Origin of the sequence: Polynucleobacter sp. Adler-ghost (assembly GCF_018688495.1) — a bacterium.
Taxonomy (GTDB): domain Bacteria; phylum Pseudomonadota; class Gammaproteobacteria; order Burkholderiales; family Burkholderiaceae; genus Polynucleobacter.
The window spans coordinates 1401374-1459044 of the sequence record NZ_CP061320.1; the positions used below are offsets into that span (position 1 = coordinate 1401374).

Here is a 57671-nt window from a genome sequence, read left to right on the forward strand (position 1 = left end):
GAGTTCATTAAAGAGTTCTTGGAACGCATCAACCACATTGCTGATGAATTCAGTAATGCCTATCTCATACCATTAGCTGTAGCTTAAAGATCGCCATGCATCTGAAGATTCGCCATCGAACCGAATACCGCTATGAAACACCTGTTCGCTATTCCATTCAAGAGTTGCGTCTAACACCCTCCGATGTAGCAGGTCAAGCCATTGAAAAGTGGAAAGTCAGCACCCCTATTAAGGCAAGTAGCTCACTCGATGCATTTGGAAACGTTTATAGCGTTTTCGTTCAAGAAAGCGCATACACCTCCATGATGATTGAGGCAGAAGGTGAAGTCATGACGCAAGATGCTTTTGAGTTCCTAGATGCCCCCAAGGCAGTTTCGCCCTACCACCTCCTACAGCAAACCAATCTCACTGAGCCTACCGCAGCAATGCTGGAGTATTTCTCATCATCGCTGCCCAAGAAGAACGCTGTTGATGAGGTATTGGAATTGGCTGCGGCAGTGCAAGAGACAATTCTTTATTTTCCAGGACAAACGAATTTTGCAACCACCGCTGCTCAATCATTTGCTATGAAATCCGGTGTTTGCCAAGATCATGCACACATCATGCTCGGCTTGTGTCGTGCCTCTGGCATTCCAGCGCGCTATGTCAGCGGCTACTTCTTTGCAGAAGATTCGCCCAATCTGGCAAGCCATGCCTGGATAGATTTTTGCGCTGATCTTACTAAGGGACTCTGGTTGAGCATTGACATCACCAATGCCTGCTTTACTGATGCGCGTCATGTACGCCTGGCGATTGGTAGAGATTATTACTCAGCAGCTCCAGTAAAAGGAGTTCGCTCTGGTGGAGGTGGTGAAGAGTTAAGCGCCAGTATCTCAATTACCCAGCTGAATTAAAGAAGCTCCTGATCAAGTCAAGTAAGAGATAATTCAAAGAAATCATTAAAGGGACTGCAGGATGACGTATTGCGTTGGACTTTGCCTCAAAGATGGCCTGGTGTTTTTATCCGATACCCGCACTAATGCGGGTGTTGATCAAATCGGCACCTTCAGAAAGATGTCCTTATTCCAAAAGGATAAAGACCGCTTTTTTACGCTAATGAGTGCTGGCAATCTCGCCATTACGCAAGCTGTTAAAGAGATTCTCTTGCAAGGCCAGCTTCTCAATGGGAAGAATTTATGGAATGTGGAAAGCACACACGATGCAGCAGTGGTCATTGGTGATGCCATCAAACAGGTTTATGACAGAGACCATCAAGCACTAGAAAAAGCAGGTATTGATTTCAACTGCAATCTCATCTTTGGTGGGCAGATTAAAGGTGAACGTCCAAGACTGTTTAATATTTATTCAGCTGGTAACTTTATTGAAGCTACGCCTGAAACATGCTACTTCCAGATTGGAGAATCCAAATACGGCAAACCCATCTTAGATAGGGTTATTACCTTTGATACACCGCTCAACTTAGCCACCAAGTGCGCCCTGATTTCTATGGATTCCACGCTCAACAGTAATATCTCTGTTGGCCTACCACTAGATCTCATGGTTTACGAAAAGAACTCCTTGCAAGCCAGTAAGCTGGTCACTATGGATGAGTCAAACCCCTACTTCCAAATGATCCACCAGTTGTGGGGCGAAAAATTACGGGCCGCATTTAACTCGATTGCAGAGCCTAGTTGGTCTGGAGCTACTCCCTCGCGCTCGATTGCATCACCTGCTAAGAAAATGGGTGCAGTACCCATTCATCGCAGCATTAAGGCCCCTAAGAAAATAGTTAAAGCCAGTCCAAAGAAAAGAATGACTGCAAAAGCGAAGCGCTAGTTCGCTTAGCCGCTCCAAAACAAAATGCCTAGATTTGGATCTAGGCATTTTTTACATCTTACTAGTGATTAGCAATGCAAAGTTAAGCTTCTTTCTTACCCAACATTTCCCAGGTAGCTACTACGCTATCTGGATTGAGAGAGATCGAAGTAATGCCCTTAGCAACCAACCAACGGGCAAAGTCTGGGTGGTCTGAAGGGCCTTGACCACAAATGCCAACGTATTTGTTTTGCTTACGGCAGGCATCAATAGAGCGAGCAATCATGAACTCCACCGCAGGGTCGCGCTCATCAAAGTCAATTGCCAGCAATTCCATACCGGAATCACGATCTAAGCCCAAAGTTAACTGAGTCATATCGTTTGAACCGATTGAGAATCCATCGAAATGCTCGAGGAATTGATCCGCTAAGATTGCATTAGAAGGAATCTCGCACATCATGATCAGGCGCAGACCATTCTCACCACGCTTGAGGCCTAACTTTGCCATCATGTCGATGACGCGCTCAGCCTGCTTAATGGTGCGAACAAAGGGCACCATGATCTCAACGTTATCTAGACCCATATCCTCACGAACACGCTTCATTGCGGCGCACTCTAAAGCAAAGGCTTCACCAAAATCTGCTGATACGTAGCGGGATGCGCCACGGAAACCGAGCATTGGATTCTCTTCGTCCGGCTCATAGCGTGAACCGCCAATGAGCTTCTTATATTCATTTGACTTAAAGTCGGACAAACGCACGATCACGGGTTTTGGATAAAAAGCAGCAGCAATCGTTGCTACACCCTCAACCAATTTATCTTCATAAAACTGACGCGGACTTGCATAGCCACGAGCAACACTCTCGACTGCGCGCTTCAGATCAGGGTCAATGTTTGGATACTCCAAGACAGCACGTGGGTGCACACCAATGTAGTTATTGATGATGAACTCGAGGCGGGCCAAACCAACACCGGCATTTGGGATTTGGCAGAAGTCAAAGGCCAACTGAGGATTACCGATATTCATAGTGATCTTGACTGGGATCTCTGGCAATACGCCACGAGAAACTTCAGTCACTTCAGTTTCAATCAAGCCATCATAAATATGGCCTTCGTCACCTTCTGCGCAAGATACAGTGACCATCATGCCGTCTTGCAAATGCTCAGTCGCGTCACCACAACCTACTACCGCAGGAACACCTAACTCGCGAGCAATAATCGCTGCGTGACAAGTACGGCCACCACGATTAGTGACGATCGCAGAAGCGCGCTTCATCACTGGCTCCCAATTAGGATCAGTCATATCAGCAACTAATACATCGCCTGGCTGCACACGATCCATCTCGCTTGGGTCGCGAATAATACGAACCGGGCCTGCGCCAATCTTTTGACCAATCGCACGGCCCTTAGCTAACACTTTTGAGCTACCTTTTAACTTGTAGCGCATTTCTACTTGACCTGCAGCCTGACTCTTCACCGTCTCTGGGCGTGCCTGCAGAATATAAATACGGCCATCTTGACCATCCTTACCCCACTCGATGTCCATTGGACGGCCATAGTGCTTTTCAATAATGACTGCGTATTTTGCTAATTCAGTAATGTCAGCATCTTCCAATGAAAAACGATTACGCTTCTCTGGAGCAACATCCACAGTCATTACCTTCTCAGCAGAGCCTGCTGGGGCAAATTGCATTTGAATCAGCTTCGAACCTAAAGAGCGACGAATAATCGCCTTCTTATCTTTTGCCAAAGTAGTTTTGAATACATAAAACTCATCTGGGTTCACTGCACCCTGCACAACTGTCTCGCCCAAGCCATAGCTCGAAGTGATAAACACCACATCTTCAAAACCAGACTCCGTGTCCAAAGTAAACATCACGCCTGCAGCACCCAAGTCAGAGCGCACCATCCGCTGTATGCCAGCAGATAGCGCTACTTCAGCGTGGGCAAAGCCCTTGTGAACGCGGTAAGAAATCGCACGGTCGTTATATAAAGAGGCAAATACTTCACGAATCTTCTTGAGAACATCATCAATACCTTCAACGTTCAAGAAAGTTTCTTGCTGCCCTGCAAATGAAGCATCAGGCAAATCTTCTACTGTAGCAGAAGAACGTACGGCAAATGAGCCTTTGCCAGAATCGTCTAACTTCTTAAAAGCAGTGCGAATCTCCTCGTCAAGGCGTGGCTGAAATGGGGCGGTCTCAATCCAGCCGCGGATTTCTTTTCCAGCCTCGGCTAGAGCACGAACATCATCAATATTAAGATTTTCCAAACGCTTTTGAATACGCTCGGTCAAGTTGTTGTGTTCTAAGAAATCACGAAACGCTAATGAGGTAGTTGCAAACCCAGTAGGCACACGCACACCCGTGGAGGACAACTGAGAAATCATTTCACCAAGTGAGGCATTTTTACCGCCGACTGACTCAACATCCGTCATCCGGAGTTGCTCAAAAGGCAAAACATAGGCATTTGCTACATCGTTACTTTGTTGCTGTTGGTTGGACATAAAATACTCTCTAAAGATAAGGAAACTGGTCGAGCGGCCGGATAAAATACGGCATACTTCATTAACCACATATTGTAGTGCTGACCAAGACCTCTAGGCCAATCTCATGTCCACCCAAGCTCGTATTGTTTTTATTGTTTCTGATGGCACCGGCATCACCGCCGAGAACTTCAGCCAATCGATTTTGGCTCAATTTGAGGCCACTTTTAAGCATATTCGAGTGCCTTTTGTGGATAGCCCTGAAAAAGCCCATGATGCGGTCTCTAGCATCAATCAGGCAGCCTCCAAATATGAAGTCCAGCCCATTGTTTTCACTACTTTGGTGAATCCCGAACTGAACACCATTGTCGGCAAAGCCAATGGCCTGATTTTGGATATGTTCCAGACTTTTGTGGCGCCTTTGGAGCAGGCTCTCGGGGTTAAATCAACCCATGCCATGAACCGCCTTCACCACAATGCGGATACTGAGGCCTACAAAAACCGGATCGAAGCCATTAACTACTCTCTGGCCCATGATGACGGCCAATCCAATAAAAATCTGGCTGAGGCTGATGTCATTTTGGTGGGTATATCGCGGGTAGGCAAAACACCAACCAGTCTTTATTTAGCAATGCAATATGGCCTGAAGGCAGCAAACTACCCTCTGATTCCAGAAGATTTTGAACGTGGGCAGTTGCCTAAAGATTTAATCCCGTATCGCAGTAAGATTTTTGGCTTGATGATTGATGCTGAACGCTTGTCAGAGATTCGCAATGAGCGACGCCCTGGCAGTAATTACGCCAAGTTAGAAAACTGCCGTTATGAGATCAACGAAGCCACCGCCATGATGAAAAAAGAATCCATTCCTTGGGTGGCTACGACGAGCAAATCGATTGAAGAGATTGCCACTACTGTCTTGCAATCTATTAAGTCGGATAAAACAATCCTCGGCTAGTGCACTAGCTAGTCTTAGTTACGACGAATTCGCACTGTCTCAAATAGACAGATTGCTGCAGCAGTCGAGACATTGAGGGATTCAACTCTTGGGTCAATCGGAATGGAGACGCCTTTGGCTTGAGCAAGCAGGTCCTCAGAAACGCCCTGTCCTTCACTTCCCATTACCCAGGCAACGGGATGAATCAATACCTTGGGCATATTAAATAAATCGAGCTCGCCATCAGCAGTGGCAGCTAGCAAAGGTGCAGTGACCGCACTTAAGACTTGCTGAGATGACCAACCTTCATAAAGCTCGAGCAGGCGATGTGCCCCCATACCCGCTCGTAATACTTTGCTTGACCAAAGATGGGCACAACCCGACAGCGCAATTACCTGAGTAAAGCCTGCTGCCGCAGCAGTACGCAAAATAGAGCCCACATTCCCAGCATCCTGAATGCGATCCAAAATAATGACATCCCCCTCAAGCGTAGCAACCGACTTTTGCGGGTTCAAGGCAGATTCGGGAAGATCCAGCAAGCCCGCAATCTGCGGCGCATTGACTAGATCACTGAGCAAATCCCACAAACCTTTATCCAATTGATAAACCCGAGTCTCTGGACAAATTTCTACATGATCGTAAACAGCTTGAGCAATTTCTGGGTTCTGCAAACCCAACTCGGAAGTAATCAATATCTTGAGTGCTGGATTACCCACCCAAGTTTGTATCAAATGAATACCTTCTAACAAAGCCTGGCCGCAAGCAAATCTCGCCTTTTGTCCTTTGGGCCCAGTTGCTTGCAGTTGACGAATCTCCTTAAATAAGGAATTGTCTTTTGAGCTGATAAATTCAATTTTCATAGTTCGGATTATCGACTATGCAGTGCCAATACATTTCGCACAGGAGAAAAGCTACGGCGGTGTTGATCACATGCGCCAAATTCCTTTAGCGCAGCAAAATGCGCTTCAGTTGGATACCCCATATGCTGAGCAAAGCCATACTGGGGATGCAGCTCATGCAAAGCCATCATTTGACGATCGCGTGTGACCTTGGCCAGAATAGAGGCTGCTGAGATTGCTGGCTCTTTGGCATCCCCCTTCACAATAGCCTCGGCTGCTATGGGAAGTTCAGGACAGCGATTGCCATCAATCAATGCTTTATCTGGCCAGCCGCCTAAACGTGTAGTGAGATCTTCTATTGCGCGGCGCATTGCCAACATCGTTGCTTGCAAAATATTGATCTCATCAATCTCCACTGGGCTCGCCTCACCAATGCCCCAGGCTTTAGCCTTTAGCTGAATTTGCTCAAACAAAAACTCACGCCTTGCAGCAGATAGCTTTTTAGAATCTTTTAATCCAACAATGGGATTCTCAGGATCAAGCACGACAGCACCAGCAACCACCGATCCCGCTAGTGGACCACGTCCCGCTTCGTCGACGCCACATACCCAAATCACGCTCACGCAATCAATCGATGTTTTGTAGCGACAATGGTTTGCGCTACGGCCTGAGCAACCAATAAGCCAGTGGGTCTGCGCAAGGTCTCGTGCATTTCTGCAAAACGGGTTTTTAATTGAGCGGCCTTGCTAGGATTATTTAACCAAGCCAACAAGGCATCAGCCAAGTTCTTGGGAGTGGCATCATCTTGTAAAAGTTCTGGCACAACGAACTCCCCGCAAAGAATATTTGGCAAACCAACATATGGCAGATAGCCTTGTCGTTTCATGATCTGCGCTGTCAACCAAGGCACCTTATAAGAGATCACCATCGGCTTTTTCCAGAGTGCCGCCTGTAATGTCGCTGTACCACTAGCAATCAGCACAACATCGGCGGCCTCAAGCACAACATCAGCCTCGCCATCAATCAGATGAATATGAAGGTCAGGATTTTTATCGAGCGTATTTTTGAGTAAGGATTCTAGCGGTTCACGCAGGCGTGGCGTTGCTACTGGGATTACAAAATGCAGAGTTTGTCCTGGCATGTACTTTGCAAGTTCTGCCATGGTCTCAAAAAAGACTGGTGCAATCAGTTCAATCTCAGAACCGCGACTACCCGGTAATACAGAGACAAGCACTCCGCTCAATGTATTACTTGGCAGATGTAAGATATTTTCTATTTTTTGCTTGGCGCTTGCTGGGTTTGGCTCAAGAGGTATTTCACTGGCAAGTGGGTGCCCGACATAAGTTGCGCTAATGCCAGCACGTTCATAAATCTCAGTCTCAAACGGAAAAATACAGAGCATACGTTCAACTGCTTGCTTAATCTTAGTGATACGCCCCGCTCTCCAGGCCCAAATGGATGGAGAAACGAAATGCAGCGTAGGAATACCTGCTTTGCGCAAAGCCAACTCAACGCCTAAATTAAAATCTGGTGCGTCAATACCTAGATACACATCTGGGAGACCATCGCCGGTAAGATTGGCAATCAACTCTTTACGTAATTTCAGAATCGCAGGTAACTGTTTTATTGCCTCAACGTAACCACGGACACTTAATGTCTCCATTGGCCAATCTGAGCGCAGACCCTCGTCCTGCATACGAGGACCGCCAATACCATAGACCTCCAGATTAGAGGTGTCGGGGATCTGTTTTAGTGCGCTCAATACTGGCGCTGCCAGCAAGTCACCCGAAGGCTCTCCGGCAACACAAGCAAGTTTAGACACTAGACCTACTCTATCGAATAATGCCGCGCGTAGAGGCGGCAATAAAGTCATGGAACTCTGTCAGCTTTTCTGCAGTTTGGGCATCGGATGCGCTAGCGAGCGCCATCTTCTGAATCTCTACCTTGGCTTCTTCAAAGCTGAGGCCATCTTTATAGAGAACCTTATATGCCTGCCGCAAAGCAGAAATCGTTTCGCTTGAAAAACCACGACGCTTTAGACCTTCCACATTAATGCCATGGGGAGATGCTTTATCACCAGCCGCAATCACAAACGGCGGAATATCTTGCACTAATGCGGAGGCGCCACCCAACATAGCATGTTGACCGATGCGTACAAATTGATGCACACCAGACATACCACCCATGATTGCCCAGTCACTTACCTTTACGTGGCCAGCAATTTGTGCATTGCTTGAGAAAATCGTATGGTTACCGATTTGGCAGTCATGTGCAATGTGCACATAAGCCATGATCCAGTTGTCATCACCAATTCTAGTGATGCCCTCATCCTGCGATGTACCCGTATGAATCGTCGTGAACTCACGAATGGTATTGCGATCCCCAATAATCAACTGGGTAGGCTCACCACGGTATTTCATATCCTGGGGAGCGCCGCCAATAGCAGCGAAGTGGGCGAAGTTATTTTCTTTACCGATCGTGGTGTAACCCTCGATCACAGTGTGAGAACCAATCTTGCAAGCAGCGCCAATTTTGACATTTGGTCCAATGACGGAGTACGGACCGATCTCTACGTCGCTGGCGATCTCAGCTTTACTATCAACTACAGCAGATGCATGAATCCGAGTCATTACGCACCTTTCGTACGAACCGCACAAGTGATATTCGCTTCGGCAGCTAACTCGCCATCCACAGTAGCTTGCACTTGGAACTTATAGATACCAGCACGTTCACGCTCTAGCTTAGCTGTCATGATTAATTGATCGCCAGGCAATACTGGCTTCTTAAAGCGAGCACCATCAATACCGGCAAAGTAATAAACTGCATTTTCTTCACGTACCTCAGAAAAGGTTAGAAGTGCCGCAGTCTGGGCAAGCGCCTCAATAATTAAAACCCCTGGCATAACCGGAAAATCTGGGAAGTGACCCTGAAAGAACGGCTCGTTCATGGTGACATTCTTCAACGCAGTAATGCTTTGACGAGGCTCAATCTCCAATACGCGGTCAACCAATAAAAATGGATAGCGATGTGGCAACAACTTCAAAATTTGATTGATATCGATAGCGATGGGTTTGCTCATGTAATTACCTGCTGAATAAAGTTTCTAGATTTTTGTAATATGGTGATGAAATTATTGAGATTTGTCTAATAATCGTAGGCGTTGGCGTATTTTATCGAGACCCCGCAGAATTGCTGCGTTTTTCTCCCAAGCGCTATGGAGCATTGAAGGATAAACGCCTGTGTAATGCTGCCCCGGCTCCGTAATCGAACGAATAATTGAGGTATTGCCTGATACTGTTGTTCTGTCAGCAATGGTGAGGTGACCAGCAAAGTTCGCAGCACCGCCAATAATGCAAAAGTTGCCAATCTTAGTGCTTCCCGAAATGGCAGCACAACCAGCAATCACACAGCAATTGCCTACCACTACGTTGTGAGCAATTTGAACTTGGTTATCTATCTTGGTCCCATTGCCAATAATGGTGTCACTCATAGCGCCACGATCAATTGTGCTTGAAGCGCCCACCTCAACATCATTTCCGATAACAACAGCACCTGTTTGCGGTATCTTCACCCACTCAGCACCGGTAGCAGAAAAGTCAGGGGCAAAACCAAAACCATCCGCACCAATGACCGCTCCACTATGAATAATGCAGCGCTCACCAAGCTTAGTTTCTGAATAAAGCGATACGTTGGGATAAATCAAAGTATCGCTACCGATACTGGAGTTTCTGGCGACAGAAGTATTTCCTAACAAGATCACTCGCTCACCTAATTTAACGCCAGGACCGATTTGCACAAATGGTCCGATATGACATGAGGCTGGAATGCTGACGCTAGGATCAATGGCGGCACTGGGATGCACTCCAGGCGCATAAACAGGTGCAGAAGCCTTGGCAAAGTGCTGCGCCATTCTGGCAAAAGTGGCATAGGGATTTTTAGAGACAAAAAATACTCGTCCTGCCGCGTTACCTCCAAGGTTCGCTTGGAGAAAATCTAAATCTGCCTTGCTGACAATCAATGCACCTGCAGCGCTATCACTAGCCTGTTGGCGATACAGCGGATTCGAAAGAAAGGAGATTTGACTTGATTGCGCTCGCTCAAGAGGAGCGAGGCCTTGAAGCGAGAGGGAGCCATCCCCCACCAAGCTTACTTGAAACTGTTCGGCCAGCTCGATGGCGGTGGGCATAAAACTTACTTAAGACTATTCAAAGCCTTGATGACATCATCAGTAACATCAACCTTAGGATTGGCATAGGCTGGATCTTGAATAATGACATCAATTTTTCTTTGTTCAGCGATTTGCTTCAGGGCTTGATTAGCTTTTTCAGCAATCTTGGCACGCTCTTCAAAGTTACGCTGATTGAGATCCTCAGTGTACTCACGCTGTTTGCGCTGCAATTCGCGATCTTGATCGGCCAACTCACGCTGACGACGTGCACGCTCAGCCTCAGACATGACTGCTGAGTCACGATCTAACTTTTCTGCAGCAGATTTGATTTTTTGGGCGCTGTCACGAATTTCGTTTTGGCGTTTTGTAAATTCATTCTGCAGCTTAGTCTGACTAGCTTTGGCCATGTTCGATTCGTTGAATACTTTTTCAACGTTCACAGCTGCAACCCGAGTCCCAGCATCTTGAGCCAATGCCGATGGCATAGCAATGAGTGATGAAACAGCAATTAAGCCGTACTGAATCCATTTGGAAGATTGATGAAGCTTCATAAAACTTTCCTTAAACAATTAAAACGCTGTACCCACTTGGAACTGCAAACGTTGGACGTTATCCGTCGGTAATGATTTGATCGGAATACCATAACTAAACTTGAGCGGGCCCAGTGGTGATATCCATGATAAACCCAAGCCATAAGAATATCGTAATACGAGATTGATATTCTCGTTATAGACATTACCACCGTCTACGAAACCAAATACGCGCAGGGTTTTATCCACTCCAGAGCCTGGGACTGGCACGGTGTACTCCACATTATTGACGATTTTTGACTGTCCGCCGGTGGGCTGATAGCGTCCGATATACGAGTTGTAGTAAGTGGGGCCAAGCGAGCCAGGCGCGTAGCCACGAACCGAGCCGATACCACCAACATAATAGTTTTTAGTAATCGGAAACGGATTATTGCCATAAGCTTCACCGTAACCTAACTCTCCGTTGTAGGACAGAATGTTGCCTTTTGAGAAAGAGTGGTATTTCTGGTACTGACCGAATAAACGGTAGAAAGTCATATTTCCAACAGGGGTTCCTACCTCGGCACTTAACTGCTGCAAGGAACCAGTCGATGGAATTAAAGCGCTATCGCGACCATCGCGTGACCAACCTACAGTGATAGGTACGTTATAGGTAGTCAAAGTCGCAGGATATCCAGGCGAGGCTATACCGTAGCTCATCGCATAATTTAAATATGGGATAGGGGTATTGTTTGTAGTCTGAATCTGAAAGGCTTCTATACCCGTTCCAAAGAACACACGGTCAACCTCTGTGTATGGAACACCGAACTTGATATTGCTACCAACAGATTTAATTTGATAATTAGGATCGCCGACGTAGTACAAAGGCTTGGATGATCTGTAGTACAGATCGGTATAACGACTAATGCCATCCTCAGTGAAATAAGGATCGTAGTTTGATAGGGCCAAGCTCTGGTTAATCTTACCCAAAGACATATTCAAACCTACGGCAGTACCCGTTCCAAATGCATTCTCCTGATTAATACCAGCAGAGAGAATCAATTTTTCAGTTGAGGAAAAGCCTGCACCAATCGTGACGGCGCCGGTTGGCTTTTCAGTTACCTTCACATTGACGTCAACTTGATCCGGTGACCCAGGAACGTCCTGAGTAGAAACATCATTCTCCGTGAAATAGCCCAAACGACCTAAACGTTTTTTGGAGAGATCAATCTTTTCACTATCGAACCAAGAGCTTTCAAACTGGCGCATCTCACGCCGAACCACCATGTCGCGGGTTTTAGCATTACCGGTGATATTGACTTGACGCACATAAACGCGTCGACCAGGATCAACCACCAAAGTTAGATCTACCTCGCTTAAATCACGACGAATATCCGGCTGTGGGTTGATGGTTGCAAACGCGTAGCCATATGAACCCAGAATTTCAGCAATCGCCTTAGTACTCTCAGTCAACTTGGCAGATGAGAAGGTATCACCCGGCTTGAGACTTACCAACTGAATTAGCTCAGCCTCTTTGCCCAATAGGTCTCCAGCTAAACGCACATTCTTCACTGTGAACTTATTGCCTTCACGAATACTTACTGTGAGATAGATGCCCTTTTTGTCGGGAGTAATAGAAACCTGAGTAGATTCGATAACAAACTCGAGGTAACCGCGATTGAGATAGTAAGAACGAATATTCTCTAGGTCGGCAGTGAGCTTTTGCTTAGAGTACAAATTATCTTTGCTATACCAAGAAAGCCATCCACCAGTCTTCAATTGCATCTCGCTTTTGAGAGTGCTCTCGCTAAAGACGTTATTACCGATAAAGTTAATCTCTTGAATCTTGGCTACAGGACCTTCATCAATATTGAAATAAATCGCCACTTGATTGCGCTCTACTGGAGTAACAGTTGCAACTACTTCAGCAGCGTACATGCCCTTACCAACATACTGACGCTTGAGCTCTTGCTCGGCCTTATCGATTAGCGCTTTGTCATAGAAGCGGGCTTCAGCCACACCTACTGCCTTTAGGGATTTACGGACAATTTCTTGATCGAATTCTTTCATCCCAGTAAATTCAATTCGGGAGATAGTAGGTCGTTCCTCAACGATCACAATCAACACATTGCCTTGCGCTTGAATCTGAACATCTCGGAAAAAGCCAGTGTTGTACAAAGCCTTAATAGCTTCAGCACTCTTCTCATCTGTAAAGGTGTCACCTACCTGAACGGGCAAATAGCTAAAAACAGTTCCTGGTTCAACTCGCTGCAAACCCTCGATTCGAATATCTTTGATCACAAAAGAGTCGGCAGCTTGTGCATGAATGCAAAAACCGGCCGCAAGAATCAGAGCGGCTTGCGCAGCAAATCGAGTTAGAGAGCGAAAAGAGGGGATCAGAAAATTCAAAATGAAAGGTAGCGTTGCAAATCGTTAAACAAGGCTAGCAAGGAAAGGGATATCAGAAGCAAAAAACCCACTTTTTGGAGCTTTTCCTGCAGTGATAAAGATATTCGCTTACCAGCAACCAACTCCCATGCATCATACAGGAGCTGACCCCCGTCGAGCATTGGTAAAGGCACTAAATTCAAGAGTCCAATACTGATACTCATGAGGGCTAAAAAGGCGACAAATGGCTGCCAACCGACCTGAGCAGACTTACCTGCCATATCCGCAATACTCAAGGGCCCACCGAGCTGCTTTAAGGTCGTTTTACCCGTAAATAAACCCAACATTAGCCTTACGGAGACCTTGGTTATCAGAGAAACCCGCTGGTATGCAAAACTGAAAGCATCTATTGGCCCTAACTTGAGTTCCATCCACTCCGATGGTGGAATCGCCTGGGGAAACAAACCGAGCGCCTGAAATGGATCGGATTCAGGTGTAATTAGAGGTAAATCGCCCCGCCTAAAGGATTTGACGTGACGAGCACCGGTAGCATCCTGAATTTCTAGGGCAAATCCTTGCTCGCCGGTAATCGCATTTAAGAGCAGCCAACGCAATGCATTCCAACTTGGGACAGAGTCAAAATCATCAAGAATGGGAGCGCCACTGTAGTCAGATGAAAGAGATTGCCAACCAACAACCTGATCACCTGCGGCAACCCCCAGTTTTGCAGCAATGGATTGCTCGGGCGGAGCTTGAAGTCGAGCGGGAAGCTGGGGCACGCCCGAAACATAAATCACTGAGAACAAGATGACAGCCAAAAGGAAGTTGGCAAAGGGTCCTGCGGCCACAATCATAGAGCGTTGCCATAGGGGCTTTACATCGAAAGACTGGGGGCGCTCTTGCGGTGGAATAATTTGCTCACGATCACGGCCGTCCAACAATTTGACATAGCCACCCAAAGGAATAGAAGCAAGAACCCACTCGGTGCCGCTACTAGCGTGATAAGTAAAGAGGGGCTTACCGAAACCCAAGGCAAAGCGAAGTACTTTGACTCCGCATAAACGAGCCGCTAAAAAATGACCGAACTCATGAAAGCTGACCAATACACCCAGTGTGACTAAAAATGCGGCAAGAGTGATTAAGGCCTGCATCAAAATGCCAATCTATTTCTGAAGGTTGCGAATAAATTGATTAGCAACTTGACGAGCCTGAGCATCAGACCCAAGAATGGTTTCTAAAGAATCCGCGGGAGCCGATGGCAAAGCATTTAAACAGTGCTCCACTACCTTCGAAATACTTAAGTAAGGCAATCCATCTTTCAAGAAAGCGGCAACGGCAATTTCATTGGCGGCATTTAATACGGCAGGCGAAGTCCCCCCTGCTTTTGCAGCAGCAAAAGCCAAACTCAAACAAGGGAATTGGGCAAAATTGGGCTCTGTAAAACTGAGGCCGCTCAACTGCGTCAGATCCAAAGGAGCAACACCAGCATTTATACGTTCAGGCCAAGCCAGCCCATAGGCAATGGGTGTACGCATATCAGGTTGACCCATTTGCGCTAAAACTGAGCCATCGCGATAACGCACCATCGAGTGCACTACGCTCTGCGGATGAATCAACACCTTAATTTTTTCTAGTGGCAAACCAAACAACCAAAACGCCTCAATAACCTCAAGACCTTTATTCATCATCGTCGCAGAATCAACCGATATCTTTCGACCCATTACCCAATTCGGATGTGCACAGGCTTGATCAGGAGTAATGCCTGCTAAATCTGCGAGAGGTCTATCCCTAAACGGTCCGCCAGAAGCGGTTAACCAAAGCTCTTCAACGCCTAAATGAAGCGATGGAGTTTTTGTGAAGCGATCGGGTAGGCATTGAAAAATCGCATTGTGCTCGCTATCAATCGGCAGCAATTCACCGCCGCCCACTTTCATCGCCTGCATAAATAAATTACCCGACATCACTAGCGCTTCTTTGTTGGCAAGTAATACTCGCTTACCTGCTTTTGCTGCCGCCAAGGTTGGGACTAGACCGGCCGCCCCTACAATCGCCGCCATCACGGTATCGCACCCAGATTCAGTTACTGCACTAACTAAAGCCTCAGGCCCATAAAGAACTTGTGTAGGAATCTTTTTTTCTTGCAAAAGTTGACTCAGTTGAGCAGCGCCACCAGCATCAGCCACTACTGCAATAGCAGGCTTGAACTCGATACATTGCTCTGCTAAACGCTCAATTTGTTTTGCGGCAGTCAGGGCCACCACTTTAAAGCGGTCGGGGTGAGCGCGGATCACATCCAGGGTATTAACACCAATTGATCCAGTAGACCCTAAGATAGCAAGCTGTTTCAGAGACATTAAATCCACCCTGCTAATAATGCAGCGATCGGCATTGTTGGAATGAGTGCATCAACGCGGTCTAGAACGCCACCATGACCTGGCAGCAAATGGCTGCTATCTTTGACGCCAGCCAAACGCTTTAACTGAGACTCAAATAAATCTCCAAAGACGCTGAACGCCGTTAATACTGTCACCATCAGGAACATTGGCACCCAACCGAATTGAATAGCCCAAGCACCAAATAAAGTATCGCCTAGCGGTAAATAGGTGACGCACAAGAATGCATAGAGATAACAAAGCGCTAAACCGCCTAGCGCGCCCTCAATCGACTTTCCCGGACTAATACTTACAGCTAACTTATGTTTACCAAAAGCTTTACCGACAAAATAAGCGCCGATATCAGCAACCCAAACCAAGGCCATCGTAGTTAATAAAAAGACTAGGCCCAACTCACGTAAGAAGACCAAAGCAAACCAAGTTGCCGGCAGAATAATCAAACCCACCATGCTATAGAAAGGTTTGAATTTTTGCAGCGAGAGATTCATTCCCTTCGCCAAGATAAATGGCGCGATAAAGAACCAAAACAAGACCGCCATCATAAGCAAAGAAAATTGCCATGTGATGGCTTGCATGCCTAGTAACAATAGAATGATAACCAAACAGAACACAGCGTAGAGCCAAGCAGCCTTCTGAGCTTCCGGGGCAATCATGCGACTCCATTCCCAAGCGGCAGCAACTAAGGCGATCAAGAAAAATATACCCAAGTAAATCGGTGGCAAGAAAAATAAAATGGGTAATAGCACTGCCATCAAGATAGTGGCAGTGATGATTCGGGTTCTTAGCATGGGAGAAATAAAGAGGGGTTTAGACAGCGTCGCTCAATGACTCAGACGCTAACTGAGCGCTGGTGCGTCCAAAGCGACGCTCGCGCTGACTAAACCAGTCAAAAGCTTTATGTAATTGAGCTTCATCAAAATCAGGCCAGAGAGTATCCGTGAAATACAACTCGGTATAGGCCAGTTGCCACAGCAGAAAGTTACTGACGCGCTGCTCGCCACCAGTTCGAATAAACAAATCTGGCTCAGGCGCATAGGCCATCGATAGATAGGGCTGCAATAATTCTTCAGATACTTGTTCTGGTGTCAAACCAGGATTGACAGTCAAAGATTGGCGCATCGCCTGCAAGATATCCCAGCGTCCACCATAGTTAGCAGCAATAGTGAGCGTCAGCCCTTTACAGGCAGCTGTTTTTTCTTCGGAGAACTGCACCATCTCCTGAATCCCAGAATCAAAGCGGCTTAAATCCCCAATGAGGCGAAGACGGATATCGTTTTCAGCCAAACGAGAGACCTCACCCTTTAAGGACTTTAGAAATAGCTTCATTAAAAAGCTAACCTCTTCTGGAGGACGACGCCAATTTTCAGAGCTAAAAGCAAAGAGAGTGAGATATTCCACGCCCAGTTGGCGACACTCTTGAACAATCTTACGAACAGCACCCAAACCTTCTGAGTGGCCCGCTACCCGCGGCATGAAGCGCTTGCTGGCCCAACGCCCATTACCGTCCATGATGATGGCGACATGACGAGGAATGGCGCTAACCTTTGGAATAACTAAGGTTGAGCTAGTGTGCTGTGTCATAAGGCGAATAATAAGAATGAATCTGACGATTAAACCGTCATGATCTCTTTTTCTTTTTCAGAGACGATCTTATCGATCTCAACCACTGCGCGATCAGTCATCTTCTGAATATCATCAGTGGCACGACGCTCATCGTCTTCAGAAATTTCTTTATCTTTGGTGAGGCGCTTTAAATGCTCATTGGCATCACGGCGTAAATTACGTACAGCGATCTTAGTATCTTCACCCTCGTTTTTGACAACCTTAGTCAAATCACGGCGACGTTCTTCAGTTAATGCAGGCATGGGCACACGAATGACAGTGCCCTGGGATGCTGGATTGAGACCCAAATCCGAATCACGAATCGCCTTTTCAACTACAGCAACCATTGTTTTTTCAAATGGCTGCACATTAATCGTTCTGGCATCAGCCAAACCTAGGCTAGCCACTTGGCTTAGTGGCGTTGGATTGCCGTAGTAATCAACTTGGATATGCTCCAAGATTCCAGGGTTTGCACGACCAGAGCGAATCTTCGCTAGATTGGTTTTCAGAGCCTCAAGAGACTTCTGCATCTTTTGATCGGTAGTGGTTTTAATTTCTGCTGCGGACATCAAGCCTCCTATTAAACGTGTACTAAGGTGCCTTCAGACTCACCTTGAACCACACGCATCAATGCGCCTGGCTTGAGAATCGAAAACACTTTGATTGGTAATTTGCGATCACGGCACAATGCAAATGCAGTTGCGTCCATTACCTGCAAGTTTTTGATGATTGCCTCATCAAAAGTCATTGTTTTGTATAAAGTAGCTGTTGGGTCTTTCATTGGATCTGCACTGTAAATACCATCCACTTTAGTAGCCTTAAGAACGATTTCAACTCCCATCTCTGCGCCACGCAAAGCAGCTGCAGTATCGGTAGTAAAGAATGGATTTCCAGTACCAGCTGCAAAGATCACCACCTTGCCTTCACTCAGAGCACGAATCGCCCGAGGACGAATGTAGGGCTCAACGACTTGATCCATCCTTAAAGCAGATTGCACGCGTGCCTCAACCCCTTTTTGACGCAAAGCATCTTGCAGTGCGAGAGAGTTCATCATGGTGGCAAGCATTCCCATATAGTCGGCGGTTGCACGATCCATACCAGCCGCACCACCTGCTACGCCTCGGAAAATATTGCCGCCGCCGATCACGATAGCCAATTGAACGCCGCTATTCACTACGTCGGCTATTTCTTTCACCATGGAATCAATCGTGATTGGATTGATACCAAAAGCATCATCCCCCATGAGGGCTTCACCAGAGAGTTTTAAGAGAACACGTTTGTAGGCTGGCATCGTTTTATTTTCCGTAATTTGCTAGGCAATTTATCTACTTAGCTTATTGATCTTTAAGTACTTTTTAATACCTTGCCCAAATTATAAAGGGCTTGGCACCGATCAAAGAAAAGGGCATGGAAACCGAGGTTTCTATGCCCTTTTGGGTATTACAGCCTTGCTGGGCAAGCCCAGTCAGTTTGAGGCTAATTAAGCACCTTTAGCAGCGGCAACCTGAGCAGCAACTTCAGCCGCAAAGTCGTCTTGACGCTTCTCAATGCCCTCACCCACAACAAACATGGTGAAACCTTTGATTGTGGTGTTAGCAGCCTTCAGCATTTGCTCAACCGATTGCTTGTCGTTTTTAACGAAAGTTTGGTTCAACAAAGAAACCTCTTTGAGGTACTTCTGAATAGAACCCTCAACCATCTTCTCAACGATTTCTGGTGGTTTGCCAGATTCAGCAGCCTTTTGAACAGCAACACTTCGCTCAACAGCAATGGCTTCTGCAGGAACATCTGCCATCGACAAAGCCACTGGCTTCATTGCAGCAATATGCATTGCTACGTCTTTAGCTGCAGTCTCATCACCTTCGAACTCAACCATAACGCCAATGCGAGTACCGTGGAGATAAGATACCAACTTATTGCTGCCAGCGAAACGCTTAAAACGACGTGGCATGATGTTCTCGCCAATCTTACCGATTAAGGCGCTGCGAACTTCATCCACAGTTTGGCCATTCATTGGCAATGCTAATAAGGCAGCAACATCGACTGGATTCTTTTCAGAAATCAGATTTGCGCAGGCTTGTGTAAATGCCAAGAAATCATCATTTTTTGAAACGAAGTCAGTTTCGCAGTTCACTTCAAGCAAAGTGCCTGTAGTGCCATTGATTGCTGAAGCAACAATACCTTCGGCCGTAACGCGGGATGCGGCTTTACCAGCTTTGCTACCGAGCTTTACACGCAGAATTTCTTCTGCACGAGCCATATCGCCATCAGCCTCAGTCAATGCTTTTTTGCACTCCATCATCGGAGCATCTGTCTTGGCGCGTAACTCGCCAACCATTGCAGCGGTAATAGCAGCCATTATTCAGCTTTCCCTTCTTCAACAAACTCTTCTTCGCCTTCTTTAACGGCAGTCAAGATTTCTTGAACAGAGTTTGATTTACCTTCGAGAATTGCATCAGCAATACCACGAGCATAGAGAAGAACAGCTTTGCTGGAGTCATCATTACCAGGGATGATGTAATCAACACCTTCTGGTGAGTGGTTGGTATCTACTACAGCGATCACAGGAATACCAAGCTTATTAGCTTCAGTAATAGCAATCTTGTGATATCCAACGTCCACTACGAAAATCGCATCAGGAACGCCGTTCAAATCCTGAATACCGCCAAGCGCTTTTTGCAACTTGTCGAGATCGCGATCATTAGTTAACGCTTCTTTCTTGGAAAGCTTTTCCCAATCGCCAGCTTCTTTAGCAACTGCCATATCCTTCAAACGCTTGAGGGAGCCTTTAACAGTTTTGAAGTTCGTGAGCGTACCGCCCAACCAACGACTGTCGATGTAAGGCATGCCAGCACGAGCAGCTTCTTCAGCAATAATCTCGCGTGATTGACGCTTAGTACCAACGAATAAGATAGTTCCACGGTTAGCAGCAATTTGTTTTGCAAATTTCAGGGCGTCCTGAAACATAGGCAATGTTTTTTCCAAATTGATAATGTGAATTTTGTTGCGATGGCCAAAAATATAAGGGGCCATTCTTGGGGACCAGAAACGGGTTTGGTGACCAAAATGGCAACCGGCTTCCAGCATTTGACGCATAGTTACTGACATAACTTCTCCTAAGGGTTGGTTTCTGAGATTGAGTCCTAGCTGCGCTAAAAAGCGCCACCCTGGAAGGCTCAACCCGCGATTTCAGATCAAATTGACCTGAGAGCGAAATTATAGCTTAAATATCAATGATCTAGACGCCCTACCCCTAGCGCCCCACTAGAAAACCCACTCAGAAATACCCTGAAATGGGGCATCTGCCTATTAATTAGGCAGATGCCCACTAGCAAAAAGCTCCAAGTCGTTGATAATCAAGGCATGAACAGTGTATTTACAGCCGAAAAAGACATCCAAGGGATGCGCGAAGCTGGCCGCTTAGCCAGTGAAGTTCTTGACCACGTTGCCCCGCATGTGAATGCTGGTATCAGTACCGCTGAACTCGATCGCATCTGCCATGAATATATGCGTGATGTCCAAAAGACTATCCCAGCCCCACTCAACTACCAACCCCCAGGCTATCCACCTTTTCCGGCATCGATCTGCACCTCGGTCAATGATGTGATCTGTCATGGCATTCCTGGTGAGAAGATTTTAAAAACTGGGGATGTTGTCAATCTCGATATCACGGTAATTACGCCAGATGGCTACTACGGCGATACCAGTCGCATGTTTATGGTTGGGGAAGTTTCAGTACTAGCCAAGCGTCTTACGCAAATTACTTTTGAATGTATGTGGCTTGGAATTGCACAAGTTAAACCTGGCGCATCGCTTGGCGACATTGGCCACGTTATTCAGACCCATGCTGAAAAAGCAGGTTATTCAGTTGTTCGTGAATACTGTGGTCATGGTATTGGCAAAGTGTTTCATCAAGACCCACAGATTCTTCACTATGGTCGCCCTGGCACCGGTGAGAAATTAAAAGAAGGGATGACCTTCACTATTGAACCAATGATCAATGCCGGTAAGCGCGATATTCGGACGATGCCTGATCAATGGACGGTAAAGACTAAAGATCGAAGTCTCTCTGCGCAATGGGAACACACGCTACTGGTAACAGCCACTGGCGTTGAAGTATTAACTTGGTCAGAGGGGAGTAATCCGATTCCTGATTGCGTTAAAGGTCTCTCCTTTAGACCCCATCTAGCCAACGCTTGATTACTAAATTAGCTCAAGCGTAATGGGTCAAACTCTCGCAGCCGCTCAACCTGTTGCAGATATTGCCAGCTTACGGGCTGCCCGAGAACTAGCGTATAACGACTTTCGCGAGCATCAAGTAGTTGGGCGATTAACCAAGCAACTGAGTAAGCTCAGCGATGAACTCCTCATCAGCCTATGGAATTCCTGTGATTTAAGTTCGGATGCCGCTCTTGTAGCAGTCGGTGGATTTGGCAGGGGCGCACTCTTTCCCTATTCCGATATTGATATTCTGATTTTGCTGCCTTCAGATAAGCAATACTTTGAGGAAGTACTGGCCAGCAAGATTGAAAAGTTTGTAGCGCAATGCTGGGATACCGGTTTAGAAATTGGCTCCTCAGTTCGAACTATTGCCGAGTGCGCATCTGAGGCAGAGCAAGATATTACGGTTCGCACCTCCCTGCTTGAATCCAGACTCGTCTGTGGCAAAAAGGCCCTCTTCAAAGAATTTGAATCTGTTTATGAGAAGACCTTAGATCCAAAGTCATTCTTCCAGGCCAAGCTAGCAGAGCAAATCCAGCGGCACTATAAATATCAAGACACGCCCTACTCATTAGAGCCTAATTGCAAAGAGAGTCCTGGTGGCTTGCGTGACTTACAGGTAATCTCCTGGGTCAGCAAAGCAGCGCACTTAGGTAATACATTTAAAGATCTCAGTCTTGCAGGCCTCATTACCCAACGTGAGTTAACTGAGCTCAATCGGAACCAGCGTTTTTTAGAGACTCTGCGCGCTAACTTACACCTACTAGCGAAACGCAGGCAAGATGTTTTGGTGTTTGACCTACAGACACCGTTGGCAGCAGCCATGGGAATCCAAGAGGAATCCTCTAGGCTTGCCAGTGAAGCCATCATGCGCCGCTACTACTGGGCGGCTAAAGCAGTCAACCAGTTAAATGATGTACTACTGCAAAACATTGAAGCACTCCTCTTTCCTCAAGAATCTAAGACGACTCATGCCATTGCTGGCGAGGGCAATGAGTGCTTTATTGAGCGTCAAGGTGTCCTGGACATTACTGACCCTCAGTTGTTTCAAAAGCATCCAGAACAAATCCTGCGGACCTTCTTAGTTTTTGCGCAAACAGCGAACGTCAAGAGCTTATCAGCAACGATCTTTAGATCCTTGTATAACGCTCGCCAAAAGATGGATAGTCAATGGCGCAAAGATCCGGTTAACCGCGCACTCTTTATTGAAATCCTTAAAGAGCCTGAGGGAGTCAGTCGCGCCTTCCAGCTCATGAACCGCACTAGCGTCCTCGGTCGCTATCTGCCAGCCTTCAGAAGAATCGTTGGTCAGATGCAGCATGACTTGTTTCACGTTTACACAGTGGATCAACATATCCTAATGGTGCTGCGGAATGTCCGCCGCTTTATGGTGGTTGAGCATACACACGAGTTTCCTTTTTGTAGCAGTCTGATTGCCCATTTTGAAAAGCCTTGGCTATTAGTCATAGCCGCACTCTTTCATGACATTGCTAAAGGACGTGGTGGCGACCACTCTGAGCTTGGCAAGGCGGACATGCGTAAGTTTGCGAAAGATCATGGCTTAGATAAGGCAGATACGGAGCTCTTAATTTGGCTAGTTGCAGAACACTTGAATATGAGCCAAGTAGCTCAGAAACAAGACATTACCGATCCAGATGTAGTGCAAGCCTTTGCTAAAAAGGTGGGTGATGAGCGCCACCTTACCGCACTGTATTTATTAACCGTTGCCGATGTCCGTGGAACCAGTCCCAAAGTATGGAATGCCTGGAAAGGCAAACTATTAGAAGATCTCTATCGTGTAACTCTCCGCGTATTGGGTGGAGCAAAACCAGATGCGTCCTCTGAACTTGCGCAGCATCAAGAAGAATCCCGCGCCAAATTGCGCCTCTATGCAATTGAAGACTCTGCTTACGAAAATCTCTGGAAGCAATTGGATGTTGCCTTCTTCTTGCGCCAAGATGCTGCCGACATTGCCTGGTTAACTCGCCATCTATTTGATAAGGTGGATAGCCAAACTCCGGTCGTACGTGCCCGCCTCTCTCCAGTTGGCGAAGGCTTACAGATTGCTGTCTATGTCAAAGACCAGGAAGATCTCTTCGCCAGAATTTGCGCCTACTTTGAACGCCATGGCTTCTCGATTTGGGATGCCCGCATTCATACTACAAAGCATGGCTATGCACTCGATACCTTCCAAATTTCAGGCAGTAATTTAGTAGATGAAGGCAGTAGCTACCGAGATCTTATTCAGTTAGTGGAGTACGAGCTCACGGCGGCGCTACAAATTAATGATCCTCTGCCATCACCGAGCATGGGAAGACTCTCGAGACAGTCTCGCACATTCCCGATTCAGCCACGCGTCCACATGATTCCCGATGAACGTGGCCATTACTATGCCTTATCCCTCTCAGCGAGTGATCGCACCGGCTTACTGTATGCAATCTCTAGAGTATTAGCCAAACATCAAGTCTCATTACACACTGCACGCATCAATACATTAGGCGAGCGTGTAGAAGACGTATTTTTATTAGATGCAGCTAACTTAAGTAAGAACCCTAAGCTTCAGATCTTGCTAGAGACAGATTTACTAGAGGCGCTAGGGGCTTAAGCCCAGTCTTGCAGCTTTTGTAAGGCTCGATTAATGCGCGGGCTGGTAATTTGATCAAAAGGCACCCATGCTTTTTGAATACCTTCAGGGGACTCTCGCTCCTCAATCACCTGCAACACAAATAAAAGATCAATGTGCAAGTGTGCACCCTCACTTTTCTTTGGATTTGCAGGGATTTCATGTAAATCAATATCAACTGGATCTAATTGACCATCAGTAGGCGCGCAAAGAATACCCGTCTCTTCGTAAACTTCTCTTATTGCCGCCTCAATGGGAGACTCACCATCATCAATGTGGCCGCCAGGCTGGAACCATTCTTTGATGTACGGATGAAAGATAAGAATAACCTTACCACCCTTAATCACTAAGCCACTTGCTGTGATATGGCCTAACTGGTTGGATCTTGAAAACGGATTTTCTGAGTCCAATATTCTCCGAGAGATTGAAATGAAGGGTAAAGGGGAATTCATTACAAGAGTTTCTTTGTACCGCGACTAATAAAATTGAAGCTTGAGAACCTATCTAGGGAAGATAGAGTAATGATGGCAAGGGCACCGCACAACATCAGTAAAGAGGTAGAAACCCACGAGGCTGTAGAAAAATTTGAAAGAATAAAGCTAGCAAATGCTCCGAACATCATCTCAATAGAATAAAAAAGTCCTGAAATTAACCCTATATCCGTATTAAATGAGCGTGTCACACCCGCTTGAGTAGCGGGAAAAATTACCCCGACCCCAAATAAAGAAAGAAAAATACAGGGTAACAATATAAAGAGAGAGTCCATACCCAGTAGAGAGAAAATCACTAGAAAAGATGTGGAAATTAAAATAATTAGCCCAGAGAAATAAATCAAGTCCTTGAGATCCATGCGCTCAATGTTTCGACGAATAAAAATTGTTCCAAATATATATCCGCTAACCGATAGTGAGAAAAGGTAGCTATATTCCAAAGGGCTCAATTTATAAATTTGTTGAATTAATCCCGGAGAAGAAGAGATAAAAGAGAAGTACACAGTCCAAGCAAAACTGATAACTAGCGTGTGGAATAAAAACTCCCGATGGGTAAGTAACTCTAAATATTTCTTGAAGATAATGGAAAACGATATGGAATCTTTATTTAGAGCAGTCGTAAGAGACTCTTTCATAAAAATATGTATAAGACCAAGTGAAATGAAGGCAAATAATGTAAGGACATAAAATATTGATCTCCAGCCATAGTGAATCGTTAAATGCGCTCCAATGATTGGCCCTAGAATTGGGGATGCTATTAGCCCTGCCGCCAAATAACTTAAAACTCGTACTTGAGATTTAAAATCATACAAATCCCTAACAATTACCCTAGCCAAAAGAGTGCTACACCCTCCACCTAAGGCCTGAAAAAATCGACAACAGATTAACTGGTCGACTGACGTTACAAAACAGCTCGCAAAGCTCGCTAAGGCAAATATAAAGATCCCACACAGAACGATCACTCTTCGACCATAAAAATCTGATAGCGCTCCTGAAAGTAGTAAGCTGCTAGAGTAACCGACCATATAAGAGGTCAACGTTGACATTAATGAGGAGTGACTAGCAATAAGGTCTTCGCCCATAAATGAAATCGCAGGTAAATAGATGTCCGTTGCCAGCATAGGAATTACAACTAAAACCATCAGAAGCGGCAGTAAAAATGGATTTTTAGTTTGCATTTGTCACTCCAAATTGCTTTTCTCCAGCAAACTCTATTTGATTGATTGACTGCTGTATGGAATTAACTACATTGCGAGCCACTCTCTTGGCTCCCATTGAAACCATATCCAATGAACTGACAAAGTAATAGGTGCCAGAAGTAAGGTGTCCGATAGCATAAAAATTTTTCACTTTATCCCTGCCGCTTTTAACCATCGAAGTTTCATAATCAACCTGAATACCGCCGAATGGGTTAGCCCTTATCAATCCAGATTTCATAAGATTGTTTAATAAGGGTGATCCGGTATTGCCATCAACAGAGCGAGCCGGTCCAGTTGCATTAATCACCCAGTCGCATTCAATTTGGATTGACTTTTCTGGACCGCCAGCATCAGAAATTGAGACAACAAAATTGTTGGGAGTTTTACAATTAATCTCCATCAAATGTGTGTGATGCTTGAGGATGCCAGCCTTAAAGAGTGAATATAGTTTTAAGCAGGTGTGCACTGGTAATGGAACTCTCTTACACATCCATAATCGGTGATATTTATTCATGAACATCTTTTTTCCAGTGATGGTCAAAGCATCCCAATAGTTACTAATAACAGCATCACTTGCAACGGCAAAATGCTGCCATTCTGCATACAGATGCCCTTTAGAAAGTAGACGCCAAATCCAATCCTCATAAGGGAGTTCATCTGGATTAAAAAACTTATTCCATTTAACTCCGGCTCTTATAAAATCTTTTCTAGCTAGCCTCAAAGCCTGCCTTAAAGAAATTTCACCAAGCTGCTTGGATCTTATAGCCTCTAAATTTTCAAGGTTGAAATACATCAACTCAAATTTTTCCTTGGAACATCTCACTAGAGGGTGGTTTGATCCTCTAGTAAAAAAATGAATTGGTCCTGCATGCCCTTGCTGGGCTAGTACCACGGCTATATCGGCAGCGGTCAACTGGCCACCAATAATCCCAACACAATCATTCTTACCAATACCCATGGCATAACGATTAATCGGGTAAGGATTATTGACGTATTGGCTTTTTCCCTTCAGCCTAAATATGTCATGTGGGTCAATGTTTCCCGTACACAAAATTACATAATCAAACTGATTTACATGTTCTGCACAATCAACTACCTCAAAGTGTTGATACTTACGCTTAATATCAATCACCTCGTGATTTACCAACTCGACTGAAATGTTAATTTTTTTGGCTTCAGAGATGGCATCATGAAGACGATCTTTGAGATATAAACCAAAGAATTGTCGTGAGATATATCCATCGGGTGAAACTCCCGAACCTGACATAACTTGACTTGAGCCTTTCCCATGACCCCTATCAACCATCCATTCCCAAAAATCAGTTTCTCGATTTTCAAATATAGAGGTGGTTGAGCTAACCATATTCATCAATAAATCATCGCTATCGTATTGATACGCTAGTCCTGATCCAAAGCTTGAACTTTTCTCAAAAACATTAATTTTGTATTTTTGATAATTTGAATTTTTTATGCGCTCGATAAGGCTTGCTAGAGTTGCAACGCCAGAGGCCCCGCACCCAATTATTGCAATGCTGGTGATTGATTCACTTGAATATAAATAGCTATTCATCTCCAAACAATCAGAGATCTCTAAAAGCTTGCTTACTGTATTTTGATGCATGCTTCCCCCTCAAAGCCTTAAGCTTATCGACAGGAAACAAAAATGCCTACCTGATGTTTATGTAGGAAATGACCTACTTAAGTAGATCCACCATAGCCGCTTCATCAATTACTGGAACACCTAGCTCCTCTGCTTTAGTAAGCTTGCTTCCAGCATCGGTACCTGCAACTAGATAGTCAGTTTTTTTGGAGACTGAGCCTGCTACTTTGGCGCCTGCTTTTTCGAGAAGATCTTTTGCCTCATCCCGCGTCATTGTTGGGAACGTGCCTGTCAGTACAAAAGTTTTTCCTGCAACTGCCGCGCTGATGACTTTCTCTTCGACAGAAAGCTGCATTCCTGAAGCTAATAGTTGCTCAATCACTTCACGGTTATGAGCTTCTTCCATAAAGCTGGTGATAGAGTCTGCGACTACAGGACCAACATCTTTTACCGTGAGCAAGTCTTCGAGGCCCGCATCCATCAGAGCATGCATGGACTGATAGTGATTGGCTAAATCTTTGGCCGTAGTCTCGCCCACATGACGAATACCTAAGGCAAAGATGAATCTTGCTAGCGTCGTATTTCTAGATTGATTGATTGCTGCAATAAGATTATCAGCAGACTTCTCGCCCATGCGCTCTAGATTAGCGACTGCTGTAAAGCCTAGGCGATAAAGATCAGCAGGCGTTCTGACTAGATTGTGATCAACCAACTGATCAACAATCTTCTCACCCAAGCCTTCAATATCTAACGCACGTCTATGCGCAAAATGAATTAATGCCTGCTTACGTTGTGCGCCACAAAATAAACCACCACTGCAACGGGCAATAGCTTCATCAGCCAAGCGCTCAATATGGGAATCACACACAGGGCAGTTTGTTGGCATGACAAATGCTGTTGTACCTTCTGGTCGACGCTCTTTAAGCACCGAAACCACTTCTGGAATGACATCTCCTGCTCTTCTGACGGAAACGATATCGCCAATACGGACATCTTTACGCTTAACTTCGTCTTCATTGTGCAAAGTGGCATTGGTAACAGTCACTCCGCCTACCTCGACGGGAGCAAGTCTTGCAACTGGTGTAATGGCACCAGTGCGCCCAACCTGGACATCGATACCGAGTACAGTGGTTAAGGCTTCTTGCGCTGGAAACTTATGAGCCAAGGCAAAGCGTGGCGCCCTAGATACAAAGCCCAGCTTAGCTTGCTCTGCAAAGGAGTTAACTTTATAGACCACACCATCAATGTCATAAGGCAAAGAATCGCGCTTTGCACCAACTTGATTGTAAAAGGCCAAAATATCATCTACTGATTTGAGAACACGGCGTTCTGCGCAAACTGGCAAACCCAGTTTGCTATAGGCGTTTAGAAGTTGTTCGTGGGTGGCTGGTAGCCAGGACTGCGGCTCCAATACGCCTAAGCCATAGGCAAAGAATGACAGTGGTCTTTTAGCGGTAATCTTAGAATCTAACTGACGCAAACTTCCTGCTGCAGCATTACGGGGGTTGGCAAACTCTTTCTCACCTTGGGCAGCAGCTTGCGCATTCATTTTTTGGAAATCTTTCAGATACATAAAGACTTCACCGCGCACTTCCAAGACTGCGGGGATATTGGCACCTGTCAACTTGAGGGGAATAGCTCGAATAGTTTTGATGTTGGCAGTGACATCTTCGCCACTGGCACCATCACCCCGAGTAGCAGCCCTTACTAAAGAGCCATGCTCGTAGCGCAAGGAGATTGCGAGGCCATCAAATTTAAGTTCACCTGCATAATCTACATGATCCGCATGCAGACCTTCACGGCAGCGACGATCAAAAGCAATTAACTCAGCATCTTCAAATGCATTATTCAAAGAAAGCATCGGTACTGCGTGAGTTACTGAATCGAATTCCTTGAGTGCGGCACCACCCACTCTTTGCGAGAGTGAATCGGCCGTAATCCATTCGGGATGCAAAGCCTCTATATCTAGTAACTCACGATATAGGCGGTCGTACTCACTATCAGGCACTATTGGGTTATCTAGAACGTAGTAGGCATGTTCTAAGCGCGCTAGTTCGGCTTGTAATAATGCATAGCGATCCGCTACATTTATCGGATTAGAGGACGACAAGTGATTCCTCAGCTAAAAAGTCTACTGGCAGCAGAAGATCCAGCAGGAACACCGTTTCTCTCGAGGTTTTCATATAAACCATCAAGGTGTTTACGAATACTTTGAATAGAAATTTCAGATAAATTGATACCGTTGTCATCGACTAAACGACCATGAGCAACTTGTGCAATTTCAAGACCCTCCGCAAGCATGCGCTCAAATGCTTTCTCATCAAAAGGCACTAAGGGCAACTCTAGAAGCAAGGTAAGTTGCTGCACCGGCTTGCCGGGATTAAGGTCACTACTGCTAAAAATAGGCGCTCGATTACTGAAGTATTCATAAGTACGGCCACTGCGCGACAAGATAAATCCACGTTGACGCATCAAAGAATCTAGGCTAGTCCAAGGATAAGCTTCATCAAATAGCACATTGATACTCAATTGAATATCGCTTTCAGCCGCCATGAAATCCAAATCTTTAGCCTTATCCAGCATCGTACTCACACTTGGCATGTCAATCTGAGAACCAAGCGTTAAGGCGAGCGCCTGAGCTCTAGAACAAAAGTCAGATAACTCCAGCACGCCTATAGGGCCGCGACGACTTGCTAATTGAATAGCCAGTTGAAGCTCCGAATAAGAAGAGTCAGGCAAAAGTAAACCCCATGCCTCAGAAGAATCATGATCCACATTCAAACCCTCGCACATCCAGCGGGCTGAAGATGGGGCTGATAAATCTTCCCAGGAATGCATTTCTTTTAGGATTTCCGATCCCATAATTGGGTGGGAAAAGCGCAAGGTAATAACGCAGTCTATTCTTGGATCAATTGAAAAGGCTGGCAATTCCGCCTTGACTGGCAAGGAGCCTTCTTGAAAAACCGGCTCAATCTGTTCGCCAGGAATAGGGTCAGCAAAACCAGTGCCAAAAGTTGGTTCACGCGCACTTCGCTCAGCGGCGTAGTACTCGACGCTCGCTTTGGCTTTACGCAGTGCGCGAGCATATTTAACATTCAGAATAGCCACTAATATCAGTATCAGTAGGCCGATAACAGCCAAAGCAAACTGCAAGTCAGACAAACCCAATGCTGTCATGATTTGCTCTAGATCCACTTAAGCTGCCTCCACCATCGATACTGCAGAAGAAATATCCACCGCCACAATACGCGAGACACCCTGCTCTTGCATGGTGACACCAATCAACTGATGAGCGATTTCCATGGTGATCTTGTTATGTGAGATGAATACAAACTGAGTCTTATCAGACATTTTGGCAACCATCTTCGCATAACGCAAGGTGTTCGCGTCATCCAATGGTGCATCAACCTCATCGAGCAAACAAAATGGTGCAGGATTAAGGAGAAATAAGGAGAAGACCAAGGCAATCGCAGTCAAGGCCTTTTCACCACCAGAGAGTAAGTAAATAGAGCTATTTTTCTTGCCTGGAGGCTGAGCCATGACCTGAACACCAGCATCCAAGATCTCCTCACCAGTCATTACCAACTCCGCATGACCACCACCAAACAGCTCGGGGAATAACTTACCGAAATGTATATTGACCTGATCAAAAGTGCCCTGCAAGAGGTCGCGAGTTTCTGCATCAATCTTAGCAATCGCATCCGTCAAAGTCTGCATTGCTTCGTTCAAGTCAGCTGATTGCGCATCTAAGAACTGTTTACGCTCACGTGAACTAGAGAGTTCATCCAAGGCAGCCATATTAACTGGCCCTAAAGATTGAATCTCAGAATTAAGGCGATTTACTTCAGTTTGCAATGCTCCAACCTTGAGATCTGGGCTAAAGCTAGCCTCTAATGCAATTAAGTCTGCTTCAGCGTCTGACAGTAAGGTTGCAAACTGTTCAAAGTTCAAACGGGCGGCCTGTTCGCGTAACTGTAAGTCGACCACTTTGTCACGCATAGGTTGAAGGCTGCGCTCAATCTGTAGACGCACTTCATCTGCTTCACGTAATTGATGCAAGAGTGCATCTTGTTCTGTACGGGCGTTTGCTAATGCGGCTTCGCGAGCGCTGCGCGCCAGCAAGAGTCCCTGTAATTTATCTTGAGCCTCTTCATCACTCAGAGTTTCTAGCTCTTGCTCAGAAGTAGCCTGCTTATCCTGAATCTCCATGATCTGTACACGGGCAGTACTTTGATCACGCTGTAAATCAGCAATCCGCTGCTGTAAAGATCTAGTTGCAAATGCTGCTTCTTGGGCAGACATCTCAGATGAGCGTAAAGATTCACGGAGACGATCGCGCTCTTGAGTGGCTAACTCCAACTTTTCTTGCGCGATGGCGAGATTCTCTTGCAAGCCTTGCTTAGATTCCTCTGACTGAGCGAGCTCTTCAGAGGATTGATCTTGAGTTTGGCTCAACTGCTCCATTTGTTGACGCAACTCACTTAACTCACCCTGAATTTGCTCAGCACGTTGGCTGTACTTTTCTTCGGCCTGAGTTAACTGCATTCTTTCCACTTCAAAGCCGTGCACTTCTTGAACTGCATGCTCTGCGGCAATGCGGGTTTGCTCAGCAGTTTGATGGGCAGCTTGGTAATTGGCAACGCATTGATCCAACTCACCTTGCAACTCACTCTGAATTAACTTCTGTGCACGCAATTGCTTCTCGAGACCCTCCATCTCTTGAGCTCGAGCCAACATACCAGCCTGCTCAGAGTCGGCGGCATATAACTGCACCCCCACTCGACTAACTAAATGGCCTTGCTGAGTAACGAAAGCACCACCAGCAGGTAACTTTTCACGGCGATGCAAGGCATCTTCCAAGCTATTGGCAATGTAAATGTTATCCAGCCACTCTTGCAATACAGCAGCTACGCGTGGTGCGCCTGCACTTTGAACGCGGGTCAATAGTGCAATGAAATCTGCTGGCACGGTAGTGTGCGCAGGAGAAATGTCCTCTGTGAGCAAGATCGCTAAACGACTTGGAGGAGCATCATTTGCTAAGGCTAAAGTTTCTTGAACGCTCTTGGCTGTAACAGCTGCTAAGCGCTCGCGCAAGACGGACTCCAACGCGGCTTCCCAACCACTCTCTACCTTAAGCTCTTGCCATAAGCGCTTGCTCTCTTTTAAACCTTTACTCTCAAGCCATGGACCAATTTTGCCTTGAGCTTGAACGCTGGCTTGCAAAGCAGTGAGTGCGGTGAGTTTCGCTTCAGTTTGAGCTAACTCTTGGTTAGCTGATTGAATCTGTTGTTGCGCGATATTACGAGCCTCATCGGCAGCAGGCACACGTTGTTGTGCTTCACCTGCTTTTTGTCTCGCTTCATCCACTTTGCGTTGTGCCATCGCATGACGATCGATTGCCATTTGCAATGCTTCGGCATCAGGCCTACGCATACCTGCGAGCTCAGCCTCAAGACGGGTATCGCGCCCCTTGAGTTCCTCAACTTGCGAGGCGATTGCTTTCACACGCTCGCCCAAACTGGCTAAGCGCTGGTCAATCGTGGCCAAGTTCTCGCGTGCATCATTGAGTTTGCGTACATGAACTTGATAGGCTTCTTCGCGTGCTGGCATTTGCTCTTGCAAACCAGATAAATCCGCCATTAATGTTTGCTCTTTTTCCGCAGCCAAGCTGAGCTCATGCTCGGCAGAGCGTTGCGCCTGAGCGGCATCAGTTTCTTGAACAGTCCAACGTTGTAGTTGAGCTTGTAAATCTTGTGATTGTTGTTGCAGGCGCTGACGCGCTTCTTGCACGTAACGAATTTGTGACTCAACTTGACTCACATCAGCATTGGTTTGATACAAATCGCCTTGAGCTTGAGAAACCTGATCTTGCAATGCGTACTGCTCAGTGCGCATTGTCTCGAGCTCAGTCTCCACGTGACGCATTTTGGCAGTCTGCTCTTCTAGGCTGACTTGAGTGTCACGAATACCATTGGCATGACGCTCCTGTTCTTTACCAGCTTCAGTCTGACGTACAAACCAGAGCAACTGCTGTTGCGACTTCATTGCAGTAGATAATTCAGCATGGCGCTCAGCAACAGTAGCCTGCTTCTCTAAACGTGTAACCTGCTGATCAAGTTCACGCAAAATATCTTCTACGCGAACTAAGTTTTCTTTTGTATCCTCAAGGCGGGAGGCAGTTTCTTTGCGACGCTCCTTGTATTTAGAAACACCGGCCGCTTCTTCTAAGAAAACACGCAACTCTTCTGGCTTTGCTTCCAAAATACGGTTGATGGTGCCCTGCCCGATGATCGCGTAGCCTCTTGGACCCATGCCGGTACCCAAGAAAATGTCTTGAATATCTTTACGGCGCACGACTTGATTGTTGACGTAATAACTAGAGTTACCATCACGTGTCAAAACGCGTTTAATACCTAATTCAGTAAAAGCACTCCACTGACCTTGAGCGCGCCCTTCTGAGTTATCAAAAATGAGTTCGACGCTGGCACGACCTGAAGGCTTACGTAAACCAGAGCCATTAAAAATCACATCCTGCATAGATTCGCCACGCAATTCACTAGCGCGAGATTCACCCAAAACCCAGCGCACGGCGTCAATAATGTTCGACTTTCCGCAACCGTTAGGACCCACAACACCGATCAATTGACCTGGCATTTCAAAATGGGTTGGATCGACGAAGGACTTAAAGCCGGAAAGTTTGATGGATTTCAGTTGCACGGCGTACTTTGCAGGGAAAAAGGGGGTTCAAATAAGGGGGTAAAAAATTATCACTAAAGTGGGAAGATGATAGCAAGCTTAAGGCTCCCCACACGGGTTTTTGCCTCACCGATATAATGATCAGTCTATATCCAGGGACAAAACCCCTTAACAATCTGATAGTTAACTAAAAAGCATGAGCAAATCACCACAAAGCATCATCGATCAAGCCTGGGAAAACCGCGCAAACCTGTCTCCTGAGGCCGTTTCTGGGGAAATCCGCAATGCCGTGAACGCCGTTCTCGAGGGCCTAAATACAGGCAGTATTCGCGTGGCTGAGCGCCGTAGCGTTGGCAAATGGGAAGTTAACCAGTGGGTCAAAAAGGCTGTTTTGTTGTCTTTCCGCCTGGAAGACAACAAACCTATGGGCGCTGGCGGCTATACCCAGTTTTACGATAAGGTGCCGAGCAAGTTTGAGAACTACACCGCTGAAGACTTCGCCAATGGCGGCTTCCGAGTGGTTCCCCCTGCAATGGCTCGCCGAGGCTCATTTATTGGCAAAAATGCTGTTTTAATGCCTTCCTACGTCAATATTGGCGCTTATGTTGGTGAAGGCACTATGGTTGATACCTGGGCAACTGTAGGCTCATGCGCTCAAATTGGTAAAAACGTACATCTTTCTGGTGGCGTAGGCATTGGCGGTGTTTTGGAGCCCATTCAGGCTGGCCCAGTGATTATTGAAGATAACTGCTTTATTGGCGCCCGCTCTGAGGTAGTTGAAGGCGTGGTTATTGAAGAAAATGCCGTTCTTTCCATGGGTGTCTACATTGGTCAAAGTACCAAGATCTACGATCGCGAAACCGGTGAGATCCATTACGGCCGTGTACCTGCAGGTTCTGTTGTAGTTCCAGGCTCCCTTCCATCTGCATGCGGTAAGTACAGCCTGTATGCCGCAATCATCGTCAAAAAGGTGGATGCCCAAACTAGAGCTAAGACTGCGATTAACGAACTATTGCGCGATTAAGTTATCAAGCCAAATCCATGAGTGCCACTCTAGAGCTAACTGAAGCCCTCATCTCCTGCCGCTCGGTAACCCCAGCGGACGGGGGCTGTCAGGAGCTCATTGCCAAACGCCTGCAAGCAATTGGTTTTCACACTGAGAGTGTTGTTAGTGGTCCTGAGAATTTTCAGGTTACCAATTTGTGGGCAATCAAAAAGGGTGTTTCCGGGGATCAGGGTAAGGTCTTGGTATTTGCTGGTCATACTGATGTCGTGCCTACTGGCCCACTAGAGAAGTGGACCGATGATCCATTTAGTCCAACCATTAGAGATGGCATGCTCTACGGTCGTGGGGCTGCTGATATGAAAACCTCTCTTGCAGGATTTGTGGTCGCTACTGAAGAGTTTGTCATCACCCACCCAGATCACAAAGGCACGATTGCCTTTTTGATTACTAGTGATGAAGAGGGCCCTGCGAACGATGGCACTGTCATCATGTGCGAGCGCTTGCATAAGCAAGGTCAGCGTTTAGATTACTGCGTGATTGGTGAGCCAACTTCAGTTGATCAACTCGGCGACATGATTAAAAATGGTCGTCGTGGATCGCTCTCAGGCAAGCTTAGAGTCAAAGGTATTCAGGCACATATCGCCTATCCTCACCTAGGCAAAAACCCCATTCACCTTTCAGCGCCAGCGATTCAAGCGCTCGTTGAGACTGAGTGGGATAAAGGTAATCAGTATTTCCAGCCCACAAGCTTTCAAATTTCGAATATTCATGCAGGTACTGGCGCGAATAACGTGATTCCTGGTGAGCTGTCGATTGATTTCAATTTCCGCTTCTCTACTGAAAGCAAACCAGAAGAGTTACGTAGTCGCCTAGAGGGAATTCTCAGTGCCGCAGGTCTCGATTTTGAAATTGATTGGGTCTTAGGTGGCAGTCCATTCATTACCGGTGATGGCGCTCTTGCTGGCGCACTACGTAAGGCGATTAAAGCTGAAACCAATATTGATACAGAACTCTCCACTACTGGCGGCACAAGTGATGGTCGCTTTATTGCGAAGATCTGTAAAGAAGTGGTCGAATTTGGTCCGCTCAATGCTACGAGCCACAAGATTGATGAGTGCGTGATTGTGGATGATGTTGTGCCACTCAAAAATATCTATCGCAAGACACTCGAACAACTTGTTGCTTAAGACTGTTTCGTCAATTACTCTTTCTTATAAAAACTCCTCATGGACCCTGCGCCCCAGCAATCTCTGACGCTTGATCAATGTATTGATCACATTGCACAACAACTAGAGGCAGCAGATTTACATTATGGTCATGGTGCTATTGATGCGCAAAGTGAAGCCCTCTGGATTGCCAGTAAACAGCTTGACTTAAGCCCTGCAGATGCACTGGATCACTTAGAGCAAGTGATGAGTGCCGAGCAAATTGCTCAGGCGCTTGAAGTGACGAAAACCCGTATCTCCACACGCAAGCCATTAGCCTATATCTTGGGTGAAGCCTGGTTAATGGGCGTACCTTTTTTCTCTAGTGAGCAAAGTATTGTTCCCCGCTCCTGGATAGCCGAGCTCATCGTCGATGGCTCTCTAGAGCCTTGGTTGCCAGCTGATGGCAAAGCACTCGATCTCTGCACTGGCAATGGCTCTCTAGCGATTTTGTTAGCCTTAACTTGTCCCGATATTCATGTAAGTGCTTGTGACATCAGCTTGCCTGCATTAGCAATAGCATCTCGCAATCTCGATCGTCATGGCCTTACTTCTCAAGTAGAGCTTTTTGAGGGTGATCTCTGGGATGCGCTTCCAGAACCCCATGAAGACAATCTCTTTGATCTCATCATTTGTAATCCGCCTTATGTCAATACCAACTCGATGAACGCCCTGCCCGCTGAATACCATGCGGAGCCTGCTCTTGCATTAGCCGGTGGCGATGATGGCATGGATCTGATTCGGAAGATCATTGCTGGCGCACCAGACTATCTATCTGAGCGTGGCGCCATTCTGATTGAGATTGGCAATGAGTATGAGTACTTTAAAAAAGCGTTTCCTCAAATTCCGGTCATCTGGATGGAAGTATCCGCAGGAGATGAACAGGTGCTACTGATTCAAGCGGAAGATTTGCGCTAAATTATTAGCGCCTTAACTGAGCTCTGCTGCTGCAGAGATGGCCTGATCAATACGTTCTACTGGTATCACTCTTAATCCCGGAATCTTTGTCTTCGGCATATTAGCCTTTGGAATAATGGCTACAGTAAAGCCCAGCTTGGCCGCCTCTTTCAGACGCTCCTGACCACGTGGGCATGGACGAATCTCTCCCGCTAAACCAACTTCACCAAATACGATCAGCTCTTTAGGCAAGGCCTTATTGCGAATCGAAGACTGGATTGCTAACAGTACCGCTAAGTCAGCAGCTGGCTCTGAGATCTTCACGCCACCAACTGCATTTAAGAAGACATCTTGATCGAAGCAGGCAACACCAGCGTGACGATGCAGTACTGCTAAGAGCATCGCTAAGCGGGCTTGTTCCAAACCAACGGCTAGGCGACGGGGATTGGGGATATGCGCAGTATCTACTAGCGCCTGAATTTCCACCAAAAGCGGTCGACTACCTTCTTGTGTAACCAATACGCAGGCACCTGGCACCATCTCTGCATGCTGCGATAAGAAAATCGCTGAAGGGTTGGCAACGCCACGCAGACCTTTTTCAGTCATCGCAAATACACCCAACTCGTTGACTGCACCAAAGCGGTTTTTAATCGAGCGCACCAATCTAAATGAAGAATGGGTATCACCCTCAAAATACAAGACGGTATCTACAATATGCTCGAGCACACGAGGGCCAGCCAAGTGACCATCTTTAGTCACATGCCCCACCATTAACACGCAAATGCCGCTAGATTTAGCAGCCCTAGTTAATTGCGCAGCACACTCTCGTACTTGCGCAACCGAGCCTGGTGCTGAACTGAGTACCTCTGAATACAAAGTCTGAATCGAATCCACCACCAAAACCTGTGGCTTCACTGTATCCATAATGGATAAGAGCTTTTCCAACTGAATCTCGGCGAGCACCTCTAATTGTGGTGCATCGAGTGCAATGCGTTTTGCGCGTAATGCAATTTGCGCCGCAGACTCTTCGCCACTACTGTAAAGAACGTTCATACCTGCGGCACTCATCTCTGCAAGGGCTTGGAGTAAGAGAGTGGATTTACCGATCCCAGGATCGCCGCCCAAGAGCACCACGCCACCAGGCACTAGCCCACCACCGAGCACACGATCAAACTCTTCTACACCAGTACTAAAGCGCGGGAGATCTTCAGCGGAAATAGCAGAAAGCTTTTGACGGGGAAGAGACTGGGCTAATCCCTGAAAGCGGGAATTTGAGCTGACCTCGGGAACCCCCTCCTCCAAGGTATTCCATGCCTGACATGAGGGGCACTGCCCCTGCCATTTAGCAGAGCTTCCGCCGCATGACTGACAGATATAGATTGTTTTTATTTTGGCCAATGGATTAATCGAGCTGAGTGCCCGCTTTGTTTTCTTGAGCTCGTTTAGGTGCATCTTTTCGGCGTTGCTCTACATCTGCTGCGCGAGCAGCAGCTGCCTTTTGCTTCTCTTCAAATTCTCTTTGATTGGCTGAGCGCTCAGCTGCTTTTTCAGCAGAAGCACGTTCAGCAATCTTAGTGGCATCGCGTTGATCTTTAATACTGGCGCGTAACTTGCGCTGCACTTCATGTAACTCAACCTCTTGCACACGAATGGGATCGATTTCCTTACGATATTGCGCACGCGAATCTTTTAGGCAGTCATTCACCCAATACTTTTGATAGCACTCTGAATTGGTTTTATCCCAGCGATACTTAGCCCAATCACGTTGCAACTCGAGATCACGCTCAATCTTATCTAACTGCTCTAACTGAGCCTCTTCTGCAGGAGTTGCTAGCGACAGGGCGCTGAAGGAGCAAATCAACAAGAAAGCTCCAAAGAAACGCAAAGAAAGTGGCCTAATCAAATCTCTACCTTTGCGCCAAGCTCAACCAAACGATTGGTAGGAATTTTAAAGAAATCTGATGGCTTGGCTGCGTTTTGCATCATCCAACCAAACAGTTTCTCTCTCCATAAGGCCATTCCAGGATTTGCTGACGGGACTATAGTGTCTCGAGAAACAAAGAAAGAGGTATCCATGACATTAAATTCAATGTTTTCTTGCTTTTGCATTAACTCTAGGACTTTATTGATATCTGGAGATTCTTTAAAGCCATGTACCGCTCTCACCAAATAAATACCGCCCCCAAAGTCCTTCATCGTAATACGCTCACTATCATTGACATAGGGCACATCCCAAGTGCTTAATTTGACAAAAAAGATGCGCTCATGCATCACACGGTTGTGCTTAAGATTGTGCAACATCGCGATTGGAACAAAATCGACGTGAGCCGTCAGAAAAATAGCAGTACCCTCGACACGATGAGGTGGGTGGGCTAATAGACTAGAAACAAAGGCCTGCAAAGGAATAGCGCCCTCTTCTACCTTAGTGCGCAATAACTTACGCCCACGATACCAAGTAATTAAACAAGTGAAAATGATGAGACCCAGAAATAATGGGTACCAGCCGCCATCTTTGATCTTAATTAAATTAGCTGACCAAAAGGCAAAATCTAAAGTAAAGAAGATGGCTGTTAAACATAGCACTAGGAAAATATTCATCTTCCATTCACGATACATCACCACTCCCAATAAAATTGCAGTAATCATCATGGTAGATGTCACAGAAATTCCATAAGCAGCTGCTAAGTTCACTGATTCTCTAAACTCAATAATGGTAACAACCACCATAAATAAGAGGGCCCAATTCACTACAGGTATGTAAATTTGTCCCTGCTCTGAATCGGAGGTATGCATGATGGTCATACGCGGCATAAAACCAAGTAATATGGCCTGACTTACCAAAGAGTAAGCACCTGAAATCACTGCTTGGGACGCAATGACTGTAGCCGCAGTAGCCAGACCAACAACAGGCCATAAAGCCCAATCTGGAACCATTAAATAAAATGGGTTTGAGGCCGCCTCTGGATTGGACAATAAGAGTGCGCCTTGCCCTAGGTAGTTAATTAAAAGGCTAGGTAAGACAACAATGAGCCAAGCATATCGGACAGGGTTTCTTCCAAAGTGCCCCATGTCCAAGTAGAGCGCTTCAACACCAGTAACCACCAGAACGACGGCGCCCATCACTATATAGGCGGTAGTTGGGTGATCCATTACAAACTGCACCGCATACATTGGATTAATTGCGCCGATAATTTGCGGCGCTGCGCCGATATTAATGAGGCCTAATACCGCCAGAGTAATAAACCAAGTGAGGGTCACTGGGCCAAATAGATTGCCAACAGCCGCTGTGCCATATTTTTGAATCAAGAATAAGGCAACCAAGATTGTTAAAGAAATAGGAATGATAAATTTGTGCAAGCCAGGCGCTGCAATCTCGATACCCTCAACAGCAGATAACACTGAAATTGCTGGAGTAATCACAGACTCTCCCAAGAGCATGCAGGCTCCGAGCATTCCTAAGATCATTAGAAAGAAATAACTCTTCGATTTACTATCAAATGATCTCAGTGCCAAAGCCATCAGAGATAAAACACCGCCCTCACCTTTGTTGTCGGCGCGCATCACAAATAAAACGTACTTAAAGGTCACCACTAAAATTAATGACCAGATCATCATTGCGATCACACCAAACAATGCCTCTGGTGAAAACGGGATGCCGTGCTGAGGATCAAAACATTCTTTGAGGGCGTACAAAGGGCTAGTGCCAATATCACCAAACACTACGCCAATAGCGGCAAGCATCATCGTCGCAAGACCTTTTTTATGGCCATTGTGATCATCATGCAGATCAACCGGCTTTAATAAAGTCGAGTTCGAAAATTCAGGGTTGCTAATTGACATTTGAAAGCCCTTAGTGAATGTTGCGTGGCAATATGTTACTCCTTATGCACGCTGACTCTACAGTCTTTTTTCAATGAAAAAACAGCCTCGTTAAGTGCAACATCCAAGAATAGCTCGACAGAGGTGGTCAAAAAATGGTAGAATCACAGCTTCAGACGCGGGGTGGAGCAGTCTGGCAGCTCGTCGGGCTCATAACCCGAAGGTCGTAGGTTCAAATCCTGCCCCCGCAACCAAACAGTAGAAGGCTTTTAGGTCAATTGGCTTAAAAGCCTTTTTGCTTTTTTGCCTAGTCGTAGGCGCATCGTAGGCAAATTTGGGGAATAAAAAAGGGCTGTTACCAGCCCCACCACTCTGAATTTGCTTAGATTATTTAATTCAAACTTCAAGTCTCCAATTTATATCCGCAATATCTGCAGTCCGAAGTATCAGCGGGATTTTTGCCTCCGCACTTACAACACTCAATCTGACCGCCATCTAGTAACTTCGATTTGCGAATTGCCGTCAACTCCTGTTCGAGCCCATGAGCGTAAACCAAGGCTTCCTCAATGGTTGGATACATTTGCTCCCTACATACGAACTTGTTGAATACATCATTCTTTTGAATGTCATATTTCTTTGACAAAAATAACTTATAGGCATCATTATTTAAATCACGACTGCCATCAAAGCCAACCTCGTCTACAACTACTTCAACTTCCGCTGGCTTTAGAACCAATACCAGTATTAATGAAAGAAGCGGCGATATTAAGAAACTGAGGAAAAACCAAGCAATTCCAGACCGACCTTTACTTCTGGCAACTATCGCCACAACAATACAAAAAGCAATCCAAAAAAATACATAGCCCATGTCGCCCCCTACCAGTTAGACTTTTTATCATTCATTACACACTCAGCAATTTTCTTATCCATTGCAAGTAATTGGCTTTCAGCCTCTTCGTATCCTGTTCCCCAGACCTTTGCAATTGGCTGATGACTTGTTGATGACTCAACCGATGCACCCCACCCTAATGTTCCACTTGTTTTGACTTGCTTGTAACCAATATCAGTATTGGTAATTCTGAACCGACCATCTTTGGCTTCAAAGATATATTTCGCTTGAAGGCTTTGGCGAAGAAGCAGATAAATGTATTCAAATCTAGCAGTAGCGATTAATTTGTCATCGCCTGTATAAGAAAACAAGTTTTGAGTTGTTGAATTACCGATATTGTCATTCTTTAGTATCTCGGCCATGCAACCTTTGCCTTTGGCTGTAATTTGGGCAGCAGTTCCAGTAGTTGTAAAAACTTCAGTTTCAACTTTTTCAATTACATCAGCAAAGGCTGGAAGAGAAAAGATTGTAAGGGCTAGGATAAATATGAATCGTTTCATAGGTTTTCTCATTTAGATTAAAAAGCAGTTGGATAAATAGATGGACTACCGTTACCTGAAGTTCCATACCTAAATACTGACTGGGAATTATCCTTCACATTGAATTTCACTTCAGTTAAGCCGCCGCCGCACACGCCATTGGGTTCAGCGCTCACGATATATTCACCTACAGGCAGATTTAGAACAACCTTCTCGGATGTATCTAAGTCAGCAATGCTTTTTCCATTCAGATAAATCTTGGTAGAACAGGCAACTCCCATAATCCCGCTATCTCGCTTAACTATAAAGATTCCTGAATTCCTAGATGGCAATAGATACTGCCTTCCACCATCCAATACTCTTGAATCAGGAATCTGTATTGCCTCGCTTGTTGACACAGGAGTTGAAGCACACCCCGTAAGAATGAAAAAGAGAAAACTACAGCATGCGAATCTAATCACTTCTTATCCTCATAATGACCCATATTGGGGATTACATGGCGGACTCCACCCTTAGGGCTCTCGACATCACCCCTTCTTCTTGGGATGAGGTGAACATGGCAATGCCACACTGATTGCCCAGCAGTTTCACCGCAATTCATGCCAATGTTATATCCATCGATAGAAACATCTAATTTATCAAGATACTCTTTTTGAGTAGCAATAAGTTGATGTATTGCATTAATCTCAGGTTGCGTGAGACCAAAATAGTCCATTACATGCCGTTTGGGAATAAAGAGTGAGTGGTGTTGAGTTACGGGAAATCCATCTCTAACTACATAAGCGAGAGAATTTTCATCAACTATTCGCTCTTTGTTGATGTTTTGAACATCGCAGAAAAGACACCCATCTTTTCGATGCTCATAAAAATCATCTAAATTTCTAAAGTCTGAATCATCCCTATTATTCTTTTGAGCATTGCACACATAACAAAGTGATTGATAGTTGCTGATGTCATCCTTGCCGCCAAGACTTTTAGGGTGAATGTGGTCAACTTCTAAACTGCGTTTATCGGCAGACACTCCACATAAATCACACCTAAACTTTGAGCGCTTCAAAACCTCATAGCGAATTGAGCCAGATATTGGTCTTCTACCACGCTTACGATGCTCCCAATGGTCGCCATTGCGTTTTATTTCATACTCCTGAATTTTTTTATGACAAAGTTCTATCAACTCACTCTTCTCGGCAGCGCTAAATTGCTGGGAATCCTTCAGTAAGTATGTATTTTTATCTTTTTCAGTAATACCCCTATTGTTAGTCAAAACCTTTCCAACCATGTTTTTTACTATTTCAGAGTAATAATCAATCTGAGTAGGGTCGTGATTTAGGATGGCTTGAGCAATCTCTTCAACGGTAGCCTTACCATCGTGCCTAAGCAATTCCATCAGCATCACAGGCTGATATATGTGGCTCATTGACATATCTTCAATGATAAATTTTTTTAGTTCGCTAAAGGTCACTGCGATTCCAATAGATTTCTATAATTTACTTTGCGCTATTATTTTTTTGCTTCAGTTCATCGAGTATTTCCTCAAGTAGATAGACCCTTTTGTTGATTTTGAAATACCAACAAATTACCTCTCTACCCAATAGAAAAAACAATATCAACACTACTAAAGCGCCAATTGCTCCGTAATTATCCATTTCACTACTCCTATCTCATTAATTCTAATTACTGTAACCGATAGTATGTCAGTCTAATCACTCGGAAAGGGCAGAATGTCATATACACCCCTCTCGGGCATTTGCATGGTGGTTGTGGGCAATCGAGAAGCGGGAGTTAACCCCAACTCACGACTCAACTTAATAATGTTCTGAGTTGCGCCATCTCGCACCTTTAGCCAAGGGTTTTGCTTCCCATTAATAACAATCTCAGAACCACTCCCCAAAAACCCAGTTGTCGCATCACAATAGACTTGCAACTCGTCAGCCAAGAATAGAACTGGGTATTTATAGGATTCAGGCTCAAATCCATAGACCCTACTGATGAAATTCATTGTCTCCTCTATAAATCTTGCTTTTGAAAAGGCACTAGGGTCATCGAGCCATTCTGCGACAGGAATTCGACATCGCATATCAACAGGAATTTCAGCCAGTTGATTTTTAACTCTAATGTTGAGCGCCTTTCTAATCTCTATAGGTGTTTTGTATCTCATAGTTTTCTCCTCAATTGGACATCTGCGAAAAATTTGTAGCCGACTTGCTTGAAAAGAGTCTCCAAAATAAAAGAGTTTCTAGCCATAAATTGGGGGTGAGGAAAACATAAATATTCTGAAACTTATGAAAGTTCCCCATATTTGCTCGAAGTTTTAGAAGTTTTAGAAGTTGTCGAAGTTCCATGTTTTTAGACCTCCCACTCTTTTCGTAGTTGCTCCGCATATTCAGGGTCTATAACCCCATACTTAAAGCCAATCGTTGAGGCTGGGCTTGCAGTCCACTTAGGGTCTGGGCTCTTGCCAGCGCAATATCTCCTGAGAACCGCATCAATGCGGCTACGGCTAAAGCCAGCCTTGTTATCTATGGCGATAGTTCGTAACTCAGTCGCCGTCTTGGATATAGGCGAGATATGCTCCAAGATGAACTTAATCACAGGCTGGTCATCGGCTAGGTTCTTTTGATACTCATTGATTGCCAAAGTATCTACATGGTGGTCTAGCCTCTTCACCTCTCTATCAGGAGTAATCAAGAAACTTTCATCACGAATATCAGCCCTAGTCTTATCCTTTAGGGTCGAGACTGTGATGGTGCTATCGGGATTTCGGACTGAGATTAAGTAAATCAATTCATCAAAGTCATTTCTCAGGTCGCCAGTGCCTTCAAAGATTGGCTTGCCCTCTTTATCATCGTGCTTATTCGTATGAGCCAAGCAGATAACTGTGATGCCTTTGGTGGTCAGCGTTCTGAGTAGTGAATTAAATTGCTTTGACTTAGTTTTATTCATCATGTCCCCAAATTTCTTTAGGGTGTCCAAAACAATCACCACCTTCGAGAAGTCGCCCTCTGCCGTTGAGATTTGTCGCAACTCTTCGATAACCTTTTCGGCTGTCCCATTAGTCAGGTCTGGGTTAATAAGGGTATATCCATACTCCATGGCGTGAAACTTGTAGTCCTTAATGTCGCTGGCTGAAGCATCAGCATTGATATACATAACCCTGTAACCCGCCTTTGCCATCTCGCCAGCGATATGAACCATTAGAGTGGTCTTGCCGCCGTTCGCTTTAGAGCAGATAACTACCATGTGCCCCTCGGGTATCAATTGCCGCCATGCAAATTTGGCATCAGCAATGTTTTGAATAATCTCTTCTGTAACTTCCATAGATAAGAGTCCTTTGAATGGGTCGTTATTGAGGAAAACAACTTTTTGCTCGTTTAGCAACTTTTCAAGTTGGCTCATGCTCTTGCCCCCTTGGTGAAGTAATCATTCCAATCGGTATAGCCTTCTGTGTTTTGACCAAAATCAGGAATGAGAATTAAGCCGTTTACTGCCGCTGATGCTTTCTCTGCATAAGCCTTGCCCACAGAATCAGCATCGCCAGCAATCACAATCTGGACATTAGGTAGTTGCTCTCGCAATGCGCTGGCAACATTAATTAAATTTCCAGCATTGAAAGCAACAATCGTTAAACACTGCGTATCTTCATAAACAGAAGCGGCGGTTGCATATCCCTCAGCAACATAAATTGGCTTACCTTCACGAATCTCACCAATGAAGTGGCATCCCGCTTGCATTTGACCGCCTTTGAGAAATTTCTTATTTCCCTCGGTATCTATGAATTGGATTGTTTGAATGTCGCCCAGCACTGAGTAAACAGGGATTAAGAGACTGTCTTCAATGGCTCTTATTCCGTATGCTCCAACTTGCTTCCTTATCAAGTAAGGATGGCTAGCAGAAGCCTCAGAAGCCTTGCTAAACAGTTCCTCTGCCCGCTTTGAAGCCTGAACATAGGCAAGTTTTCGTTTGGCGTCATGGGCTTTTTTTAGAGCCTCAGACTGAGCCTTTCTTTTTGCATAATCAGCAGATGAAGAGTCGTTTTGATTAGCAAACCAAAAATATTTTTCGCCCGTTCGCCAATCGTGAAGATAGCCAGCAAGTCCATCATCAAATAATTTTGCCGATACAGAATTGTTCCGACCAAAGCGAATAAATTTGCCAGCAAAGATTTCAGGCTTAGGCTCAAACCCATGTGAACGAATGAAGTCTTGAAAAGAATTATTCATTATTCAACCCCCCCGATGCAATCAACCAATCAGCCATTGCCAACGGAAGCAATCCATAGCAAGCCATTTGCACTACAAATTGTTTGAGTTTTGCTTTAAAATTGAGGCTGCCCGAAGTAGTAACTAAGCCCGTTCCAGCGGGCTTTTTTATTGGTTTCATAGGACTTCTCCACGAACCAACTTTGCAACCTCGCCAACTGGAAATTGCAGTTTGCCGCCAATTTTGATTGGAATAATTCCGTGAAACGAACCTGTTTGGCACAGGTGCTTACGGATTGTTTGGGTTGCTGTGTTTGTTGCTATGCCCAATTCATGAGTAAGGATGTTATCCCTACCATTGGCTAGACGAGCCAAGCCTTCAGGAATTTCTTGAAAAGATTTCATCAGTAATGCTCCAAAAAGATGAGTTCATTCCTCGCCACATAGCGGGAACTATCTTGTCTTGTCTTTTTGAAACTGTTACTGCTCTTATCTTGTATGTGCGATTACATTAAAAATGTAACGACATCCTTAGTGTAGGGTAAACAAACAATCAATTCAAGGGCAAATATAGAAATATCTGCGTATATAAATTCGGACTGTTAAGTTTTCTTAATCTTTTGTGTAATACATCTATACAACCCGCAATCCTTTTGCTTCAACTGTCGGCAATGGAATACCCGCTTCAGTTAAAAGCCAATCAACATAGCCGTTGTGCCACTTAGCAAGCAACTCGATTGGTATATCAAGATAGTGCTTATCTCTAATACTTTGCGGCGCATGACCTTGGATTCTTGCCCCAGCACCATCAGGTTGTTCAGCCCAAATAAACAACGATGCAAAAGACCTTCTTAATCCATGAATTGATAGGTGAGGTATGCCAGCCAATGCGATGGCTTGGTTATGCGCAATTCGAGGCTCAGTAATAAATCCTTCCTTCGCCTCCAGACTGCTAAATACATACTCGTTCCGTCTGGGTAATGAATCAATCAACTGCTCCATATACAGATTTAAAGGGATGTAGCGACCCTCAGTCTTAATCTTGTCCTTTAACCACACAGTCTTGGCTTTGAAGTCCACATCAGACCATTTCAGGGTGATTAACTCGCCTCTTCTTGCGCCAGTAATCAGTAAGCACTGAAGATATGCGGAGATAACTTTGTTAGATAATTTTTGAACCGCAGTGAACCAGTCGGCAATATTATTTTTTCGTAATACATCGCCATCCTTCTTGCTGTTCTTGCTAGGCAATATTGCTAAAAGACTATCTTCAGAAACAGTCTCACGATTCACAATCGCTCTGTATCTATCATCCTTGGCACACCACCCCCAAAATGTTCTAAACATCTGGAAGCCTTGCCGTGCGTTGTTGGGTCGTGTTTTTCTCTCTTCGTTAAGCCAATCTTTCAACACGGCTGGGGTTATCTCTGCAAGCCTTAACTGAAGCAACGGATACAAAACTCCTTGCACTGTTACCTTGCTACCTCGCTTGTGAGGAATGCCGCCTTGCTGAGTCATGTTGAGGTGGTCTTGAAGATGTCTCTCACCCCACTTCTTACCCTTAGCCAGACCTTTCAACGGCATGAGTGATTTTTGATACTCGATGTAATCATCCCAAGCATCTTTTACAAGCAACCTCTCCCTATCAGCCTGAGCCTTCTTCTGCTCTTTAACTTTGGCTTGGGCAAGCCCTTTCTCTTCTCGTTCCTGTCTTGGGTCAATGCCAAGGGCAAACTTGTGCTGAAGGTCGTAGGCAAGTTCTTGAACCTTGTCGAACGGAATATCGCCAATTGGATAGCGAACTGTTTTGCCGTGAAGCCGCTTCTCGAAAAAGAAGGACTTTTTACCCGTCTGAGATATACGCAGACCTAAGCCCCTGATATTGGCATCCCAATAGAGCGTTTGTTGCTTGCCCTCTAAGCATTTGAGGTCTTTGGTTGCGGCTAAGGTGAATTTAAAGGTGGTTTCCATTTTTTGCCCTATTTGCCCCGAAGTTCAACTCGTAGGCACATCGTAGGCAAATTCTAGCAATATTTAGGAAAATTGGGGAATATTGCGGAATAGGCTATAAGCCTTAAAAATACTAGGTTTAGGCTTATACTTACTAGGAATTTGAGATTTTATAAGGGTCTGAAACGAGCCATTTTGTCGGGCTCATAACCCGAAGGTCGTAGGTTCAAATCCTGCCCCCGCAACCAAACAAGTAGAGGGCTTTGAAGGCGATTATGTCTTTAAAGCCTTTTTGCTTTTCTAGGTCATATATTGGCCAGCATTAAGATCTCAAGGAATTTAACTCATCAAGCAGTTAGCGCCAAATGCGCAATGAATGCAGATCTGTTTTCTCCAGCCTTTTTTGCTTTTGCATCTAACCTAGCCAAAACCTTTTTTGGCAGAGTGATATTTATTCTCTCAATTTCATCCGAAAGCAATGCTGGATCAATTTCTACAATTGCCCAAACCCAGCCCTTAAATTCTTTTTTCTTTTGCAGCTCCCTTAAGGAGCTAGGCTTTGGTATTACTTGGCCCCCATCCAAAGCCATCTCAATCCAAAGCTCTATAGCCTCTTTAGCCTGATCTATTGCTTCATCAAGACCGATATCAGCAGCAGAAAAACAACCAGGCAAATCTGGAACAACAACTCCCCATGCGTTTTTCTCACTGCCTGGCTCAATCGCTATTGGATATTTCATCTAAGACCCCTCTTTTAATCTGGCTTGTTTCAGTATTTTTTCTATCAACCCCATACCTAAGTCTTTTCTTGGATGCGGGATGCAGACATGGCCAGACTTTGTTTTATGAGTAAATATGTGATGCGATCCTTTTGTTCTGCTTAATACCCATCCATCACCCTTTAAAAGCTCAATTAGCTTTTTGCTATGCATCTATCTCCCTCGTATTATACACACCATACACACCAAAGTTTCTTTATCGCGCTTCTCGATGCCATAGCCGCTTTCTATCCTGTCGCCAAAATCGAGACTCAGTCTGCTTACGCTCTGATTGAGCCGGAAATTCCCAAACCTGCGCACCAGTATTTGGTGTTTGATAAAACGGAATATTCATACTTTGGTATCGGACAGTTACTGATGAGTGAGGATGTCCATAACGATTGCGATACCCGTTCTGTGCAAATGCTTCATCGGGACTGAGTGCCGTTAAGAACTCTTGAGAAGAGGATGTTTTGCTACCGTGGTGCGGTGCCATGAATATCAAATTCTTATTCCTTAAATGATTGAGGGCTTTTTGAGTTAAGCGCTCAGTGATTTCGGCCTCACCCTGCTTTTCAACATCACCCGTTAACCAAAATGAAGTAGTTTGATTGCGAACTTCCAGAACGCAACTGACTTCATTAGGCTTTCTGGGGTGGTGATCCTCAAAATTGGTATGCTCATGAGGATGCCAAATATGAAAGTCAACCCCATCCCATGACCATTGCTGACCAAAGCGACAGGGAATTGCGGGAATCTTTCTCTCCTTCAAATTCTCGAGTAATGGATTAGTACTTGGCAAAGATCCCATCATGGAATCGAAGCTGATTTCTTTGAGCAGAGTTGCGGCACCTCCAATGTGATCGCTATCACTATGACTAATTATCATGCGATCAATGTGATTGATTCCTCTTCCCCTCAAATACGGCAGGATGATTCTTTGTCCAGCATTATCTTTTCCCTGAATCGGTCCGGTGTCATATAGCAGTCGCTTTGTTTTAGTTTCAATCAGGACTGCCGTGCCTTGGCCGATATCGAGTACCGTTGCGCGAAACTCGCCTTTTTCTAAATGGGCACTAGTCGACAACTGAATAAATAGGGTTGCGCACAATACGAGGCCCGCTATTCTTGACATCCAACTTTCCTGAATAGATCCAGGACGAATCGCTATAAGGATTCCGATGGTCGATAAGGCTATCGCCCACCAGGCTGGCTGGCTAGACCAAGCGATTGACCATTTCCAGCTAGCCATCCACGCAAGCATGATTGCTAAGTAGTCCATCGTGGCATGCGCTGGTATCAATAAGTACTTACCAATGAAGTCAGGCAACAAGGCGCCAGCAATAGCTAAGGGGGTCACGATATAACTCACTACAGGGATAGCAATAGCATTCGCCAGGGGCGAAACAATCGAGACTTGATAAAACCAATACAAGGTCAATGGTAAAAGCGCAATGGTGACAACCGCTTGAACTCGGCATGCTTCACGGAGCGCTTGAATCACCCTATTTCTCCAATGAACCTCCAGCTCTCTACCAGTAGGTAAGCCCAACAAGCCAGCAGAATCCTGCATGGCATACAAAATCGCAGCTACCGCTCCAAACGAAAGCCAGAACCCCGGCGTATAAGTGGCCATCGGATCAATCACTAGTACAAAAAATAGAGCCCACCACCAGATATCAAATGAACGAGGATTTCTGCCAGACCATAAGGCAAAGGCAACTACCCCGACCATATACATCGTTCGCTGCGCAGGAATCTGAAAGCCTGCCAGCCACGCATACACGAAGGCTGTCAAAAATCCTACTGCAGCTGCGACCTTGCCAACCGGAACCGAGAGCGGCAGTGTGTTGCGACGCCAGATAAATGTGGCGAGCATAGCGCCAAATCCTGCCAACATCGTGACATGAAGACCTGATATGGAGATGAGATGCCCAATTCCAGTGGCATTAAATACACGCCAATCTTCTTGGTCGATTGCATTTTGATCTCCCATCACTAAGGCAGCAATTACTCCGCCATAACGAGCATCTTTTGATAGTAAGCGCTGAATCTTTTGCCTTAACTTCCACCGCTGATACTCCATGGCTAGAGTAAATTCTGTAAAAGCAATATCCTTCTCAAGAATTAATTGTCCTGACCTAACTGACCCACTTGCACCAAAGTCTTGATGAAATGACCAGCGCTCAAAATCAAAAGTATGGGGATTCAGAGATCCATAAGGTCTTTTAATTTTGACCTTAAGTTCCCAGCGCTGACCTGGAATGACTTCCGGTACATCCTGAGGATTGCGCCATGCAGGCTGCCAACTCAAATAGACCTGCGGAGGAAATGATCTAATCCTCTCGCGCCCCAAAAATGCCCGATCCACCTCAAAAGAAAACTTTGCGCCGCTAGAAGCGCTCTGGGGTAAAGCATTGACCCTGCCTTCGAGCACAAGGTCTTTACCCTCATGCTCTAAGGCTAGGATATTGCTTAAACGATCCTGTGCGTAATATGCGCTCCAAGCAAACCCCAAGGCGCAACAACAGACTGCCAGTAATAGGCTGCTAGCATGGCGATATTGGACCAATGGGCGATTAAGGTAAAAACCCAATAGAAAAACAATGATAGTTACCGCGCACATCCAGCGCCAATACTCTGGCACAGTCGGTAAAAGTAGAAGTAGCGATCCCCCGGCGATAAACGCCGCAATATTGATGCGCAAGTTCTTAAGAAGCGGATTGTAGGTTTGGATTGTCAGTCATTAGGGATGACCAACGGGGCAATGCTTGCATGGCATTTTGCCAAACTGCTTTTGAAAATACTTCTTCACTAATTCCACGAATACCTGCTAATTGCTGCGCAATTCTGGGGAGTAGCGCAGGCTCATTAAATAGACCGCCCGCCTCTTTGAGCCAGGCTGGCGGTATATCCGGCGCATCAGTTTCAGTAACAATACTTTCTAGTGGCAGCTCTTTTAAGAGACGGCGAATCTGCAATGCCCGATCATAGGTTGCAGCACCACCAAATCCAAGCTTAAATCCTAGTGCAATAAATTGCTCAGCTTGCTGATGACTACCATTGAAGGCATGCGCTATACCGCTAGAAACGGTTCTTTTACGCAGAGCTTTCAGAATGGCATCCTGTGAACGACGCACATGCAAAATCACCGGCAACTGAAATTGCTGTGCCAAATCCAATTGCTTGTGAAAGAAAAATTCTTGCCGCTGAGGGTCGAGTCCCTCCACAAAATAATCCAAGCCGATCTCACCAATACCTACAAATCGAGGATCATCCAGTGATTGCTCAATTTGATTTTTAAGAGCACCGATATCACTCTCTTGCGCTCGATTGATATAAAGCGGATGAATACCTAGCGTGTACACCAATCCTGGGATTTGATTGCCGTACTGGTTTGCTAAAGTTTTGGCTGGATCCCAATCGGAAGCTTGAACTGTAGGTAGCAGAATGGCTTTAACGCCTTTATCCGCCGCACCTGAAATAATTCTCGGCAGGACATCCTTAAACTCTGGCGCGTCTACATGGCAATGGGTATCCACCCATGCAAGGTCTGTATTCACTTCGCTCATTGTGCGAAGATCTTTAATACTCCGCGCTCTAAATGCAAAATCCGGTCACAACGTTTAGCACGAATAGGATCATGGGTCACAATCACAAAAGCGGTACCCTGCTCACGAGCAATATCCAACATCAAGTCAAATACGCCATCGGCAGTTTCGGTATCAAGATTACCCGTTGGCTCATCCGCTAAAACACAAGAAGGATTGCCAACTAGTGCACGGGCCACTGCAACACGCTGACGCTCACCACCAGACAGTTCACCTGGCGTGTGTTGAACACGCTTTGCTAGGCCAACTGCATGTAACATTGCGCTTGCTCGTTCCATGGACTCTTCATTACTTAGGCCCCGAATACGTAAAGGTAGCGCCACATTCTCAATGGCACTGAATTCATCCAAAAGATGGTGGAACTGGTAAATAAACCCCAGACTGTGATTACGCAGTTGATCTAATTTACTTACTGGCAATTGATGAAGATTCTGCCCAGCAAGTATCACGGTACCTGCACTTGGAGTATCTAAGCCACCTAGTAGATGTAATAAAGTGCTTTTTCCTGAACCAGAAGAGCCAACGATGGCCACCTTCTCGGAAGCGCTTACCTGTAAATCAATTGCTTTTAGGACATCAACTGCTGTCGACCCTTTGCCATAGGTCTTTGCAAGGCCCGACGCACTCAAAATGATTTGATTGGGATCACTCATAGCGCAATGCCTCCGCAGGCTGAACTTGAGCGGCTCGTCGACTTGGGTAGAGTGTAGCCAATACAGAAAGGCCAAAAGCCATAAGGCCAACAGTAAGAACATCAGATAAACGAACGTCCGATGGCAACTCACTGATAAAGTACACATCGCGTGGCAAGAAACGCACGCGGAAGATAGCTTCAATTGCAGGAACAATCACATCGATGTTTAACGCAATTAGGAGACCTAAGCCAACTCCGGCTAAAGAACCTAGTAGACCAATCGCCAAACCTTGTACCAAGAAGATTCGCTGAATAAGTCCAGGACTTGCGCCCATCGTTCTTAAGATGGCAATGTCAGCTTGTTTCTCATTCACTGTCATTACCAAGGTGGATACCAAATTAAAAGCAGCTACCGCAATAATCAAGGTGAGGATGATGAACATCATCTTTCGTTCTGTTTGAACAGCAGCAAACCAATTGCGATTGGAACGCGACCAGTCACTCACCCACAAAGCTTGTGGAACAACTTGGGCTAATTCAGAAGCTATCTCTGGTGCACGCTGCATATCATCGACCTTCACGCGTAAGCCGGATGGGTCTTGTAAGCGCAGTAAAGCTGCAGCATCTTTCCAGTGCATGATGGCTAAAGAGCTGTCGTATTCATAATGACCGCTGTCCACGATGCCGACGACTTGAAGCGTCCGCATTCTGGGCATGGCACCTGCTGGAGTGAGATCACTCTCTGGCACGATTAAGTTAATGCGATCGCCAACCCGTGCGCCAACCATATTGGCAAGCTGTGCCCCCAAGGCAACACTAAACGCCCCTGGCTTGAGATCCTCAATGCTGCCAGCAACAAACTGTTTAGGTAAATCAGAGACTTTGCCCTCTTCACTTGGCAACACTCCCCGAATAGACACGCCACGCATCACGTTCTCGCGACTGAGCAAACCTTGCGAGCTGACCATTGGCGCAACACCCACTACGTGCGGCTGGGCAGCAACCTTGAGTGCAATCGGCTCCCAATTGGCCAAACCATCTGGGGCAGTAATTTCAACGTGAGAAAGGACGGATAACATGCGGTCGCGCACCTCCTTCTGAAAGCCATTCATGACTGAAAGCACCACAATCAGGGCAGCAACGCCCAAAGCGATACCTGCAGTGGAGATTCCAGAAATAAAAGACAGGAAGCCATCACGCTTACCCACCGTCTTGCGACGCTTGGATCGGGTATAGCGCAGGCCAATTTCTAGCTCAATGGGAAGTCTCAACATGCTTACAGTTTAGTGAATTAAACGAGCAAACAGATGGTTTCTGTAAATGCCACCTAAAATCAGGGGAATGACTACCAATTTGACCTTCCTTACAAGTTCTTTGCGACGCTTTACCCTGATGGTGTCGGGAGAAGATGCTATTGACGCGGGATTAGAGGGTAATACCCCGCCCAGCGGACTTCCACAAGAGCGCTTTCTACTGGGCGATCAACTACCGATTGCCCCAGTGTTACTTCTAGGTCAAAGCGACCTAGAAGTTAACCCGAATGAAGCCATTGCTTGTCTTCAGCCAGTCCACCTTCATGCCACTCGGGATCATTTAATCCTGATGGCCCAAAGTCAGATTGATCTGACAGCAAGTGAATCTGTTAGCTTGCTACAAGTTGCCCTCCCCTTCATCGAGGAAGATTTTAGAAATAAGGTGTTATTCCAAGGTCAACGTGATTGGTTTATTTCAGCTGGTCCATTTGCCAGTCTTGCAACGCACTCTATTGATCAAGCGCATGGTCGCAATATTGATTGGTGGATGCCGCGCGATACAAACGTGATTGGAGTTGCTAAGCTCTGGCGCAAACTCCAAAATGAAATTCAGATGCTCTGGCATATTGACCCGGTCAATCAGGAGCGAGAACAACGCGGATACCCCAGCATCAACTCCTTATGGATTAGCGGTATCGGCAAACTGTCTGATATCCAGACTCCCCCATTGCTGGAGAATGTAGACCAGATATACGGAGATCACCCCCTCTTGGCTGGCTTAGCTAAATACCTTGCAATCCCTCAGCAGCGTGAAATTGATTTCTCAAATCTGCAAAATACCTTTGCATGGATTGATCGCCCTGAGAGTATTTGGGATAACTTAAGAGCAGCACTCTTGGGTAATGAGTTAGATGAAATCGAAGTGATTGATTTTCCCAAGGGTCAAATTCGCCACAGAATTTTCACTTCCAAGGACTTAAATAAACTGTCATGGGCCTTCTGGAAAAAATCAGAACCCTTAACTTGGCAAAAAATTATTTCATCATGAGTCTATTTTCTCAGCGTCCCTTCTCTGATCGCACAGTTAGCTGGTTACAGCAAAGTGGTCTGCACCCATTGCTAGCCAGGCTGTACGCAGCACGCGGCATCGATAAGCCAGATCAACTCTCTTTAGATCTAAAGCAACTACTCTCGCCAGTAGAACTTAAAAACTGCATCAGTACTGCCACCCTGCTAGCCGATATTTTGGAGCGCAAAGAGTCTATGCTGGTAGTAGCAGACTATGACTGCGATGGCGCTACTGCATGTGCTGTTGCTCTGCGTGGATTAAAGATGTTGGGTGGACCAGATACTCCCATTCAGTTCTTGGTGCCCAATCGCTTTACGATGGGCTATGGACTAACTCCAGAGGTTGTTGATCTTGCCGCTCAGCAAGACCCTAAACCAAAATATCTCATTACAGTCGATAACGGCATTGCTAGCGAAGCTGGGGTAGATCGAGCCCGCGAGCTAGAAATGGAAGTCATCGTGACCGACCACCATCTTCCAGGAGATCGACTACCTAAAGCCACTGCAATCGTTAACCCCAATCAACCAGGCTGTAGCTTTCCGAGCAAAGCCCTTGCCGGTGTAGGTGTGATGTTCTATTTATTAGTGGCACTTCGTGCAGAGCTTCGTCAGCGCGGTAAATTTACTACTGAGACTCAACCTAAGATTGAGAACCTCTTGGATCTCGTGGCCTTAGGCACCGTAGCGGATGTGGCACAGCTTGATCGCAATAATCGCATCTTGGTTTCTAATGGCCTCAAGCGTATTCGTTCGGGAGTATCTCAGGCAGGTATTCAGGCGCTGTTTCAGGCGGCTGTGCGCGATCCTCGCAAAGCGAATACCTTTGACTTAGGTTTTGCTATCGGTCCTCGCTTAAATGCAGCAGGACGTCTGGCGGATATGACTTTAGGTATTCGCTTATTAATTTGCGATAAGCCTGAGCAAGCCATTGAGCTGGCTTATGAACTTGATCGCATCAATCGCGAGCGACGCGTTATTGAAGGCGGCATGCAAGAAGCCGCTCTCGCTCATCTTGCTGAGGATCAATTAGCAGGCACGATGGCAGAGCGCTCTAGCATCTGTCTTTGGAATCCAGAGTGGCACCAGGGGGTGGTTGGTATCGTGGCCTCTCGCCTGAAAGAACGATTTAATCGTCCCGCAATTGTCTTTGCTCCAGCTGATGGTGCTAGCGGAGAAGAATTGCGTGGCTCCGGGAGATCGCTGACAGGTTTTCATCTGCGCGATGCCTTAGATATTGTTTCTAAGCGTGAGCCTGGCTTAATTCTGAAGTTTGGTGGCCACGCCATGGCGGCAGGCCTCAGCATTAGAAAATCCGATTTTGAAAAGTTTGATACCGTGTTTCAGCAAGTTGCTAACGGCTTACTGAATGATGAATTGTTAGAGCGTCGCCATATACATGATGGGCCACTAGATCTATCTGAATTCACACCCGAAACTGGCGATCTCCTGGCTGAAGAAATCTGGGGGCAAGGCTTTCCTCAACCCATTTTTTATGGGGAATTTGAGATTGGGCAGCAAAGCCTCATGAAAGAAAAGCATCTGCGCCTGCAGCTACGCCCGATTGGAGGCGGTCCATTGGCTAGCAAGCCATTTACTGGGGTCTGGTTTAACCACACCCAACCCTTGCCAGCCAAGGCCAAGCTGGCCTATCGCCTAGTCACCGACCGTTTTCAAGGGCAGGCACGCGTACAACTCATGATTGAGGCCCACGACGAGGCTTAGGCTGTAATAACCCCCTTATAATCAGGGGATGGAAGCCGAACAACTCAACATTATTTCAAATACCCTGTCCGATCTGCTCACCCGTGAGCAAGCACTCCGGGGGTATCTTTGACTTCGAAGTAAAGTCACGACGCCTTACTGAAGTTAACTCTATTCTTGAAGATCCCACTATCTGGGATGATCAAAAAAAAGCGCAGGCCCTCGGTAAAGAGAAGAAATTGCTCGATGGTGTTGTTGCC

54 protein-coding genes and 1 tRNA gene (2 of these 55 running past the window's edge) are annotated in these 57671 nt (G+C 45.8%); 13 read left to right on the top strand and 42 right to left on the bottom strand.

Annotated elements, in window-relative coordinates:
* The 3 genes from ICV89_RS07320 to ICV89_RS07330 all read left to right on the top strand — a co-directional run.
* A protein-coding gene (locus ICV89_RS07320; RefSeq protein WP_215307806.1) for an alpha-E domain-containing protein crosses the window boundary here: on the top strand, positions 1-87 show its end. The gene continues 906 nt to the left of window position 1, outside the view; only the last 87 of its 993 coding nucleotides appear in the window; its start codon lies off the left edge, out of view; the stop codon is at positions 85-87.
* Positions 88-95: 8 nt separating this feature from the next.
* Positions 96-893 carry a transglutaminase family protein gene (locus ICV89_RS07325; RefSeq protein ID WP_215307807.1) on the top strand — a complete coding sequence of 266 codons (798 nt, stop codon included), beginning with the start codon at positions 96-98 and terminating at the stop codon, positions 891-893.
* 61 nt (positions 894-954) lie between these two features.
* The gene (locus ICV89_RS07330; protein WP_251370809.1) at positions 955-1815 is read left to right on the top strand and encodes a proteasome-type protease; all 861 of its coding nucleotides are present in this window, start codon (positions 955-957) and stop codon (positions 1813-1815) included.
* Between the two features lie 82 nt (positions 1816-1897).
* Here ICV89_RS07330 and ppsA read toward each other — a convergent pair whose 3' ends face one another.
* The gene (ppsA, locus tag ICV89_RS07335) at positions 1898-4300 is read right to left on the bottom strand and encodes a phosphoenolpyruvate synthase (protein ID WP_215307809.1); all 2403 of its coding nucleotides are present in this window, start codon (positions 4298-4300) and stop codon (positions 1898-1900) included.
* A 106-nt stretch (positions 4301-4406) separates the two neighbouring features.
* Between ppsA and ICV89_RS07340 the strand changes: the two genes are divergently transcribed.
* Entirely contained in the window at positions 4407-5234 is an 828-nt protein-coding gene (locus ICV89_RS07340; RefSeq protein ID WP_215307811.1) for a pyruvate, water dikinase regulatory protein, read from the top strand.
* Between the two features lie 14 nt (positions 5235-5248).
* Here the strand turns inward: ICV89_RS07340 and ICV89_RS07345 are convergent, their stop codons facing one another.
* The 16 genes from ICV89_RS07345 to rpsB form a co-directional block, all read right to left on the bottom strand.
* Positions 5249-6073 carry an RNA methyltransferase gene (locus tag ICV89_RS07345; RefSeq protein ID WP_215307814.1) on the bottom strand — a complete coding sequence of 275 codons (825 nt, stop codon included), beginning with the start codon at positions 6071-6073 and terminating at the stop codon, positions 5249-5251.
* Positions 6074-6081: 8 nt separating this feature from the next.
* Positions 6082-6675, bottom strand: coding sequence for a ribonuclease HII (gene rnhB / locus ICV89_RS07350; RefSeq protein ID WP_215307816.1), 594 nt, complete (start codon positions 6673-6675; stop codon positions 6082-6084).
* A complete protein-coding gene (gene lpxB / locus ICV89_RS07355; RefSeq protein WP_215307818.1) occupies positions 6672-7925 on the bottom strand; it encodes a lipid-A-disaccharide synthase in 1254 nt (417 codons plus the stop codon). The genes rnhB and lpxB overlap by 4 nt, the downstream gene beginning before the upstream one ends.
* Positions 7885-8682: an acyl-ACP--UDP-N-acetylglucosamine O-acyltransferase gene (lpxA, locus tag ICV89_RS07360; protein ID WP_215307820.1), complete on the bottom strand. Its 798-nt coding sequence runs from the start codon at positions 8680-8682 to the stop codon at positions 7885-7887. Before lpxA ends, lpxB begins: the two co-directional genes overlap by 41 nt.
* Positions 8682-9131, bottom strand: a complete 450-nt coding sequence (fabZ, locus tag ICV89_RS07365) for a 3-hydroxyacyl-ACP dehydratase FabZ (RefSeq protein WP_046330453.1) — start codon at positions 9129-9131, stop codon at positions 8682-8684. Before fabZ ends, lpxA begins: the two co-directional genes overlap by 1 nt.
* Before the next feature lie 51 nt (positions 9132-9182).
* On the bottom strand, positions 9183-10238 hold the full coding sequence (gene lpxD / locus ICV89_RS07370; RefSeq protein WP_215307822.1) for a UDP-3-O-(3-hydroxymyristoyl)glucosamine N-acyltransferase: 1056 nt from the start codon (positions 10236-10238) through the stop codon (positions 9183-9185).
* 5 nt (positions 10239-10243) lie between these two features.
* The gene (locus tag ICV89_RS07375; RefSeq protein ID WP_215307824.1) at positions 10244-10771 is read right to left on the bottom strand and encodes an OmpH family outer membrane protein; all 528 of its coding nucleotides are present in this window, start codon (positions 10769-10771) and stop codon (positions 10244-10246) included.
* Between the two features lie 18 nt (positions 10772-10789).
* Complete coding sequence (bamA, locus tag ICV89_RS07380; RefSeq protein WP_370624493.1) at positions 10790-13138, bottom strand: outer membrane protein assembly factor BamA; 2349 nt, start codon at positions 13136-13138, stop codon at positions 10790-10792.
* Complete coding sequence (locus ICV89_RS07385; protein WP_215307826.1) at positions 13135-14268, bottom strand: RIP metalloprotease; 1134 nt, start codon at positions 14266-14268, stop codon at positions 13135-13137. Before ICV89_RS07385 ends, bamA begins: the two co-directional genes overlap by 4 nt.
* A 12-nt stretch (positions 14269-14280) precedes the next feature.
* Positions 14281-15471: a 1-deoxy-D-xylulose-5-phosphate reductoisomerase gene (ispC, locus tag ICV89_RS07390; protein ID WP_215307828.1), complete on the bottom strand. Its 1191-nt coding sequence runs from the start codon at positions 15469-15471 to the stop codon at positions 14281-14283.
* Positions 15471-16298: a phosphatidate cytidylyltransferase gene (locus tag ICV89_RS07395; RefSeq protein WP_215307830.1), complete on the bottom strand. Its 828-nt coding sequence runs from the start codon at positions 16296-16298 to the stop codon at positions 15471-15473. The genes ispC and ICV89_RS07395 overlap by 1 nt, the downstream gene beginning before the upstream one ends.
* Positions 16299-16317: 19 nt before the next feature.
* Entirely contained in the window at positions 16318-17091 is a 774-nt protein-coding gene (locus ICV89_RS07400; RefSeq protein WP_215307832.1) for an isoprenyl transferase, read from the bottom strand.
* 29 nt (positions 17092-17120) lie between these two features.
* Entirely contained in the window at positions 17121-17681 is a 561-nt protein-coding gene (frr, locus tag ICV89_RS07405; RefSeq protein WP_215307834.1) for a ribosome recycling factor, read from the bottom strand.
* Positions 17682-17692: 11 nt separating this feature from the next.
* Positions 17693-18403: a UMP kinase gene (gene pyrH, locus ICV89_RS07410; RefSeq protein ID WP_046330461.1), complete on the bottom strand. Its 711-nt coding sequence runs from the start codon at positions 18401-18403 to the stop codon at positions 17693-17695.
* Between the two features lie 189 nt (positions 18404-18592).
* Positions 18593-19471 (bottom strand): translation elongation factor Ts, encoded by an 879-nt coding sequence (tsf, locus tag ICV89_RS07415; RefSeq protein ID WP_215307835.1) that lies wholly within the window; start codon positions 19469-19471, stop codon positions 18593-18595.
* Positions 19471-20220, bottom strand: coding sequence for a 30S ribosomal protein S2 (rpsB, locus tag ICV89_RS07420; protein WP_215307837.1), 750 nt, complete (start codon positions 20218-20220; stop codon positions 19471-19473). Before rpsB ends, tsf begins: the two co-directional genes overlap by 1 nt.
* A 213-nt stretch (positions 20221-20433) precedes the next feature.
* Between rpsB and map the strand changes: the two genes are divergently transcribed.
* On the top strand, positions 20434-21312 hold the full coding sequence (gene map, locus ICV89_RS07425; RefSeq protein WP_215307839.1) for a type I methionyl aminopeptidase: 879 nt from the start codon (positions 20434-20436) through the stop codon (positions 21310-21312).
* Positions 21313-21334: 22 nt separating this feature from the next.
* The gene (locus tag ICV89_RS07430) at positions 21335-23938 is read left to right on the top strand and encodes a [protein-PII] uridylyltransferase (RefSeq protein ID WP_215307841.1); all 2604 of its coding nucleotides are present in this window, start codon (positions 21335-21337) and stop codon (positions 23936-23938) included.
* On the opposite strand, the gene ICV89_RS07435 is transcribed toward ICV89_RS07430, so the two are convergent.
* The 6 genes from ICV89_RS07435 to smc form a co-directional block, all read right to left on the bottom strand.
* A complete protein-coding gene (locus tag ICV89_RS07435) occupies positions 23935-24366 on the bottom strand; it encodes an NUDIX hydrolase (RefSeq protein WP_251370810.1) in 432 nt (143 codons plus the stop codon). The genes ICV89_RS07430 and ICV89_RS07435 overlap by 4 nt on opposite strands.
* A 41-nt stretch (positions 24367-24407) precedes the next feature.
* Entirely contained in the window at positions 24408-25625 is a 1218-nt protein-coding gene (locus ICV89_RS07440; RefSeq protein WP_215307844.1) for a multidrug effflux MFS transporter, read from the bottom strand.
* Positions 25615-27267 (bottom strand): FAD/NAD(P)-binding protein, encoded by a 1653-nt coding sequence (locus ICV89_RS07445; RefSeq protein ID WP_215307846.1) that lies wholly within the window; start codon positions 27265-27267, stop codon positions 25615-25617. The genes ICV89_RS07440 and ICV89_RS07445 overlap by 11 nt, the downstream gene beginning before the upstream one ends.
* 73 nt (positions 27268-27340) lie before the next feature.
* Positions 27341-29356, bottom strand: a complete 2016-nt coding sequence (ligA, locus tag ICV89_RS07450; protein ID WP_215307848.1) for an NAD-dependent DNA ligase LigA — start codon at positions 29354-29356, stop codon at positions 27341-27343.
* Positions 29357-29364: 8 nt separating this feature from the next.
* Complete coding sequence (locus ICV89_RS07455) at positions 29365-30423, bottom strand: cell division protein ZipA C-terminal FtsZ-binding domain-containing protein (protein WP_215307851.1); 1059 nt, start codon at positions 30421-30423, stop codon at positions 29365-29367.
* An 18-nt stretch (positions 30424-30441) separates the two neighbouring features.
* The gene (gene smc, locus ICV89_RS07460; protein ID WP_215307853.1) at positions 30442-33963 is read right to left on the bottom strand and encodes a chromosome segregation protein SMC; all 3522 of its coding nucleotides are present in this window, start codon (positions 33961-33963) and stop codon (positions 30442-30444) included.
* Between the two features lie 175 nt (positions 33964-34138).
* On the opposite strand from smc, the gene dapD reads away from it, so the two are divergent.
* From dapD to prmB, 3 genes are read left to right on the top strand one after another with little or no spacing between them, the layout of a single operon-like run.
* On the top strand, positions 34139-34966 hold the full coding sequence (gene dapD, locus ICV89_RS07465) for a 2,3,4,5-tetrahydropyridine-2,6-dicarboxylate N-succinyltransferase (RefSeq protein WP_215307856.1): 828 nt from the start codon (positions 34139-34141) through the stop codon (positions 34964-34966).
* Between the two features lie 17 nt (positions 34967-34983).
* Positions 34984-36135 (top strand): succinyl-diaminopimelate desuccinylase, encoded by a 1152-nt coding sequence (dapE, locus tag ICV89_RS07470; RefSeq protein WP_215307858.1) that lies wholly within the window; start codon positions 34984-34986, stop codon positions 36133-36135.
* A 39-nt stretch (positions 36136-36174) separates the two neighbouring features.
* Positions 36175-37071 carry a 50S ribosomal protein L3 N(5)-glutamine methyltransferase gene (gene prmB / locus ICV89_RS07475; protein ID WP_215307860.1) on the top strand — a complete coding sequence of 299 codons (897 nt, stop codon included), beginning with the start codon at positions 36175-36177 and terminating at the stop codon, positions 37069-37071.
* 12 nt (positions 37072-37083) lie between these two features.
* Here prmB and radA read toward each other — a convergent pair whose 3' ends face one another.
* The 3 genes from radA to ICV89_RS07490 are packed head-to-tail and all read right to left on the bottom strand — an operon-like array spanning position 37084 to position 40890.
* Positions 37084-38448 (bottom strand): DNA repair protein RadA, encoded by a 1365-nt coding sequence (radA, locus tag ICV89_RS07480; RefSeq protein WP_215310367.1) that lies wholly within the window; start codon positions 38446-38448, stop codon positions 37084-37086.
* 4 nt (positions 38449-38452) lie between these two features.
* Positions 38453-38914, bottom strand: coding sequence for a hypothetical protein (locus ICV89_RS07485; protein ID WP_251370811.1), 462 nt, complete (start codon positions 38912-38914; stop codon positions 38453-38455).
* 35 nt (positions 38915-38949) lie between these two features.
* Positions 38950-40890 carry a potassium transporter Kup gene (locus tag ICV89_RS07490; RefSeq protein WP_215307864.1) on the bottom strand — a complete coding sequence of 647 codons (1941 nt, stop codon included), beginning with the start codon at positions 40888-40890 and terminating at the stop codon, positions 38950-38952.
* 156 nt (positions 40891-41046) lie between these two features.
* Between ICV89_RS07490 and ICV89_RS07495 the strand changes: the two genes are divergently transcribed.
* A tRNA-Met gene (locus tag ICV89_RS07495) sits at positions 41047-41123 on the top strand.
* 149 nt (positions 41124-41272) lie between these two features.
* Here the strand turns inward: ICV89_RS07495 and ICV89_RS07500 are convergent.
* The 16 genes from ICV89_RS07500 to ICV89_RS07575 all read right to left on the bottom strand — a co-directional run bounded on the left by ICV89_RS07500 (position 41273) and on the right by ICV89_RS07575 (position 54663).
* Positions 41273-41737, bottom strand: a complete 465-nt coding sequence (locus ICV89_RS07500; RefSeq protein ID WP_215307866.1) for a hypothetical protein — start codon at positions 41735-41737, stop codon at positions 41273-41275.
* 8 nt (positions 41738-41745) lie between these two features.
* Positions 41746-42258 (bottom strand): hypothetical protein, encoded by a 513-nt coding sequence (locus ICV89_RS07505; protein WP_215307868.1) that lies wholly within the window; start codon positions 42256-42258, stop codon positions 41746-41748.
* Between the two features lie 17 nt (positions 42259-42275).
* Positions 42276-42635: a hypothetical protein gene (locus ICV89_RS07510; RefSeq protein WP_215307870.1), complete on the bottom strand. Its 360-nt coding sequence runs from the start codon at positions 42633-42635 to the stop codon at positions 42276-42278.
* A gap of 59 nt (positions 42636-42694) precedes the next feature.
* On the bottom strand, positions 42695-43699 hold the full coding sequence (locus tag ICV89_RS10940; RefSeq protein ID WP_251370812.1) for an HIT domain-containing protein: 1005 nt from the start codon (positions 43697-43699) through the stop codon (positions 42695-42697).
* A 237-nt stretch (positions 43700-43936) separates the two neighbouring features.
* Positions 43937-44395 (bottom strand): P27 family phage terminase small subunit, encoded by a 459-nt coding sequence (locus ICV89_RS07520; RefSeq protein ID WP_215307871.1) that lies wholly within the window; start codon positions 44393-44395, stop codon positions 43937-43939.
* A gap of 188 nt (positions 44396-44583) precedes the next feature.
* A complete protein-coding gene (locus ICV89_RS07525) occupies positions 44584-45633 on the bottom strand; it encodes an AAA family ATPase (RefSeq protein WP_215307873.1) in 1050 nt (349 codons plus the stop codon).
* Positions 45630-46457: a toprim domain-containing protein gene (locus ICV89_RS07530; protein ID WP_215307875.1), complete on the bottom strand. Its 828-nt coding sequence runs from the start codon at positions 46455-46457 to the stop codon at positions 45630-45632. The genes ICV89_RS07525 and ICV89_RS07530 overlap by 4 nt, the downstream gene beginning before the upstream one ends.
* On the bottom strand, positions 46450-46617 hold the full coding sequence (locus ICV89_RS07535) for a hypothetical protein (RefSeq protein ID WP_215307877.1): 168 nt from the start codon (positions 46615-46617) through the stop codon (positions 46450-46452). Before ICV89_RS07535 ends, ICV89_RS07530 begins: the two co-directional genes overlap by 8 nt.
* A complete protein-coding gene (locus tag ICV89_RS07540; RefSeq protein WP_215307879.1) occupies positions 46614-46841 on the bottom strand; it encodes a hypothetical protein in 228 nt (75 codons plus the stop codon). Before ICV89_RS07540 ends, ICV89_RS07535 begins: the two co-directional genes overlap by 4 nt.
* Before the next feature lie 228 nt (positions 46842-47069).
* On the bottom strand, positions 47070-48407 hold the full coding sequence (locus ICV89_RS07545; RefSeq protein ID WP_215307882.1) for a tyrosine-type recombinase/integrase: 1338 nt from the start codon (positions 48405-48407) through the stop codon (positions 47070-47072).
* 326 nt (positions 48408-48733) lie between these two features.
* Positions 48734-49126, bottom strand: a complete 393-nt coding sequence (locus tag ICV89_RS07550) for a type II toxin-antitoxin system HicB family antitoxin (protein ID WP_215307883.1) — start codon at positions 49124-49126, stop codon at positions 48734-48736.
* The gene (locus tag ICV89_RS07555; protein WP_215307885.1) at positions 49127-49318 is read right to left on the bottom strand and encodes a type II toxin-antitoxin system HicA family toxin; all 192 of its coding nucleotides are present in this window, start codon (positions 49316-49318) and stop codon (positions 49127-49129) included.
* A 43-nt stretch (positions 49319-49361) separates the two neighbouring features.
* On the bottom strand, positions 49362-51851 hold the full coding sequence (locus ICV89_RS07560) for a DNA internalization-related competence protein ComEC/Rec2 (RefSeq protein WP_251370813.1): 2490 nt from the start codon (positions 51849-51851) through the stop codon (positions 49362-49364).
* Between the two features lie 4 nt (positions 51852-51855).
* Positions 51856-52716 (bottom strand): TatD family hydrolase, encoded by an 861-nt coding sequence (locus tag ICV89_RS07565; protein WP_215307887.1) that lies wholly within the window; start codon positions 52714-52716, stop codon positions 51856-51858.
* Complete coding sequence (gene lolD / locus ICV89_RS07570; RefSeq protein ID WP_215307889.1) at positions 52713-53408, bottom strand: lipoprotein-releasing ABC transporter ATP-binding protein LolD; 696 nt, start codon at positions 53406-53408, stop codon at positions 52713-52715. Before lolD ends, ICV89_RS07565 begins: the two co-directional genes overlap by 4 nt.
* Positions 53401-54663 (bottom strand): lipoprotein-releasing ABC transporter permease subunit, encoded by a 1263-nt coding sequence (locus tag ICV89_RS07575; RefSeq protein ID WP_251370814.1) that lies wholly within the window; start codon positions 54661-54663, stop codon positions 53401-53403. The genes lolD and ICV89_RS07575 overlap by 8 nt, the downstream gene beginning before the upstream one ends.
* Before the next feature lie 67 nt (positions 54664-54730).
* Here ICV89_RS07575 and ICV89_RS07580 point away from each other — a divergent pair, with 67 nt between their 5' ends.
* The 3 genes from ICV89_RS07580 to prfB form a co-directional block, all read left to right on the top strand.
* Complete coding sequence (locus ICV89_RS07580; protein ID WP_251370815.1) at positions 54731-55690, top strand: hypothetical protein; 960 nt, start codon at positions 54731-54733, stop codon at positions 55688-55690.
* Positions 55687-57432, top strand: a complete 1746-nt coding sequence (recJ, locus tag ICV89_RS07585; protein ID WP_215307893.1) for a single-stranded-DNA-specific exonuclease RecJ — start codon at positions 55687-55689, stop codon at positions 57430-57432. The genes ICV89_RS07580 and recJ overlap by 4 nt, the downstream gene beginning before the upstream one ends.
* Positions 57433-57460: 28 nt before the next feature.
* Positions 57461-57671 (top strand): peptide chain release factor 2 gene (gene prfB / locus ICV89_RS07590; protein WP_215307895.1). Its coding sequence is split into 2 segments (ribosomal slippage): positions 57461-57541 and positions 57543-57671, totalling 1104 coding nucleotides (it continues 894 nt past the right edge of the window); the frame shifts between segments, so codons are not numbered across the junction.

What these genes read in the sequence shown, in the direction of transcription:
- ICV89_RS07325 (WP_215307807.1), top strand. Translation starts at nt 96, where the DNA reads ATGCATCTGAAGATTCGCCATCGAACCGAATACCGCTATGAAACACCT.
- ICV89_RS07330 (WP_251370809.1), top strand. Translation starts at nt 955, where the DNA reads ATGACGTATTGCGTTGGACTTTGCCTCAAAGATGGCCTGGTGTTTTTA.
- ppsA (WP_215307809.1), bottom strand. Translation starts at nt 4,300, where the DNA reads ATGTCCAACCAACAGCAACAAAGTAACGATGTAGCAAATGCCTATGTT.
- ICV89_RS07340 (WP_215307811.1), top strand. Translation starts at nt 4,407, where the DNA reads ATGTCCACCCAAGCTCGTATTGTTTTTATTGTTTCTGATGGCACCGGC.
- ICV89_RS07345 (WP_215307814.1), bottom strand. Translation starts at nt 6,073, where the DNA reads ATGAAAATTGAATTTATCAGCTCAAAAGACAATTCCTTATTTAAGGAG.
- lpxB (WP_215307818.1), bottom strand. Translation starts at nt 7,925, where the DNA reads ATGACTTTATTGCCGCCTCTACGCGCGGCATTATTCGATAGAGTAGGT.
- lpxA (WP_215307820.1), bottom strand. Translation starts at nt 8,682, where the DNA reads ATGACTCGGATTCATGCATCTGCTGTAGTTGATAGTAAAGCTGAGATC.
- fabZ (WP_046330453.1), bottom strand. Translation starts at nt 9,131, where the DNA reads ATGAGCAAACCCATCGCTATCGATATCAATCAAATTTTGAAGTTGTTG.
- lpxD (WP_215307822.1), bottom strand. Translation starts at nt 10,238, where the DNA reads ATGCCCACCGCCATCGAGCTGGCCGAACAGTTTCAAGTAAGCTTGGTG.
- ICV89_RS07375 (WP_215307824.1), bottom strand. Translation starts at nt 10,771, where the DNA reads ATGAAGCTTCATCAATCTTCCAAATGGATTCAGTACGGCTTAATTGCT.
- ICV89_RS07385 (WP_215307826.1), bottom strand. Translation starts at nt 14,268, where the DNA reads ATGCAGGCCTTAATCACTCTTGCCGCATTTTTAGTCACACTGGGTGTA.
- ispC (WP_215307828.1), bottom strand. Translation starts at nt 15,471, where the DNA reads ATGTCTCTGAAACAGCTTGCTATCTTAGGGTCTACTGGATCAATTGGT.
- ICV89_RS07395 (WP_215307830.1), bottom strand. Translation starts at nt 16,298, where the DNA reads ATGCTAAGAACCCGAATCATCACTGCCACTATCTTGATGGCAGTGCTA.
- ICV89_RS07400 (WP_215307832.1), bottom strand. Translation starts at nt 17,091, where the DNA reads ATGACACAGCACACTAGCTCAACCTTAGTTATTCCAAAGGTTAGCGCC.
- frr (WP_215307834.1), bottom strand. Translation starts at nt 17,681, where the DNA reads ATGTCCGCAGCAGAAATTAAAACCACTACCGATCAAAAGATGCAGAAG.
- pyrH (WP_046330461.1), bottom strand. Translation starts at nt 18,403, where the DNA reads ATGCCAGCCTACAAACGTGTTCTCTTAAAACTCTCTGGTGAAGCCCTC.
- tsf (WP_215307835.1), bottom strand. Translation starts at nt 19,471, where the DNA reads ATGGCTGCTATTACCGCTGCAATGGTTGGCGAGTTACGCGCCAAGACA.
- rpsB (WP_215307837.1), bottom strand. Translation starts at nt 20,220, where the DNA reads ATGTCAGTAACTATGCGTCAAATGCTGGAAGCCGGTTGCCATTTTGGT.
- map (WP_215307839.1), top strand. Translation starts at nt 20,434, where the DNA reads ATGCCCACTAGCAAAAAGCTCCAAGTCGTTGATAATCAAGGCATGAAC.
- ICV89_RS07430 (WP_215307841.1), top strand. Translation starts at nt 21,335, where the DNA reads ATGGGTCAAACTCTCGCAGCCGCTCAACCTGTTGCAGATATTGCCAGC.
- ICV89_RS07440 (WP_215307844.1), bottom strand. Translation starts at nt 25,625, where the DNA reads ATGCAAACTAAAAATCCATTTTTACTGCCGCTTCTGATGGTTTTAGTT.
- ICV89_RS07445 (WP_215307846.1), bottom strand. Translation starts at nt 27,267, where the DNA reads ATGCATCAAAATACAGTAAGCAAGCTTTTAGAGATCTCTGATTGTTTG.
- ICV89_RS07455 (WP_215307851.1), bottom strand. Translation starts at nt 30,423, where the DNA reads ATGACAGCATTGGGTTTGTCTGACTTGCAGTTTGCTTTGGCTGTTATC.
- dapD (WP_215307856.1), top strand. Translation starts at nt 34,139, where the DNA reads ATGAGCAAATCACCACAAAGCATCATCGATCAAGCCTGGGAAAACCGC.
- dapE (WP_215307858.1), top strand. Translation starts at nt 34,984, where the DNA reads ATGAGTGCCACTCTAGAGCTAACTGAAGCCCTCATCTCCTGCCGCTCG.
- prmB (WP_215307860.1), top strand. Translation starts at nt 36,175, where the DNA reads ATGGACCCTGCGCCCCAGCAATCTCTGACGCTTGATCAATGTATTGAT.
- ICV89_RS07490 (WP_215307864.1), bottom strand. Translation starts at nt 40,890, where the DNA reads ATGTCAATTAGCAACCCTGAATTTTCGAACTCGACTTTATTAAAGCCG.
- ICV89_RS07500 (WP_215307866.1), bottom strand. Translation starts at nt 41,737, where the DNA reads ATGGGCTATGTATTTTTTTGGATTGCTTTTTGTATTGTTGTGGCGATA.
- ICV89_RS07505 (WP_215307868.1), bottom strand. Translation starts at nt 42,258, where the DNA reads ATGAAACGATTCATATTTATCCTAGCCCTTACAATCTTTTCTCTTCCA.
- ICV89_RS07520 (WP_215307871.1), bottom strand. Translation starts at nt 44,395, where the DNA reads ATGAGATACAAAACACCTATAGAGATTAGAAAGGCGCTCAACATTAGA.
- ICV89_RS07525 (WP_215307873.1), bottom strand. Translation starts at nt 45,633, where the DNA reads ATGAGCCAACTTGAAAAGTTGCTAAACGAGCAAAAAGTTGTTTTCCTC.
- ICV89_RS07530 (WP_215307875.1), bottom strand. Translation starts at nt 46,457, where the DNA reads ATGAATAATTCTTTTCAAGACTTCATTCGTTCACATGGGTTTGAGCCT.
- ICV89_RS07535 (WP_215307877.1), bottom strand. Translation starts at nt 46,617, where the DNA reads ATGAAACCAATAAAAAAGCCCGCTGGAACGGGCTTAGTTACTACTTCG.
- ICV89_RS07540 (WP_215307879.1), bottom strand. Translation starts at nt 46,841, where the DNA reads ATGAAATCTTTTCAAGAAATTCCTGAAGGCTTGGCTCGTCTAGCCAAT.
- ICV89_RS07545 (WP_215307882.1), bottom strand. Translation starts at nt 48,407, where the DNA reads ATGGAAACCACCTTTAAATTCACCTTAGCCGCAACCAAAGACCTCAAA.
- ICV89_RS07550 (WP_215307883.1), bottom strand. Translation starts at nt 49,126, where the DNA reads ATGAAATATCCAATAGCGATTGAGCCAGGCAGTGAGAAAAACGCATGG.
- ICV89_RS07555 (WP_215307885.1), bottom strand. Translation starts at nt 49,318, where the DNA reads ATGCATAGCAAAAAGCTAATTGAGCTTTTAAAGGGTGATGGATGGGTA.
- ICV89_RS07565 (WP_215307887.1), bottom strand. Translation starts at nt 52,716, where the DNA reads ATGAGCGAAGTGAATACAGACCTTGCATGGGTGGATACCCATTGCCAT.
- lolD (WP_215307889.1), bottom strand. Translation starts at nt 53,408, where the DNA reads ATGAGTGATCCCAATCAAATCATTTTGAGTGCGTCGGGCCTTGCAAAG.
- ICV89_RS07575 (WP_251370814.1), bottom strand. Translation starts at nt 54,663, where the DNA reads ATGTTGAGACTTCCCATTGAGCTAGAAATTGGCCTGCGCTATACCCGA.
- ICV89_RS07580 (WP_251370815.1), top strand. Translation starts at nt 54,731, where the DNA reads ATGACTACCAATTTGACCTTCCTTACAAGTTCTTTGCGACGCTTTACC.
- recJ (WP_215307893.1), top strand. Translation starts at nt 55,687, where the DNA reads ATGAGTCTATTTTCTCAGCGTCCCTTCTCTGATCGCACAGTTAGCTGG.